The following is a 57,671-nucleotide window of genomic DNA, read 5'->3' as shown; positions in this document are numbered from 1 at the left end:
AGGTTCAATGTTATCGAAAAGAATAGTAATATATCTATCGCGGTCTGCCCGGCTTTGTTCATGCCATAATCCTATAGCATGCCCTATTTCGTGAATAGTGTTCCCTGTGGAACAGCCACCTGCAAGAGTAATCTCTTGTTTTCCACCTTTCATTCCAACATAGGAAGAACATCCGTCCCCTCCCACAAAATAAATATAGTTGGTCTGGGTGGTTCGTTGTACAAACTGAATGTTGGTGTTTTCCACCCAATGTTCAATAGCATCATAAACCCTGTCCTTGTTGCTCAGAGACGGATCAATAGCATAAAACACAGTATTATTAGGCCATCTGGCTGAGGTTCGGCCTACGCTCTTATCAGTGGAAGGGGTTTCCCACTTTTCATACACAAGTTTCTGAGGTGTTTCGCTTACAAGGTTTTCAGGAAGCAGGATATCACCCTGATAAATATAAGTATCATTGTAGAGTTCAACAGGCACTTTCATCCCTGCGTAATAAACATCGGCAACAGTTCCTGTTTCTAAATTGGCCTGCTCGGGATCATCCTGAAATATTACAGATTCTTCAGTTGAATTAGTAAGATTATTTCCTTCCTCAACGGAATCTGTCGTACAGGCTCCAAAGAAGGTTAGGAGGGGTAGGATGTATAGGATATTTCGATATTTCATTCTGATTAATGATTTGCTGTTTGATTAAGGACACACATTAGCCTCCACCTGCAGGTATAGAGGGAAAGTATAAGTCTTCGAAAATTTAATATCAACATCGGGAGCATCTTCACTGGCAGGTTCAGGTATATTCTCGACTACTTTGCATTCAGATTTTACCCCTGCTTCATCCTGAGAAATCCGAACCAGAACATCATCCAGATCAGAATCGTTGATCCTGACTTGAGGAATTCCGTTATTCATGCTCAGGGTAACGGTGCCAAGAGGGTTTCCTGTTTCTCCGTTGGCATATAAAAATAAAGGGTTGGCATTTTCTCCAGACTTGAAGATCTTTGTCCACTCCCCATCCTTGGCTTCAAGAAAGGCTATGGTACAGTTGGGATCAGCTAATTCCATTACACAGCTGGACGCCGTTGCAGACTTTCCGTCTGAAGGATCATCGTTGGAGTCCGTACTGCAGGAAAACAAAAGGATCGATGCCGAAAAAAGTAGGATTTTAATATTTTTCATGAAGGTGTTTCATAGTTGTACCCGTACAGGTTATGGAATAATTATGCCAAAGTGCTTTTTAACGGGAATTTAACAGGTGCTAATATAAAGAAAAAATGAGGAAGGTAGGGTCTTTTGAAGTTTCTCTAAATAAAATACTTAACATTTGCTGTTGCCGGAATACGGGAAGGTTATAATGACAGAATCCCTAACTCAAAAAAACTCCTTTTAGGACCGTGAATTTTATGAAGTCGGCTTATAATATTGTTTTTGAATAGCGGATATTTGCAGCTTAAAATTTGTTCTGAAAAAACCACACTTGAATGGTTTTTTAAGTACTTGAAAATAATAAAAAAGATTTTATAATGTCTTCACTCCTCGACTTCCTGAGCATAGACTATGTAGCCTTATTCATTATAATCGGTATAGGTATAAGTATGGGTAAGATTTCCTATAAAGGCCTGTCGCTCGATTCTTCAGCTGTAATTTTTGTGGCTATGTTCTATGGCTACATTATGTTTTCTCAGGGTGTAGAGTTCTCATTACCGGGGATAATACAGCAAACCGGTCTATTGCTTTTCATCTTTACTATCGGAATGCAGGCGGGCCCCACTTTTTTTGACGTATATAAATCTCAGGGAACGAAACTTATAAGTTTGGCTTTTTTGACGGTTGTGGTAGGTGCTATTACAACTTTTGTTTTGGCTACTATTTTTGAGGTTGATTACAGGGTTGCTGTAGGATTATTTTCGGGAGCTCTAACGAGTACTCCGGGTCTTGCAGCAGCTATTGAAGCCACCGGTTCATATTTAGCATCTATTGGCTATGGAATTGCATATCCCTTTGGTGTTATAGGGGTAATACTTTTCGTGAAATTGGCTCCTAAGCTCTTTGCTGCCAATTTTGCTAAAGAAGAAAAAATGTATGAAGAACAAACCCAAATCAAAGTTCCTGAAGTAACCCATAAAAATTTTATCATAACCAATGATAACGCCGACGGAAAAACCATAGGGGAATTACACATAAGAATGATGACCAAGGCGAATATTTCCAGAGTGATGAGGTCAAATGAAACTTCCATCCCTCCGGCAGCAGATCTTGTTTTGCGTAAGGGTGACCTGGTAAGAGCCGTGGGTACCAAAGAAGCTCTTGAAAAAGTAGAGCTTCTATTAGGGCATCCAACAGATATTGATATTCCAGAGAGCGGAATGTTCGAAATTAAATGGTATGTAATCTCCAAGAGAAACGTGGTGAACAGAACTTTAGGGGAGTTAAGTCTTAGAGAGAACTATAAAGCTACTGTGACCAGAATTCGGAGAGCAGGTATAGATTTGCCTGCAAGACCATCGGTAAAACTAAGATTCGGGGACCGTCTCTTAATTTCATCAACCAAAGGAAATGTAAATGGGCTTAGCTTACTATTTGGTAATAGTATGAAAGAGGTACAAACTACCAGCTTTTTACCGGTAGCCCTGGGTATTGTTATCGGGTTGATCCTGGGTGGGATTGAAATACCTCTTTTTGGAGGCACCAGGTTTTCATTGGGAATTACCGGTGGGGTGTTATTAGCGGCTCTGGTCTTAAGTAGAATAGGAAAGACCGGACCTATTCTTTGGAATCTCCCGGGTACCGGAAATCAGATTCTCCGGCAATTCGGCCTTTTACTATTTTTAATTCCTGTAGGCCTCGCAGCCGGCAGTCATTTAGGTCCCACAATTCAGGAGTACGGCCTCAGCCTTTTTGCAATAGGGGCAGCTATTACGCTTATACCAATGATCATTGTGGTATTAATAGCAAGAGTATTTCTTAAGATCAATTTTCTATCGGTCCTTGGAGCCCTGACAGGAGGAATGACAAGTACTCCCGGGTTGAGTGCGGTTGATTCTATGACAAGTAGCGAAGGGCCACAGGTAGCCTATGCCACGGTTTATCCTTTCGCACTGGTAGCCATTATTATTTTCACACAAATTCTTAGTTACATTTTGTAATAAAACCGGTCGTGTTTCTTTACAATGGTTTTAGAAGGAAACAGAGTAAGGGGGCAGGATAGTCAGCATGCTTTTAATCGGATTTTTCAGCATTTCAACGAGTAGGGTGGAGGTGATAATTTAAAGCTTTGTTAATGTTCAAAATCATAGAATTGTATTTTTTACATTTATTCTATAATTAAGATTAATATGAAGATTAAGGTCAGTAAAACGATCGTATTTGCTGTTGCTATTTTTGGTGTTATTGTAGTTCTTTATTTCAATTATCTTGTTTCTCTCATATAGAAGAAACTCGAGAACCGCCCTACAAAATTCCCCGGTCAATCCTCCAGGATCTCGTAATGAATAGGTTTAAAACTGCCGTTATTGCTATCTTCTGCAGAACAGGCGGTAAGTGCCACTATTAGGTCAATTTGTGCTTCAAAAAGTACATAATCCCCGGCTTTGGATAAAGGCGGATCTACACTTAATTTTCCTTGAGAGTCAAACTGAACGTTCATAAAAATGTTGAAGGCAGTAGGTACATCATCTGGCTCAATTCCAAAAGGTCTCAGGCTGGAATAAAGGTTTTCAAAGCAACTGGGATGATAGTCAGGATTATTGTACATGATCTTAAAAGTTTCCGGGCTACACGGTGCCAGAAGAAAATCATTTCTTCCGTTCGTATCTTCCAGGATCTTCATCATTTTACGGCTTCGGTTGCTCCACAAATAATTTCCGGAGCTAATAAGAATACTCTCCTCAAAGTCGAGAGTTTTGCCGGAAGATATCTTTTCCCGGACATCTTCCGCATTAAAAAGAACCATATCACTTACCTGCTCCCCCTGCGGGTCGATCACCTTTAGTTTTTGCCCTTTTTTTAGTTTGAATGCCTGACCGGTCTGTTTTTCAATAACGTGTATCATGTTCCTTCTTAATGTGTTTGCTGAGTTCTGATGCAAGTGAATTTTCCTTTTTTTCCAGATTCTTAGTAATGGCTTCTACATCTTCGGAATGGAATCCCTGGTGCAGTTTGGCGATTCCCTGGACCTTGAAAGGTTCCATCCAGAAGCCTTTAATTAAAGGAAGATGATCCTCGATCATTTTCTTCGGAATATCCCTGTATAAAAGGGGATTTTCTTCCTCTTTTTCAAAATGTTCCACCAACTTTTCTAAAGAGTCCACCAGTTCCTCGGGAGATTGGATCTTTAATTTCACATTGACGTGAACAGCGGAATAATCCCAGGTGCTAATGTCCTTTTCCCTATACCAGGATGATGAAATATAGGAATGCGGTCCCTGAAAGATCAGGAGAGCTTCCAGTTCATCTTCAATCAGGTCATACTGCTCATTGGCTTTAGCTATGTGACCGTATAAAAGGAATTTTTCGGGAGTACCTTTTACCAGGACCGGAATATGTGTGGCAAGCAATTCCTTTCCGTTGATCACGAAGGTGGCAAAGGGATGGGCCTGAATGAAATCAAAAATATAGGAAGGACTTTTCTTTTGATACTTTTTGGGTTGGAACATCTATTATTTCTTATGGTTATGGAAAGGACATTTCCATTCATCTCCCACTTCCCGGCCACTGTATTGCCTTGCTTCAGAATTTTCTCCGAAGTCCTCTAACATTGGGTTTATACTTCCCTGGAGTTCAATGTCCCTTTCCCTTATTTTATCCCTCACGGTATGGTATGTATTCATTTCGCGAAGTTTTTCGAATTGCCAGTGAAGATTGAAAGCGATTGCCGGATAAGGCGACTGTCGGGCTTTACGGGAGCTGTTTGGATGCATCCCCACTATATAAAATGCCCGGCCACCAAGGCTGAAGCTGAAATTCTTGCTTTCAGGATCAGGATCTACTTCCTGGTCCCAGTCCGCGTCATCCAGATCATGTATATGTTGTAGCTGTTTCCACAAAGTCTGTTCAAATTCTTCTTCTGAATATTCCTGTCTTCCCTTAAAGGCCACAAGAAATGTCAGGAATTCATTAGAATCAAAATCGTAGTTGCTAATATACTTTTTAAGATCTTTTAAAATGGCTTTAGCAGTTTCCCTGGAGCCAAAATTTTCATATTCGTGATAATCTACCTTATCCATGCTAAAGACCGTCTGCGCCATAAGGCAGGGATGGTCCTTATCAATTATAAATTCATGGAACTCTTTTTCCGAAGTTTGAGGGTTTTTTTCTATTCCTATTGTACGGGACATATGCTGTTTTTTCTAAAAGTAATTGACGGGAAGCCCTATTGCAATTGCTTTAAGAGGAGTTTAATCAAATTTTAATCAAGATTAACAAGTGGTGTTCTCATTCTTTTTCTCTGTACCTGAAAAAGAGATAAAGCATAAAAATGTTGAGAAGAAAAGCGAGTCCGTTGGTGGCAATAATAGGAATGTCACTTTTGATAAAGCCATAGACCGTCCAAAGCGCCAGACCCGTTATTAATACATAATACATTCCCGGAGATACATCGTCCACCTCTTTGGTCTTCCATGCTTTCCAGATCTGTGGTATTACGGCAGCTGTAGTACATGCACCTGCAACCAATCCTAATATTTGTGTCCATCCCATTCCGTCAGTTTCCGGAGTTAAGCACCCACAATTTCACCACCATTCACGTGGATCACCTGTCCGGTAATGTAACTGCTGTCTTCGCTGGCCAGGAAAACGTAAGCGGGTCCAACCTCACTGGGTTGTCCTGCCCGTCCCATGGGAACTTTTTTGCCAAATTCAGCTACGTGTTCCTCATCAAAACTAGCGGGAATAAGCGGAGTCCAGATAGGTCCCGGTGCCACTCCATTCACTCTGATCTTACGATCCACCACCATTTTGGAAAGAGATCTGGTAAATGCGGTAATTGCTCCTTTAGTGCTCGAATAATCCAGTAAGTGTTTGCTGCCGCGGTACGAAGTTACCGATGTGGTATTTATGATCGAATCTCCTTCTTTTAGGTGCTTCAAGGCCTCTTTCACCATATAGAAGTAGGGATAAATATTGGTTTCAAAGGTCTTCTGAAATTGTTCTGCAGTGATCTCTTCAGGTTCTTCTTTCGGAAATTGCAAGGCGGCATTATTGACCAGGATATTAAGATTTCCGAATTTTTGGACAGTCTGCTGAACTGCTTTTTTGCAGAAATCTTTTTCTTTTAGATCTCCTTCCAGAAGTAAGCATTCAGAACCGGCTTCTTCCACCATTTTTTTAGTGTTTTGCGCATCCTCATCTTCTGCCAGATATATTATAGCAACTTTGGCTCCCTCTGTAGCGAAGTGAACTGCAACGCTTTGACCAATTCCGCTGTCACCACCTGTTATGAGCGCTACTTTTCCCTGTAGTTTTCCACTGCCTTTATAATTTTTCCTGATGATCTCCGGTTCCGGATGCATCTTTTCCTGCCTACCTGGTTGTCGCTCCTGCTCCTGTTCTGGAAATCCTTCTGGTTTTGACATTTTTGGATGTTTTTTAAGATTACTCATTTAAAGTTAAACAAGAAATCAGGCCTTACCGGCTGTTTAAGAAAGTTTTATGGCTTTGCTGCGGAAGCTCAGTTCACAACAAGATTCAAAAAGGGCATTTTTAGATACCTTTGGAGCAGATTTAAAAAAGCCATTTTTGGAAGCAGTTCAGCAATATGATATAATAGTAGTGGGAGGTGGAGCCGCCGGATTTTTTGCCGCCATAAATGCTGCGGAAATGGATCCTTCAGCGAGGATAGCCATTCTGGAGAGAGGAAAAGAGGTGCTCACCAAGGTACGTATCTCCGGAGGAGGACGCTGCAATGTGACCCATGCCGAATTCCTTCCGAAGGAACTTGCCCGCAATTATCCGCGGGGGCAGAAGGAGTTGCGTGGTCCTTTCCATTCCTTTATGACCGGGGATACTATTGAGTGGTTCGAAAAACGCGGAGTGCCTTTGAAGATCGAGGAAGACGGCCGCATGTTTCCGGAAGCCAACACTTCCGAAGCTATTATTGATCTCTTCCTGCAGGAGACCCGCAGGCTAAAGATTGATGTACTTACGAAGCGGGCGGTGAAAGACCTTCAATTCAATGATCAACTTTGGCAGCTTACGAGTTCTCAGGAAAATTTCTCTGCTAAAAAATTATTGATGGCCACAGGGAGCAATCCTAAAATCTGGGAATTGCTGGAAGGACTTGGCCATACTATAGTGCCGGGAGTACCATCGCTATTTACTTTTAATATAACAGACAGGCGGATCAAAGATCTGCCCGGAATTGCTACGGAAGCCAGAGTGAAGCTGAAAAAGGGGAAACTGGCTACTGAAGGTCCTCTTCTCATAACCCACTGGGGTATGAGTGGTCCGGCTATTCTTAAGCTTTCGGCCTGGGGTGCAAGGGAACTCAGCGAAATCAAGAATTTTGAAATTGAGGTCAATTGGCTGCCCGAATATTCTTTGGAAGAAATGGAAGAGGAACTAAAACGCCTGAAACAGGAGAATGCCAGACAGTTTCCCCATAAAACTGCACAGTTCGCACTTCCGAAGCGATTATGGCAAAGCCTTGTGGGAGCCGCTGGAATTTTGGAGACCGAAAAATGGGCAGACCTCAATAAAGGACAATTACAGAAACTGGCTGCAGAACTTACCGCAGGGGTTTACCAGGTGCATGGAAAAAGTACTTTTAAAGAAGAATTCGTGACTGCAGGAGGAGTGGAATTAAAGGAAGTGGATTTTAAAACCTTCGAGAGCAGGATCCATAAAAACCTTTTTCTGGCAGGGGAGGTGCTGAATATTGATGCGATCACCGGCGGATTTAACTTTCAGAATGCATGGACCGGCGGATTTCTTGCTGCCAAAGCCCTGACCTCAGAACAATAAATTTATCTTTGCTCAAATTCTCATAGCATGACCGAACAAGATTTTCTTCCGCAGGAATATTCCGGCCGGGCGACCGAAGGAGAAGTGACCTGGCAAAGTCCCAGTAATATTGCGCTCGTGAAATACTGGGGTAAACTGGACAACCAGATCCCGGCAAATCCGTCTATTAGTTTTACCCTCAACAATTGCCGAACCACCACCACCCTGCGTTATTCCAAAAAAGAAAAAGCTGCAACGGATTTTGATTTTGAGCTTTACTTTGAGAAGGAAAAAAAGGAATCTTTCAAGCCTAAGATTCAAAAGTTCTTTGAGCGGACATTTGAATATTTACCTTTTTTGAAGGATTATAAATTTACAATTGAGACTTCCAATTCATTTCCTCATAGTAGCGGTATCGCTTCTTCTGCCAGCGGAATGAGTGCTTTGGCTCTCTGCCTTATGAGCCTGGAAAAGGAACTCGATCCTACCATGGATAACGAATTTTTCACCAAAAAAGCCTCTTTTTTGGCAAGGTTAGGTTCCGGAAGTGCTTGCAGAAGTATTGAAGGAGAACTGGTAGTGTGGGGCGAAAATGAAGAAATAAAAGGCAGCAGTAATTTGTTCGGGTTGAAGTATCCATATGCTGTATTAGAGGTTTTTCAGAATTACCAGGATACGATCCTGCTGGTGGACAAGGGAGAAAAGCAGGTGAGCAGTACTGTTGGACATAGCTTAATGGAAGAGCATCCCTATGCCGAAAGGCGGTTTGCTCAGGCTCATGAAAACCTTGGAAAGCTGAAACAAATTTTGAAGAAAGGAGATCTGGAAGAATTTATAAAAGTGGTGGAAAGCGAAGCTCTTACGCTGCACGCTATGATGATGACAAGTCAGCCGTATTTTCTTTTAATGAAACCGAACACGCTGGCTATTATAGAAAAGATCTTCAGGTTTCGGAAAGAAACCGGCTCGCACCTGTGCTTTACCCTGGATGCCGGGGCAAATGTCCATGTGCTTTATCCTGAAAAAGAAAAAGAAGAAGTTCTGCAATTCATAAAAACCGAACTTGCCCAACACTGTGATAAAGGACAGTTCATAGAGGATCACACCGGAATGGGGGCTAAAAAACTGGCTTAAAATTTGAATTGAAAATCAGGCAGTTGTACGGTGTTTAAAAGGGTAGTATATTTGCCTTTTTGAAGGAGTTAGTTTAACAAATTTTTATCATAAACTGATCATAATCATGCGCCTGAGGCGATTGCCGACGCTGAAATTTGTTTAGTTTTACTAACTTTGGACTGCATAGCTGAGGTTACCGGGCACCAGTGAACTACTGAAAACAGGGGGTGGAGCCCACTCTAAAAAAGTCAATATGAAAGGACCTTTATTTTATTCAAAGATTCTTCTCTTCGGAGAATATGGGATCATCAAAGATTCCAAAGGTTTATCTATTCCTTATAATTTCTATAACGGAGCTTTAAAGGTAGATGAAAATCCTTCCGAAGGAGCTAAAGAATCTAACCGTCGTCTCAGACTTTTCGCTGATTACCTTCAAGGTCTTCAGGAGGAAAAACCTGAGTTGGTGAAATTTGACATGAAGGACCTTTACGAGGATATTGATAGAGGGATGTATTTTGATTCCAGTATTCCTCAGGGCTATGGGGTAGGAAGCAGTGGAGCTTTGGTAGCTGCCATCTATGATGAGTATGCAGTCGAAAAGATTACGGTACTGGAAAACCTCACCCGTGAAAAGCTTTTAAAACTCAAGGAGATCTTCGGAGAAATGGAATCTTTCTTCCATGGAAAATCTTCCGGCCTTGATCCTTTGAATTCCTATTTGAGCATTCCAATCCTAATCAATTCTAAAGATAATATTGAGCCGGCAGGCATTCCGTCCCAACTACAAAATGGAAAAGGAGCCGTTTTCCTCTTAGACAGCGGTTCTGTAGGAGAAACAGCGCCCATGGTGAATATTTTCATGGAAAATATGAAGCAGGAGCCTTTCAGGATCATGCTGAAAGAACAGTTTGTGAAACATACTGATGCCTGTGTAGATGACTTTTTGAAAGGTGATGTAAAATCCCTTTTTGGAAACATCAAAAAGCTGTCGCATGTGGTGCTTGATAACTTTAAGCCGATGATCCCGGCACAGTTCCACAAGCTTTGGAAAAAAGGAATTGAGACCAACGATTACTACCTGAAGCTTTGTGGTTCAGGAGGAGGAGGTTACATCCTTGGATTTACTGAAGATATTGATAAAGCAAGACAAGCGCTGAAGGATTATCGTTTAGAAGTGGTCTACAACTTCTAGAGAAACGATGGTCTCCATATCCAAAAAACGACTTTTACTCAAGGTTCTAAGTTTAATTTCGGTTGTACGGGGTTACAATATCCTTGTGCTCGTAATTGCGCAGTACCTTACCTCGATGTTCATTCTGGCGCCCGAGCATCCGCTTGGAAAAGTGCTTTTTGATCCCAATCTTTTCTTCCTGGTACTTTCAACTGCTTCGGTAGTGGCAGCAGGATATATCATCAACAATTTTTACGACAGCGAAAAAGACCTGATAAACAGACCTCAAAAAACCATGTTGGACAGGTTCGTGAGCCAGCGCACTAAACTGTCTGTATATTTTATACTTAATCTGGCGAGTATCTTTTTCGCCAGCTACGTCTCTTTTCGGGCGGTAGTTTTCTTTTCCATTTACATTTTCGTGATCTGGTTCTATTCTCACCGACTTAAAAAGATCCTTTTCCTCAACAACCTGGTCGCTTCGGTGCTTACTATCACTCCGTTCTTTGCGGTGTTTGTTTATTACAAGAATTTCGAGACCGTCATATTTGTTCACGCCACTTTTCTGTATCTCATTATCGTGATGCGTGAACTGGTGAAAGACCTCGAGAACATGAAAGGTGACATGGTGCAGGGCTACAGGACTATTCCTATTGTCTACGGCGAGCGCCTGTCGAAAGCTTTATTGAGCGGACTTGCTTTACTCTCGGCTGTGCCCGTATATTTCCTCGTCACTCTTTTTGAAATCGGGAAAATGGATGTTTTCTTCTACAGTGTTTTTGGGCTGTTGGCTATTTTCCTGCTTACCCTTTATTTCAGCAAGGCGAAGTGGCAGTACCTTTTACTCCACAATCTCCTTAAGTTTATCATAGTAGCGGGCGTCTTTAGTATCCTCCTGATCGATCTGGATACTTTGCTGAGCAGGGTGTTCTAATTGCTGTTTCTGTGGAAATTCTGCGGGTTCTCCTTTATTGCTTCGGAATTATAAAAACCACTATTGTAGTTCAAACTCTTATCTTTGTACAAAATTTAGAGAATTATGAGTAAAAATGGCAGGTCATCCGGAAGTAGAGGTGACAGAAGCTCGGGCAGGACAGGAAGCGGAAGGCAAGGCGGAGAAGGTCGCAAGAAATCCCATGCCCGCGGAAATGCACCGGTGGAGAGAAATGAAAGAGATCCGAAGAATATGTCCCGCGGAAATGCACCCGTAAAACGGAAGCAGGGCAGTGCTGATGAAGGAATACGCCTGAATAAATATATAGCAAACTCCGGAATCTGTTCCAGGAGAGATGCCGATATCTACATAGCCGCCGGAAACGTGACGGTGAATGGAGAAGTGATCACCGAAATGGGACACAGAGTAAAATTGACCGATGAAGTGAAATTTGACGGTCGGCGTATAAATCCGGAAAAACCGGAGTATGTGCTGCTAAATAAACCTAAAGGATTTTATGTTACCGGCAGCCTTGAAAAGAAGAACCGCACAGTGATGGATCTTGTTGCCAACGCATCAAAAGCCAAGCTGGACCCGGTTGGAAAACTGGACACTCAGGCCACCGGACTTTTATTGTTTACGAATGATGGAGCCATGGCTAAAAAGCTGGCTTTCCCAAAGAACGGGATCAGGCAGATCTATCATGTAGAACTGGATAAGGATCTTGCATATGATGACCTTCAGAAGATAAAGGAAGGTGTGAAACTTGAAGACGGGGTGGTCAATGTTACAGAGATCAGTTATGTAGAGAATAAACCAAAAAGAGAAGTTGGACTGGAACTTAGAAGTACAAAACAACATATAGTACAGCGTATCTTTAAGAGTCTGAACTACGAAGTGGTGAAATTGGATCGTGTTGTCTATGGTGGATTGACCAAAAAAGATCTTCCGCGTGGGCACTGGAGAGTTCTCTCCAAACAGGAATTGATTAACCTTGGAAATCTATAGATTTTAGTCAGGCATTTTTCTGCAACTATTGTTGTGGAAACAGTACAAAAAGATAAGTCCGGAAAATTGCATTTTTCATAGAAAAAAAAGCTGCAAATTTCCGGCTTTTTAATATACATTTGCTTTAGCTAAGCTAAATCAATGAACGTTTTATTACCGGCCGGGCTGGCCTGGTTTTTACTTTTCCTTTCTGTTGGCACGGGTTCTTCTGCACGCCTTAACAAACATTTATCACCTTATTTTTTTAGCATTGCACTATAATTTCTACTTTTTAACTTTTAATAATTCTATTACTTAAAAATTGAACACTAAGTACAGCGATTTAATCGACCAGACCTATTATTTTCCCACCGAGGAATTTAAAGTCGAGGGCAATGAATTGCAGTTCCACGGGATAGATCTGATGGATTTGGTCAGAGAATATGGGGCTCCTTTAAAATTCACTTACCTGCCCAAAATTTCAGAAAATATAAATAAGGCAAAGCAATGGTTTGCAGAGGCACTTAAAAAGAGTGACTACAAGGGCAGTTATAATTACTGCTATTGTACGAAGAGTTCACATTTTGAGCACGTCCTGAACGAAGCACTCAAAAATGACATTCATATTGAAACTTCTTCGGCTGTAGATATTGATATTGTTGAGAACCTGAAGAAAAAAGGAAAGATCACAGATGATACGTATGTGATCTGTAATGGATTCAAAAGGGATACGTACATCAGCAATATTGCTGATCTTATCAATGAAGGCCACAAGAACTGCATTCCCATTATTGATAATTACGAAGAGATTGACCTGCTTGAAGAAGCTATAGATGACAAATTCCAGATAGGGATCAGGATCGCTTCAGAAGAGGAACCTAAATTCGAGTTCTATACCTCCCGTTTGGGGATTGGATACAAGAACATCGTTCCTTTCTATAACAAGCAGATCCGGGATAATGACCAGGTGGAGCTGAAGATGCTGCACTTCTTTATTAACACAGGTATCCGTGACACTGCCTATTACTGGAACGAACTGCTTAAATGTCTTAAGGTTTATATCAACCTGAAACGCATTTGTCCTACGTTGGACAGTTTGAACATTGGTGGCGGATTCCCGGTTAAGAATTCCCTTGCCTTTGACTACGACTATAAGTACATGGTCGAGGAGATCGTAAACCAGATCAAAATAGCCTGTGATGAAGCTGAAGTGGAGGTTCCTAATATCTTTACCGAATTTGGATCATTCACTGTGGGCGAAAGCGGGGGAGCTATTTACGAGATCCTGTATCAAAAACAACAGAACGATCGGGAAAAATGGAATATGATCAATTCCTCTTTCATTACAACCCTTCCGGACACCTGGGCGATCAGCAAGAAATTTGTGATGCTTCCGGTGAACCGCTGGGGAGATGAATATGAACGGGTGCTATTGGGTGGTCTCACTTGCGACAGTGATGACTATTACAACTCAGAGCAGCACACCAACGCAATCTACCTTCCGAAGTATAAAAAAGAAAAACCACTGTACATAGGGTTTTTCAATACCGGTGCCTACCAGGACACTATAGGAGGTTTTGGCGGACTTCAACACTGCCTCATTCCGCAGCCAAAACAGCTGTTGATCAACAGGGATGAAAACGGGGAGTTAGAGGTGAAACTATACAGTGAACAACAAGAGCCGGAGGATTTCTTAAAGATCCTTGGCTATAATAATTAGGTCAATATTTTTTTTATTTTTAATTCAATAAATCAAGCAATTAGAACATCGTAATCGCTAACCCATGAGTAAAAAGAATTATGCCGGCATTCCGGACAAGTATGCACGTTTAGATGACGCGAAAGTAGTATTGATCCCGGTGCCTTATGACGGGACGAGTACCTGGCAAAAAGGAGCTGACAAAGGTCCTGATGCCTTTTTGGAGGCTTCAGAAAATATGGAGCTCTTTGATATAGAAACCCGCACTGAGGTCTATAAAAAAGGAGTCTACCTTGCGCCGCCGGTTACCGAGGATTCTTCCCCTGAAAAAATGGTGGAAGCGGTTCACAAAACGGTGAAAAATTATATCAAACAGGAGAAGTTCGTGACCATTTTTGGAGGGGAGCACTCCATTTCCATTGGTACGATTAGAGCTTTCAACGAAAGTTTTGAAGACCTTACCGTGGTGCAGCTGGATGCGCATGCTGATCTTCGTCCTGAATATGAAGGCAGCACCTGTAACCATGCCTGTGCTGTTCATGAGGCGAGTAAAAAAGCCAACCTTATCCAGGTAGGAATTCGTTCTATGGATGTTTCAGAGCTTGATCATATGGATGAAAACCAAACCTATTTTGCCGATGATCTTTATGAGGATTGGATGGATGATGCGATTGGACAAATGACGCCAAATGTATTCATTACCATTGATCTTGATGTGTTCGATCCTTCCATTTTACCTTCCACCGGTACGCCGGAGCCGGGAGGGATGTTCTGGTATGAAACCCTGGAGTTCATTAAACTCATGTTCAAGAAGAAGAACGTGGTAGGTTTTGATATTGTTGAACTCAACCCGAACGAAAAAGAAAAATCATCAGACTTTTTAGCGGCAAAGCTTTATTACAAGATGCTTAGCTACAAATTCAAATATTTAAATTACAACGAAGAAGACGAAGAAGATGAGTAAAGGAGCAATTACAGAATTCGTAGAAAAATATTACAAACACTTTAATGCGGCAGCCCTGGTTGACGCTTCCAAAGCCTACCGGGAACAACTCGATAAAGGATCCAAAATGTTGGTTTCTCTTGCCGGTGCTATGAGTACTGCAGAGCTGGGAAAGATCTTTTCTGAAATGATCCGTCAGGATAAGGTGCACATCATTTCCTGTACCGGCGCTAACCTGGAGGAAGATGTGATGAACCTGGTCGCTCACTCACATTACAAAAGAATTCCGCATTACCGCGATCTTACAGCTCAGGATGAATGGGATCTGCTGGAAAAAGGACTTAACAGGGTAACCGATACCTGTATTCCTGAAGAAGAAGCTTTCCGAAGGATCCAGAAGCATATCGTAAAGATCTGGAAAGATGCCGAAGCTAATGGAGAACGTTACTTCCCGCACGAATTTATGTACAAGCTTTTGCTTTCCGGAGCGCTTGAGGAATATTACGAGATCGATCTTAAAGATTCGTGGATGTATGCTGCTGCGGAAAAGAACCTGCCAATGGTAGTTCCGGGCTGGGAAGACAGTACAATGGGTAATATTTTTGCTTCCTATGTACTAAAAGGTGAACTGAAAGCGAGTACTATGAAGTCCGGAATTGAATACATGACCTTTCTGGCTGACTGGTATACAGATAATTCCAACAATGGAATTGGATTCTTCCAGATAGGGGGAGGGATTGCAGGAGATTTCCCAATTTGTGTGGTACCAATGTTGTACCAGGATATGGAACGAACTGACACTCCTTTCTGGAGTTATTTCTGCCAGATATCAGATTCGACCACCAGTTATGGGTCTTATTCGGGAGCTGTGCCTAATGAGAAGATCACCTGGGGAAAACTCGATATCGATACTCCAAAACATATCATTGAAAGTGATGCCACCATTGTGGCGCCGTTGATGTTTGCCTATATACTGGGAATGTAGACAGGAAAGATTATTTATTTAAAAAGGTCTCAAAAATGGCATTTTTGAGACCTTTTTATTTGACGTTCTTTATATGGTTTCTCTGGTTTACAATATTTGCTAAATTGCCATCGGCCTGGACCACAAAATTGCATCTTCAGCTGTAAAGCCTTTGTACAAGGGGAAATGACATGCAGGTGACATCTAAATATCGTCTAAATTGCAACCCCTTTGCCGTAGTTTTGGTCCAAACAAATAACGTAATGGAAAGTAAAAACCAACTTGCAGAAAATCTTATCTATCAAAGGAAACTAAAAGGGTTTACACAAAAAGATCTTTCAGAAAAGACCAATGTTACCGTACGCACCATACAGCGAATAGAAAAAGGGGAGACCGAACCTCACTTGCAAACTGTAAAATTGTTGGCTACTGCTCTTGAAGTGGAAGTAGACGACCTGATGGTTCTCGATAATCCTAGGGAAGAAGATATTCAGAAGAAATGGTTGCTGTTAATGCATGCTACTCCTTTCATTGGATTCGTGGTACCGCTGGCTAATATTTTTATTCCGCTGTTTTTATGGATCCACAAAAGGGAAGATAGCAAGGTTTACGATGAGCACGGACGAAAAGTGGTCAATTTTCATCTTACTATGGTCGTGGTATTTGTTACCATTATTCTATTGATGATGCTTATTGGAAGGGTTATAATTGGCGCGGGACCTTTAATTACTGTGATAGTGTTAATAATTCCATACGCTGTAATTGTAATGCTGATCAACATTTTTACTGCTCTCAACAGCCAAAAATGTTATTATCCCTTATCGATTCCTTTTCTTAAGAAAAAGGGCAAGAACCGGTTCTCCAAAAAAACCGCTTCTGTATTGCTGCTGCTTTTTTGTTTTTCGGGATCTGGATTTGCACAGGAAATTGAGAGGCTGGACGGGTCTATTATTTCCGCGGATTCCCTTACCCAAAAAGTTGAGAACCTCATGAAGGAAGCTAAGATTCCGGGGGCAGCAATCTCCATTTTTAATGGAAAACAACCGGTTTATTCGGAATCCCTTGGTCTCGCCAATAATAACGACGGCCAGGTGCTAGAGAAAACCACCAACATGTATGGAGCATCTTTAAGTAAGGCTGTTTTTAGTGTAGTAGTTATGAAATTGGTGGAGGAAGAGGTAATAGATCTTGACACTCCTTTAGAGTCATATCTTCCAAAAAGAATATTCGAGTATAAACCTCAAGCTGACTGGCATGATGATTATTCTGATTTAAAAAATGATTCTCTCTATCAAAAGATTACTGCAAGGATGTGCCTTGCTCATACCAGCGGTTTTCCAAACTGGAGATTTTTTGAACCTGATAAAAAACTCAGAGTGAAGCAGGAGCCGGGAAGCCGGTATATGTATTCAGGTGAAGGAATGGTTTATTTACAGGTAGTGTTGGAGAAGATCACGGGAAAAGGTTTTGAGGAGCTAGCTCAGGAGATCGTTTTCAAACCTCTGAAGATGCAAAACTCAAGCTTCGAGTGGCAGGAGGAATTTGAAAAGGATTATGCACGGGGCCACAATAAAATTGGACAGGCTTACCAAAAGGATAAGGATAACGAACCCCGGGCTCCCAGTACTTTAGAAACCACCTTTGAAGATTACAACAAATTTCTAATTGCAGTTTTAAATCAGAAGATCCTTACAAGAGAATCTTGGGAAGAAATTTTTAATCCGCAAATAAGGATTAGGTCGCTGAGGCAGTTTGGGCCACTTTCACTAGAAGATGGTAAGCTAAATGATGAGATCGAACTTTCTTATGGCCTGGGTTGGGGTTTATTTAAAACACCCTATGGCTGGGCGGCCTCTAAAGGTGGAAATGGTAGTGGTTTTCAACATTACTCGGTCATATTCCCCAAAGTCGGAAAAGGAATTTTGATTATGACCAACAGTGAGAACGGTGAAAGCATCTTTAAGGAATTACTGGAGATGGCGATCAGGGATACTTATACGCCGTGGGAATGGAAAAATTATATTCCCTATGATTCAGAGAACATTAACTGAGATTTTATTACGCGCTCTAACTAATTCCCAGCCTATTACCGGGATAACGATCAAATATTCCAATGCAACTAACCAGAGGTTTTCCTGAAACTCAATATGTGAGTAGGCAAAGTAGCTTAAAATTACAGTAAAGCTCCAGAGCAACATAAACCTGTAGCGGGTAAAGATAGAAAGCAGAAGGGGAGTTGCGAGGTACCAGGGGTGAACCGTTGTTGCCATCAGGAAATAAACGGTGATCGCCAGCAGCATGGAGACAAGCAGTTCCTTTAATGCAATATTTCTTCGGAAGAAGGCCAGGGCAAGAACCGCAGTAAAAGTCAGGAAGGCCAGTAAAGGTCCGGCAAGGGCAATGATATTGTATCCCTCCATTTGGTATCCTATCCATCTAACCAGGTAATAAAAACTAGCGTTGAACTCAAACTTCTTAAACCAGAGTGCGGTAGTTGCTAAATAATTTTCGGCAAAAGCTTCGGAAAAGAAAGGAAGGAAAAATAGCAGGTTTACTCCGCCGACAATCAAATAATAAAAAAGGGCTTTTTTTAGTCCTAATCTTCTGAAGAATAACGGAAGGAAAAGTAGTGGAATCAGCTTAAGAGATACTGAACAGGCTAAAAGAATTGCACTCAAAAACCACTTTTTTTGATGGAGGAGGTAAAGGGAACCAAGCAGGAAAAATAGCATCACTCCTTCAAAATGAAGGTTTCCGGTAAGTTCAATAATAACGAATGGGTTGAGTAAATACCAGAAAATGCGGTTTTCGGGAAGATCTAATTTCCGGAGTAGTTTTCGTCCCAGGTAAAAAATTCCGATATCGGCGCCAATTATTAGCGTCCGCATTGCGATCACTGTTCCCAGGATACTCTTTCCGCCAAAAAATGCTGAAAGTGCAAAAAGCAGTTGGTTGAGGGGCGGATAATTCGTGTGATTACCTGCGCTCAGACTACCCATACCTTCGATGAGTTGTTGTACCTGTGGAAACGGTAAAATAGCACTTGTCAACCATTCCTGTGGCGTGGAGAGATACGGATTAATTCCTTCCAATAGTAACCTGCCGTCCCAGATGAACCGGAAGTAATCCTGAGAAAGATTGGGAAGCGAAAAAAGAAAGATCAACCGAAATATTATGGCTACGCCGAATAGGCTACGGATATTGAACTTCTCCATTTGAAAAAGTTTCCAGCTTGCAAAGAACAGGGCAGCGTAGAGACTGCAGAGTTTGACAAAATCACTTCTCTCAAGATCATAAGCGAAAGCCCAGTAAAAGACACAGCCGGAAAAAAACAGGAGTAGAGGGATCTTGTAGAGGTTTAGAAACTGTTTCATTTTACTCCAGACCTAACAGGTTTTGAAAAACTGTTAGGTTTCCAAAACCGAATGTTTAAAGAAGTAAAGACCACATAAGCAAATCCGAAGAAAAGCATGAGGTGGAACAGGAGCAGACTGTAATTTTCCCGCTTGAACGCATAAAACACGGCCAGGCCAAATACAGTCATTAACAGCATTTCGAATAATAGTTGTATTGAAAATTCCTGCTTTTCGGAGGATCTATAGGATTGGCCTTTTGTAAGATTGAATTTAGGGGTGCGAACAAAGGCGCTTCTTTTTCCGAAATGCCCTTCCAAAACAGCAATCGAATTGTGGAGGGATAGCCCCATGGCGATCGCGAAAAAGGTAAAAAAGGTGATCAGGAATTTTAAAAATGAAACCATAGAGCGGCCATGAGTCTTGGCAAAAGTTGTCCAGTAGGAAAAAAAGAAAATGAGGGTGCTAATACTAAAAAAGCTAAGAATTCCAACTAATATCTCTCTGTGATTGCCGGGTTCAATAGCCAGAAGTGGTAGACTTAATAATGCCAGCAACAGCACCAGGAAGAACATGCTGCTATTTAAGAGATGAAAGAAGCCATGTAATTTAGTCCTGAAGGAGATGCCCGGAGAAAACAGCATTTTTGAATAATTCTTTTGAAAGTTTTCTGCGGCCCCTTTGTTCCAGCGGAACTGTTGGGAGCGGGCGGCTTTTAGAGTGATGGGAAGTTCGGCAGGAGTTTCCACCTTTTCAAGGTATTTGAATTTCCATCCCTTCAGCTGTGCCCTGTAACTCAGGTCAAGGTCTTCGGTAAGCGTATCGCCATGCCAGTTCCCGGCATCCAGAATGCAGCTTTTTCTCCATATTCCGGCGGTTCCATTAAAGTTGATAAAGTGGTTCCCGGCATTACGGCCATTCTGCTCCAAAATAAAATGGAAGTCCAGCAAGAAAGCCTGCAACTTTGTGAGGAGGGAAAAATTGCGATTCAGGTGTCCCCAGCGGGTTTGCACGACGCCAATCTTCTCATCTTTGAAGTATGGTAAAGTTTTATATAGCCAGTCTTTCTTCGGAAGAAAATCGGAGTCAAAAATGGCAATAAATTCCCCTGTTGCAGTTTTCAATCCCTCTTTTAAAGCCCCGGCTTTAAAGCCTTTTCTGTTGGTGCGTTGCAGATGCTGAATATCAATTCCCCTGCTTTGAATTTCAGCAATTAATTTTTTTGTGAGCTCTGTGGAGTCATCTGTAGAGTCGTCCAACACCTGGATTTCCAGTTTTTCTTTGGGGTAGTCAATTTCGGCAATGTTCTTTAGCAGGCGTTCCACTACCGGTTTTTCGTTATAAACAGGCAATTGAATGGTAACATGCGGCATATCGGAAGCTTCTGAAAAATGCCATTTTTGGGAGGTGTCCGGTTTGTTTCTTTGTTTCAGATAATTGATCAGCAGATTTAGCTGTGCCAGACTATAGAGAAAGATCACCAATAGCAGGGAAAAGAATAGTATGAGCAACAGAGTTTGCATTACTTGAAGCTGTATTTAAAGATCCATCCCAAAATTTTTACCCCGGCCATGAAAGCACCTTTTACGGTACCCGACACTTTAGAAACGCCTATCCGGTTTCTGTAATGCACCGGAATTTCTTCATACGTATAATTCCTCTTAAGTGCCTTCAACTGCATCTCTACTGTCCAGCCATAGGTTTTGTCTTCCATCTCCAGGGCCAGTAATTTATCATATTTGATCGCTCTAAAGGGGCCAAGATCAGTGAACCTGGCGTTAAAGAACAATTTCATAAGGCTGGTCGCCAGCCAATTTCCGAAGATCTGTGGGCCGGTCATGGCTCCTTTTTCCCGCCAACGTTTTACGCGTGCGCCAATTACCAGGTCAACATCACGCTCTAAAATGGGATCTACGATCTTCACAAGTTCTTCGGGAAAATCACTGTAGTCTCCATCTAAAAATACGATTATTTCAGGTTTTTCTTTCAGGGATGCTATATAATCCATCCCTTTCAGGCAGGCATAGCCATAACCTTTTCGGCTTTCAGTAAGTACTGTGGCCCCTGCCGAACTTGCATTCTCTTCGGTAGCATCAGTTGAATTGTTGCTCACCACGATCACCTCGCTCACCATTTCAGGAATATCCTTAATGACGGCACCTATAGAATCGGCTTCATTATGGGCGGGAATAATAGCTTTTATTAGCGGCATATTGCAAAGAAAATCAATCTGCAATGATTTCGGGTCTAAAATTCAGGATTCAAAATTTCTAAAGCCACGGATGCACTAATGATTTATAAATTATAATGCTGGTTACCTGTCTTCGGAAGGCGGTTCTTTAAATTGGAATTTAGTCCTCCTTCTCTAAAGCTTCGGTGGATAAATGCTTGGGTATTGGTGTTTATGATTTTTTGGCAGCTTTCTTCTGCTGCTGAATTAGATCAAGAAGATCGACATCGTTCCCCAGGAGCACGTCATCTCCATTGATCCTTCCGTCAAGCGGACCATTTTCCAGTTTTAGAACCCCGCGTGGACAAACAGCAGAACAAATTCCGCAGCCAACGCAACTCGACCGGACAATATTTTCCCCTTTTTGGGCATAGGCCCGCACATCTATTCCCATTTCACAATACGTGGAGCAATTTCCGCAGGAGATACATTGGCCGCCGTTGGTCGTTATTCGGAATCGTGAAAAGAGCCTTTGCTGCATCCCCAGGATCGCAGCCATGGGGCAGCCAAACCTGCACCACACACGGTTTCCAAAAATGGGATAAAATCCAACACCTATTACTCCTGAAAAAGCGGCACCGATCAAAAAGCCGTACCATTCCCGTAGTAAATATCCGTAGGAGATGCCACTGGTATAATACAATGCAATGATGCTGAGGATTACAATAAAAAATCCAATTGCGCCATATTTGGCATCCTTTGCGAGTTGATCCCTTTTAAAGATCATGATGAGGGAGAACAGGATTGTGAGAAAAATACCCGTTCCCAATAAAAAAGAATTTTTGCTGAGCCAGAATTCCCCCGGGTTCTCATTTAGAAAGCTGTAGACCACCGCAATTGTCATAACTACTACAAACACGAGAACAAAATGTATCAACCAGCGCTCCAGCATCCATGAGCTTCTACTTTTATCTGAAAGGTGGCGGTAAGGATCACCCGCTGTTTCTGCGAGTCCGCCACAGCCGCAAACCCATGAGCAATACCATCTTTTTCCGTAGAAGTAGGTGAGGATAGGGGTAATGACAAAAATAGAGGCGAGGCCAAAACCAAGCATGATCAGTCCCACATTCCCCGCAGAAAAGAATTCATTGAGTTTATAACCCGCAAAGAGATCATAATTAAGTGGCCATATCACGTTTGGGTTATAATAGGGCTGGTTGAGTCGCATGAGGATCTCAGGGATCAAAAAAGCAAATCCGAGTTGGAAGAACATCACCGAAAAGGTGCGTAGAACCTCGTATCTATTGTGACGGTATTTTAAAATGAACTTATAGCCAAAGGCGAGGATGGCGAGGGTGTACAAAACGCCGTAAACAAACCACTGGCTGGCGGGATGCCCGCTGATCATGCGGCTAAGAGGATCGAAAAAAGCAATAATCCCGGTGTTGGCCTCCCCTGAAGCTGTCAGGCCCAGGTATTCAGGAAACCAATAAAGCACCACGTAAAAAAGGGTGAGCAGGATACCCGCGCCCCAGGCGAGACTACCACGGGAGGAAATATTCTTAAACCATACCCCATCGTTCTTAATTCCGGCAGGCTTCCCTAAATATTGATCATTTGCAAAAAGAATAACCCCTGCGGCTATCAGTGCCAGGGAGATCCATAGAAAGATCAGGGGGAGCTGAGTATTTAATATAGAAAGGAGGAGAATAAATAAACCTGTCCAGCCAATACCTGTCGCAACTTTTTGGGTTGTGCTGAGGTTCTTTGGAGGTTCACCCGCCAGGGCCATTCTTTTTTGAGCTGTGGACATAGTTTATTTGAAAATCAGGTATGAACTAAATTCTTTTTAAAGCTGTTGAATATTTCTTGCTGATGCTGGTCGTAGAACTCGGGATCGAAATTAGCCTCTCTCAGGTTTTGCAGCACATGTTCTATGGATCTTTCTTCGGAAAGCCAGCGGTCAAAAACCTCGTGCCTCATCCTGATTCCGAAGGTATTGATCCCCAGAAAACGGCTGGTTTCCCGATCAAAAGCTATTGTAACTGCCTTTTTTTTATCCCGGTGTTCCCAATGAAAATGCTGCTCATTCCCTTCAGGATCTGCTGCGACCTTGCCGTAGGTCTGGTACTCGATCTCGAAGAATTTTGCGCTGTTGAACCAGTGGCCGGGATTGTATTTCGTAGGATTTCCACAGATGGTCTGTGCCACCGTTTCCCCCATCATGCGGGCGGTGTACCAGACTGCTTCAATAGGTCTTCTCCCTGCCGGGGGTTCTTGCAGTTGAGCACAATCGCCAATGGCATAGATATCCGGATAGTTGGTTTGAAGAAATTCATCGGCAAGAATGCCAGATTCTGTAGCTATTTCAGAATTCCTTAAAAAACCGATTTGTGGTTTTACTCCCACGGTGAGGCCAACAAGGTCGCAGGGAATTTCCTCGCCATTCTTTAGCTGTACCGCCTTCACCCGCTCCTGTCCAATGAACTTTTCCATTTCGCAATTGAAACTCAATTCAATCCCGTGGCTTTCAATGTGCCGGGAAATAAATTCGGAATCTTCTTTCGGTAACACATTTCGCCAGAAGGAATTTTCCCGAATGAGCATTCTCACTGGAATGTTTCGGGTGTGGAGCATTTCTGCCAGTTCCACCCCAATTAGTCCGCCGCCAACGATGACGGCTTTTTGACAATTATTCCGGGTATTCTCCTCCAACAGCTCCAGGTCCTGTTTAGAAACCAGTCCCTGTATCCCGCGAAGATCCTGACCTTCCCAACCGAGCTTCCGTGGAACTGAGCCCGTTGCTAGGATCAGTTTATCGAAAGCCATAGTTTCATCACCACTCAAAAAGAGCATTTTTGAGTCAGCATCGATCCGCTCTACATAGGCTTGTTTTAATTCGATTCGGTTCTTTTCCCAAAACCAGTCCTCATAAGGTTCCAGATGTTCCCATTTCATATGGCCCATGTAGACATACATGAGCGCGGTGCGGGAAAAGAAGTATTTACTTTCCGCAGAGATCACAGTGATCCTTTTGTTGGAAATTCGCCTGATGTGGCGTGCAGCCGTAATGCCGGCAATGCCGTTCCCAACTATGACCACATGTTCTGCATTAGGCATCGGCAGGTGTTTTTAATTTGATTCTTTTGATAAGCTCCCTGAAAAGTACGATCATGTCAGGTTCTGCTTCCGAAGCGGTTTTTATAATATCATCAATATCTACGGGTTTCAGGTCATCGGGGTTACCTTCATCTGTAAGGACCGAAACTGCAGCAATAGGAATATTTAGGTGATTGGCCACGATCACTTCGGGCACCGTACTCATGCCCACCGCATCGGCCCCAATGATCTTTAAGTAGCGGTATTCTGCCCGGGTTTCCAGTTGTGGGCCAACAACTGAAGCGTAGACACCTTTTCTAAGTGTAATATTATTTTCCTTAGCGATCTCTTCCAAAAGACGAATACTCTCCTGGTCATAAGGTGCGCTCATATCGGTAAAGCGGGTGCCAAGGTGTTCCACGCCTCTAAAGGCTAAAGGTGAGCCGCCCTGCAGGTTGATATGATCATCAATGACCATGATCTCCCCTTTATTAAATTCCGGATTTATTGCTCCGGCTGCATTAGAGATAAGAAGCTTTTTGATGCCAAGTCTTTTCATAACCCGCACCGGATAAGTCACATCCCAAAACGAATAGCCTTCATAGATATGAAAACGGCCTTGCATTACCACTACCTTTTTCCCGTCCAGTTTTCCGAAGATCAGCTTACCCCGGTGGAATTCGACAGTCGCAGTGGGAAAGCTGGGGATATGGTTATAACTAACTTCAGAAATTACTTCAAGTTTATCTACCAGTTTACCCAAACCTGTACCCAAAATAATTCCTATTTCCGGCTTGTCGAAGCCTCTTTCTTGTAGGTACTCAGTTGTTTCTTCTAATGCTTTTATCATATTTAGCAGTGCTTTTATAAATCTTTTGGTTTAAAATCAAGGGCAAGGGAATTGAGACAATGCCGTTCGCCAGTTGGCACTCCTTCATAAGGGAAGATGTGGCCTAAATGAGATCCACATTGCGCGCAGACCACTTCAGTTCGTTCCATATCAAAACGGGTATCGAGCTTTCTTTTCACCAGTTTTGGGTCTATAGGGGCATAAAAACTTGGCCAGCCAGTTCCGGAATGGAATTTTGTATTCGAACTGTATAACGGGAGTCCGCAGGCCCCGCAATAGTAAATACCTTCTTCCTCATTGTCATAATACGCATTCTGAAATGCCCGTTCTGTTCCTGCTTCCCGTAGAATATGATAGGCTTCGGGAGACAGGATCTCCCTCCATTCTTCTTCCGTCTTATTGACCGTGCCCACATCAATGGTGTCGGCGTTGATAGGATCTTGAGCCTGTGTTTGCACCTCCACCCCTTCAACCTGGGTCATTATATTCTCCTGTTCTTTTTCTTTTTCCTGTCCGCCACATGCAATAAGCACAACGGCTGCAATAGGAACTAAAAACAATTTCAGCTTTTTCATGATCTTTCTTTTAAATTATCCACCAGCTCCAACAGCACTTGATGCTGCCTCATATCTTCAAATGTATCAATATCATTCCGCACCTCCAACAGCGCCACATTTTCCTCTTTTAGATCGTTCAATGTCTGTTCAAAAACTGCCGGAGTGCTCCAGTCCTTATTACGGAAGACCTTCGAATTCATTTTGGTCATCCCCAATAAATAATACCCGCCATCCTGTGCCGGCCCAAGCACATAATTCTTTTCCTGAAGAGCCAAAAATGCCTTTTTTAGATCCTTTTCCTGCAGGTCAAAAAGATCACTGCCAATGATCACCACTTTCGAATAACCTTCGGAAAAAGCTCTTTTGAAGGCGTTCTCCATTCGTTCTCCCAAATCTTTTCCCAGCTGTATCATTTTTTGATATTCTTTTTCTTCCCACAGATCATTAGTCGGAATTTCTTCGGAATAATACACCGTTTTATCGCAATCAAGATCTTTTGTGATTTCCTGAGTGTGCTTTAACAGGTAACGATAGACTTCGAGAGCAGCTGTATTTCCCACCTTTTTGGCCAGTCTTTTTTTCACCCGGCCAATCTCGAGATTACGGGTAAAAATGAGCAGCAGTTCTTTTTTTTGAGGCATCAAAAATTATTTTTTAAGTGACACTTCCCTGGCAGCTGCTGCCGGCCCCGGCCGTGCATCCATAGCAATGTTGCGAGATGCGGATCTCCCGATCCTGAAGTTTTTCTTTCTGAAAATCTTTTATGTGATCTACTTCTGAAGCTACTCTCATACCAAGCATTTGGTTAAAATCGCAATCGTATAACCTGCCATCCCACCCTACGGAAAGGGTATTGGTGCACATCACATTTTTGACTGCCGAAGGATTGAAGGCTTCCACCAGGGCATACATATAATCTTCATAATTTTCGGAAGCAATGAGGTATTCAAGAAACCTGCTGATTGGAAGATTGGTGATACAGAACAGGGAATTGAAGTCGATATCGAAATCCTGTTTTAAGGCTTTTTTGAAATCCTTTTCCAAGGCTTCCTGACTCGCCGGAAGGAAAGCCCCTGCCGGATTGTAAACCAGGTCCAGTCGAAGGCCTCTGCCTTCTCTTCCGTAACCTTCATTATTCAGCATTTTGAGAGCTTCGATCGAGCGGTCAAAAACTCCGTTCCCTCGCTGCCGGTCTGTCTTCTCTTTCTTGTAAAAGGGAAGCGAGGAGACGACATGCACATTATGCTTTTTGAAAAATTGGGGAAGGTCGTGGTACTTTTTATTCGCAGTAATGATGGTCAAATTGGATCTAACGATAATATCGTCTACACCAAGTTTAGCGGCTTCTTCCACAAACCACCTGAAATTCGGGTTCATTTCGGGAGCTCCCCCGGTGAGATCTAAAGTCGCTACTCCTGCTTTCTTGATAACTTCGAGGCAGTGGATCATGGTCTCCCTGCTCATTATCTCTTTGCGGTCTGGCCCCGCGTCCACATGGCAGTGGGAGCAGGTCTGGTTACACATATAGCCAAGATTCAGTTGCAGGATCTCTAATTCTTTCGGACGCAACTGGGGTACTCCTGCAGCGGCGATCTTTTCATGGAAAAGAGGAAGTTCTCCGTTTCCAAAGATCCCATTGCTGAGCCATTTCAGCTGATTCTTTGGATCGGCAAGTTCATTTTTCCTTGCAGAAAGGGATTTTACAGGCATAATTTTCTTCTCTTACATTCCTTCCGCATTAATGGGAAGTTTGATTGATCCTCAGTCTGATTTTAAAAACTCAGCTTCTTGTGCTTGTTCATCATTTGTACGCCGTGCACCAAAGTAGCTCCTCCTTTTATGGCAGCACCTACATGTACAGCTTCCATCATCTCTTCTTTTTCAATTCCGCGCTCGAGGCCATCTTTCGTGTAGGCGTCTATACAGTACGGGCATTGAACAACATGAGAGACCGCAAGGGCGATCAGAGATTTTTCACGGGCAGACAGCGCGCCTTCTTCAAAGACCTGTGAATAATAGTCAAAGAATTTTTTGCCAAGTTCTTCGCTCCACTCGGTGATATTGCCAAATTTCCTCAGGTCGGCAGGGTCGTAATAAGTTTTGGACATAGATTTTTTTTGAACCTCTAATATAAGGCTTTCAGGCGGATTCAGAGTTTACAGAAAATGATAAAGAGTTGGGGAGGGAACAGAGTTCAAGTGAATTTCCACATTGAGTTTTAAAGATCGAGCCATTCTTTAAATGATGAAGCTTTGCTGCTGCTAATGATCTGGTCGTCCTGCAGGCCGGGCTCTACAGAGAGGTGCAGCCTTCCCTTAAAATATGGATTCACCTCCTTAACTGCATTGATATTGACAATGATCTGGCGATTTGCCCTGAAAAAGGTTTTAACCTCGAGCTGTTCCTCTAACTGGTCAAGGGTGTAATTGATGACATATCGCTTTCCTGCGAAAGTCACCAGGAGCACCACGCCTTCTTCGGCAACGAAATATGCCACTTCTTCACTTGGAATGGTGTTGATCACCTGCCCCGATTTCACCATAAAACGGGTCTTTTTTCCGCCTTTTGGAGATACATTACTTATTAGGTCCTGAATGTTCTTTAGCTCTTGCGACAGGTTATTCTGCCTGAGATCTTCGTATTTCTCAATTGCCTGTTGCAGCTCCTCCTTTTTGATGGGCTTTAGCAGGTAATCTACACTGTTTACCTTAAAAGCCTCAATGGCATATTCATTATAAGCCGTGGTAAATATCACCGGACTTTTTACTTCCACCTGTTTAAAGATCTCAAAGCTGCTGCCGTCAGAAAGGTGGATGTCGCAAAAAATAAGCTCCGGAGCTTCATTTTCTAAAAACCATTCCACCGCTTCTTCGATAGATTCAAGTTTGGCCAATATGTTGGCCTGCGGTCTTAGCTCCAGAATTGTTTTTTCCAACGCATCAGCTGCGAAGGCTTCATCTTCAATAATGAGGGTTTTCATGAATTTCAACTTTTAGAAGGGGCAGTTCGGCAATAAAATGATCTTCGGTCTTTTTGAATTCCGGTTTTCGATCAGAAAGGAAGGAGTAACGGCTTGTGATATTAGTGAGACCGGTGTTCGTAGATGACACTTCCTCCATTCTCGGCTGTAGGTTATTCTTCACTTCCAAAATATTTCCGTGGGAAGCAATCGCTATAGTTAACGGCTTTTTTCGGGTTGAACCGTTGTGTTTGATTGCGTTTTCAAGAAGTACCTGGAGGGAACCGGGCGGTAGGTGCAACTCCATGGCCTCCGGGGCTATTTCAAGTTCAAATTGTACCGACTCCCCAAACCGGGTTTTTAGCAGATATATATAGGCCTCGGCCACCTCAAGCTCTTTTCGAAGGGGTATAAGTTGTTGGGAAGTGTTGTCTAGAAAGGAGCGGTACAACTCAGACAGCTTACGGGTAAATTTAGTGGCACGGTCCGCGTCCTGGGGGATCAAGGAAACCAGCACATTCAAACTATTAAAAAGGAAGTGCGGATTTACCTGGTTCTTCAGGTTCTCCAGTTGTGCCTGAAAATTCTCTTTTTGCAACTGTGCAGATCGTAATATTTCTGCCTGTAATCTTTTTTTACTCCTTTCCCTCTCCACAAAATAATATAGGAACAAGGAAATGATGGTCGTGATAACAAAGGAGGTCCTCACCCTGGAAGGGATAAAAGCTTCGGGAGGGAAGATCATTTTTAATGGCAGGTAATTTAAAAGCAGATCCAGGATCAAGGTTGCCAATATCACAACAGCTATTTCAATGATAGGTCTAAGTAAGGAGTGCATTCTTTTCATACGATCCCCGTGAATTAAAATCGAGATCCATCGATGCGTCCATATCAGGAAAAGAAGAAAAATGAATACGAGACCCAGCTCGATAAGGGAATATGCCCCGGGGAGTTTCAATTCTCCCTGATGCATATAAACAATAATAAAGAAAAAAGTAGTCGACGCAAAGGCCGCAATTCCGACATCCTTTAAGAAACGCTTACCGGTCAACCGGAACTTTTCTGTGGTGCGGATACTATTATGGTCAATATATTCTTTGATCAGCTTGATATTTTCTCTCAGGTAAAAATAGAGAATTTTATTTGTTTGCCTGCTTCTCATAACATCTCCGTCATTTGTGATTATCTACTTCCGAAGATCTATAAAAAGAGAAAAATTCATTTCTACTTCATTTGATTAATATCCCGTTTCATCCCTTTTATATCCCGTTTCAGTCTTTTGAAGGTTTTCTGGAGTGCAGATCCACAGCATATTTGTTTTGAAATCAATCGAAAACATTAACCAAAAAACAAAAAGAGATGAAGTTGTATCAAAAATTTTTAATTGGATTAGCATCCTTTATAAGCCCTTTTTTATGGGCTCAGGAAGGCAGCCTTAACGGGAGTCTTCAGGATCAGAAAGAAGAGACCATTCCTTTTGCTACAGTAGCGGTAATGAAATTACCTGACTCTACGGTAGTAACAGGAACTACTACCGAATTGGATGGAAGCTTTATAATGGAAACCCCCGAAAAAGGAGAATTTTTATTGAGATTCAGTGCGATCGGTTTTGAATCTACTTTTACTGAGCCTTTTAAAGTCGGCGGAAAAAATTTCGGAAAAAACTTTGGTGTGATCACCATGAATGAAGCTGTTACCATGCTTAATGAAGTGATGGTGCAGGCCTGGAAGCCCCGAATTGAACTGGAAGCCGGAAAGATGGTGGTGAAAGTGGAAGGCACAGCCATGGCTGCAGGAAGTTCGGCCTTTGAGATCATTTCCAAATCACCGGGTATTTCGGTGGATCAAAATGGAAATCTGTTGCTGAACGGGAAAAGTGGATCCAAAATCATGATCAATGGCAGGCTTACTTATTTGAGTGCCGATCAATTGAAAATCATGTTGGAAACCATGCCGGCAGAAAATATCCAGAACATTGAGTTGATCCATAATCCTTCTGCCAAATATGATGCGGAAGGTTCTGCGGGGATCATCAATATTGTGCTTCGGGAAGAAGTAGCACAGGGACTAAATGGAAGTGTATATGGCGGAATGGAATTTAACAGGGAAAACTGGTATAATCTGGGAACGAATTTAAATTATAGTGTTGGCAAGTGGAATACTTATTTCAGCGCTGACCTTTCGAAAAGAGGGTTTACGAGGACCAATGAAATTACGCGTACCTATACTTATGATTTCGACTATGATTATTTAAATCAGACCGGAGACCAGTTAGAGAAAAAATGGGTTCCTTCTTTTCAAACGGGTGCAGATTATAAATTAAATGAAAATCACAGGATCGGTTTTTCAGCGAATTATTCTTACTATAATGAAGATGGAAAATGGGATACTGAAACTGCACTGGGAGTTTTTGGAACTGGTGACCTTCAGACCATTTCAGCGAAAAACAGTTCCGATGAGGATTACAGTAATGCACGTTTGAACTTTCATTATGAAGGTAAGCTGGATACTGTTGGCACCAGAATAACTGCGAACCTGGATTATGTACAGCTTTCAAAGAACCTTGACTCCCGTTTTATGAACAACTACTATTTTGTTTCGGAAGATAGGTCAGATCAGGAAAATCTTTTCAACAGAAGTATTTCAGATTATGAGATCTTCGCCGCTCAGGCTGATCTTGAGCTTCCGATAAATAAAAAGTCAGGACTTAGTTTTGGGATCAAGGGGAGCAAAGTGATTTCTGACAGTGATTTGAAGTTCTATTTAGGTCAGGATACATCCGGGCCTTTGGATAATACCCGTAGCAACAGTTTTACTTATGAAGAAGAGATATATGCTGCATACGCTAGTTATTCCAATAAATTAAGTGATCGCTGGGATCTTCAGTTGGGTTTAAGAGCTGAAAAGACATTAGGAAAAGGAATCTCACCTACAATGGGGCAGGTAAAAGAAGTCGATTATCTCGATCTATTTCCAAATGTGCAGTTAAGCCAAAAGGTGAGCGAGAATTACAAGATCCAATATGCTTACAGTAAAAGGATCAACAGACCTAGTTACAGCCGACTAAACCCCTTCCTGTTTTACCTTGACCCTTATACCTACATAGTTGGTAACCCTGACCTGGAACCTGAGATCACCTCATCTTTTGGTCTTACTCAAAGCCTCTTCGGAAAATATATGCTTATGTTGAATTACAGTAAAACCGATGGGGCGACGGCTGAATATCCCAGAACAGATATGGAAACAGGGCAGGCCATTTTGACTACTGCCAATACAGATCATATGGAATCTTTTTCTGCAACTCTGTTGGTGCCTGTGAAGTTAGCTTCTTTCTGGAATGTTGAAAACACTGTAATCTTTAATCAAACCAATTTTGATATTCCTTATGAAGAAGGTACCATTGAAAATGATAATTTATTCTACTCTTTTCAATCCAATCATAGGATTAACCTTCCATGGGATATGAAGCTGGAACTGAACGGAAACTATATGGGTCCTGTTGCCTACGGGGTGGCGACCATTGGAGACAGATGGAACATTGATGCAGGACTTAAAAAGACCTTTTTGGATGACCGTCTTGATCTTACATTAAAAGCTACTGATATTTTCCGGAGTGCACAGATCGACGTGAAATCTGAATATCCCGGTAGTACATTTAAGCTCAATCAATATTTTTACGATCGTGGCTTTAGCATTAATCTTAGATATCGTTTCAAAAATTCTAAAAATGAAAGGCAATCCCGTCAAAACAGTCTGGAAGAATTAAGCAGGGCGGGTGGACAATAGATTGGTTTCTTTCAGCGCAACTTCATCTGAGATCCCGAACCTAAGGTTCGGGATCTTTTTATTTCCACTGAATGGGAGTTTTTAATTCATTATGAAAATCTCCCGATTCACTTCGCAAATTTCCCGGTTCACCGGAAAATGGTTTCTATCCTCTGGAATTCAAGACATTTTTGAAGTATAAACAGAAACCAATTAAAACATATAAGGATGAAGTTGTATAACAATTTTTTAGTCACTTTTCTAGTCCTGTTCATGGCTCAAATGAGTTTTGCACAGTATGGATCTTTAAGCGGAAACCTTCAGGACCAGAAGAAGGAAACTATTCCGTTTGCCACGGTTGCAGTGGTAAAATTACCCGATTCTACAGTGGTCACGGGTTCTACGACAGAAATGGATGGATCATTTAATCTTAAGGCTCCCCAAAAAGGGGATTATCTGTTAAGGTTTAGTGCCATCGGATTCAAGTCCACTTTTACAGACCCTTTTGAGGTGAAGAGTGAAACTTACCAGCACGATTTTGGCTGGATCACCATGAAAGAAGAAGTGACCATGTTGAACGAGGTGATGGTGAAGGCGTGGAGACCACGGGTGGAAGTGGAAGGAGGGAATATGGTAGTAGCTGTGGAAGGTACAGCCCTGGCGGCGGGAAGTTCGGCCTTTGAGGTCATTTCCCGGGCTCCTGGTGTTACTGTAGGTCAGGATGGAAATTTTCAATTGAACGGAAAACAAGGTGTCTCTGTCATGATCGACGGAAGATTGAGCTATTTATCTACTGAAGAATTAAAGACTATGCTCGAAGGAATGTCTGCAGAGAATATCCGCAATATTGAGATCATCAATAATCCCTCAGCTAAATATGACGCCGAAGGTACTGCCGGTATTTTGAATATCAATCTAAAAAAGAATACCCGGGGTGGATTTAACGGAAGTACATATGCAGGTTATAACTATAATGGAGAGCATTGGTATAACGCCGGAGCAAATCTCAATTATAAAAAGGGTAACTGGAATTCTTATATGAGCTTTGATATGAGAAAGGACGGGATGATAAGAGACCAGGTAATGAAGAGGGAAATTACCGCGGAAGGTGAAAACTCCTATTTCAATCAGTTGGGGGAAGATCTGAGAAGAACCTATGTGCCTTCGTTGAGAATTGGAACCGACTACTCTATAAATGACGATCATAAAGTGGGAGTTATGGCAAATCTTACCTATCAGGTAAAAGATAATGAATGGCATACCTGGGGAACCCTGCAAAACCTCAACACCAATGAGAATACCGGAATCGACGCGTGGAATTATTTGGAGGAAGATTTTAGTAATGCCAGGTTCAACCTGCACTACACAGGGAAACTAGACAGCCTGGGAACCCGGCTTTCAGCAGACCTGGATTATGTGAGATTAGATGAAAATGGCGATTCTCGATTCGTAAACCACTTCGAGTACAGTTCCGGAAAATCACCTCTTACCGAAGTCTTGTTCAGTAATAATGATAGTTATTTTGATATCTATTCCGCAAAGGTGGACCTAAGTCTTCCGCTGAATCAGACTTCAGCATTAGAAATGGGCGTGAAGGCTAGTAAAGTGATATCTGATAGTCAACTGGAATTCTTCACCTTTAAAAATTCGGTCAAAGAGCTTGATCCATCCAGAAGTAATTCTTTTAGGTATCAAGAAAATATTTATGCTGCCTATCTGAGTTATAGCAATCAACTAAGTGATAATTGGAACCTGCAGGCAGGTCTGCGGGCGGAGCAAACAGTGGCAGATGGAAAAGCTCAGGAGAAGATCGATGCAGTAAGCCGAAATTATTTAGAGTTCTTCCCAAACCTTCAGATTGAACAAACCGTTAGTGATAATTACAAGATCAATTACTCGTTTAGCCGAAGGATCCTGAGACCTGATTATAATAAACTCAATCCTTTTATCTTTTACATTGATCCTTATACTTACGTAGATGGAAATCCGCAGTTGCGGCCACAGTTCACTAATTCCTTTCAGGTTGCTCAAACCTTCTGGAAAAAGTATAATCTGCTTTTAGGCTATGATCATTCCGAAGATTTTATTGGAGAGATCCCATTACAAGATCCTGAGACTAAACAGGCCGTTTTCTCTATCAGGAACATGAAGGATTTTAGAAATTACAGTGCCACTATTATGGCGCCCTTTGAGATCTTCCCGTCATGGCATATGAACAACAGCATCATTATGGCGCAACAGGAATACGAGATACTTATTGATGACAATGTGATTGAGAATGAGGATTTCTTTTTTACGGTACAGTCTACACAGCGCATAAACCTTCCAATGGATCTTGATCTGGAAATTTTTGCCGCCTACCAGGGACCACTCGCTTACGGACTTTACCAATTTGAAGAGGAGTGGTGGATTGATGCGGGGCTTAAAAGGTCATTTTTGAAGGATAAACTTGATGTGACCTTAAAAGCCACTGATATTTTTAAAACGACCGGGAGCAATGTAGATTCTGAGATCAATGGCAACAGAACTATCATAAACCAATATTTGGGTAACAGAGGGATTAGCCTAAACCTACGTTACAGTTTAAGTAAGGAAAAAACTACCTCTCCTGTGCCGCAGTCTGAGCTGGAAGAGCTGGACAGGGCCGGAGGATAATGATTTGCTGACCAAATATGTTTATGAGGGATCCCGGCGTTGGCCGGGATCTTTTTTATAGGTTCGAGGGATTTTTCATATTTTTAGTAGACTAACTCGCTAAAAAGTGAAAAAATGAGCAGCTTTAGAAAGATTTTTTGGTATTTCGTCATCATATTGAGTACGCTGGTCATCCTGGCAAGTTTGCTTTCCCTGGTATACGATCTACCTTATTGGTACTCCAAAGTGCTGGATTTTCCCAGACTTCAGTACTTAATACTCGCATTGCTGTGTTTTTTGCTTTTTACTGGATTGAACAAGAAGTGGAAAGTGCCTTCAATGTTGCTCGTTCTGGGGCTGGTTGCATCCATTTACATCCAATCGGTCAGGATCTATCCCTACTGGTTTGGCGATAAGGCTGTACCCGATGCGGTCTCTTCGGAAGATTCTCAAAATACAGTCGGTATCATGCTTGCCAATGTGTTGATCAAAAATGATAAATACAGGGAGTTTCTTGATCTTGTAGAAAAGCAGGATCCCGATATGCTGTTGGCGATGGAAGTTGACCAGAAGTGGGTAGAGGAGATAGCTGGTCTTAAGAAAAAGTATCCTCATGTAATTTCCCGCCCAAATGATGAAGCCTACGGAATGATCCTATTTTCAAAATTTCCGCTAAAGAATGAGGAAGTGAAATACCTGAAACATGAATTTGTGCCTTCTTTTCATGCCGATGTGGTCTTGCCTTCCGGAAAGATTTTCAGATTTCACGGCGTTCACCCGGTTGCGCCCGTACCCAGTGACAAATATCCGGACAACAAAGGAGAGAAGGAGGTAGCGCTGCTGAAAGTTGGGAATATGGTTGCTGAAGAAGAGTATCCATCTATAGTCGCGGGTGATTTTAACGATGTTTCGTGGTCACATACCTCAAGAATGTTTGAGAGCGAAGGAGAACTAAAGAATGTAAGAATAGGCCGCGGATTGTTCAATACTTTCGATGCTACTTCTAAAGTGATGCGCTGGCCACTGGACCACTATTTTGTAACCGGGGAATTCGGAGTAGTTGAATTAAAAAGGCTACCGGCATTTGGGTCTGACCATTTTCCAATCTATGCTGAATTCGCTCTACAATAAAAAAGGCTTCCGCAGGGAAAGCCTTTCAAAAATGTCATTTTTGGAACTAATTTGAGCTGGTAAAAAGAGTGGAAGCCAGCTATCTATAAAGGAATTATTCCGAAGAAAGATGAAGCTTTAGTAACTATAAGTTATAGAAACAGAAATTTGCTTTTCTTCTTCTTTTTTCTGGTTTTTTCAGCTTTTCTCATGGCTTCATAAAGTTCCCCGGCAACCAGAGCATATACCGCGTGATGTAATACATCTACAGCTATTTGTGTGGGGGGCCACTTGTAAATAGGTTTGCTTCCTGTTGTCATTGGTATCATGACCTGGGCAGTTCCCCAAATTCCACCGAAGAGGGCAAGATCGGCCGCTTTACCGTTTACCTTAGCAAGATCCAGAGCTCCTCTAAAAACACCCCATCCGGTGCCATATCCATAGTGCATCCATTGCCCAAATAACTCCTTATTTTGTTGAAGATTCTGTTTGGCCTCCCCGGGCTCTTCATTTTTTGCCTTTTTCCGCTCAACTTCGGCTTTACCTTTAGGCTCAACACCCAAAACCTTTCCGCCGACAATAACTGGAGAGCTGCTTGCTTTCCTTTTTGTGATCTGCATTTCAATCATTTGAGAAAGAGTGATGGCAACAGTACCGGCGAATCCGGCAATAAGTCCTTTTCCAATGGCTCCTCCAACTCTCGCCATAGATTTAAAGATCCTGGTATTGCTATTATTTAGTTCCATTTAAAAAGCTGATTAACAGGTTAATGAGTTTTAAGTTAGCAAATAGGAGCCTTTTCTATGGGTTTAATAGAGGGTTTAACAAAAGATTATTTTTATACGGGTTTTACAATGGATTAGCTATAAATAAGAGGTGCGGGATCTTCAGAATAATTCTTTAAATTAAGGACAATGAAAGGGAAAATAAGAATAGGCACCAGCGGATACCAGTATAAACACTGGAAAGGAGATTTTTATCCGAAGGATATGCCGGTAAAAGACTGGTTTGATCACTATACTAAATTCTTCAACACAGTAGAGATCAACAATACCTTTTATAAAATGGCAGAAGCTGAAATCTTTGCCGACTGGCGAAAGGCGGCGCCAAAGGATTTTTGTTATTCTATAAAGTACAGCCGCTTTGGAACTCATCGTAAAAAGCTGAAAGATCCTGAAGGTCATGTTGCATATTTCATGGACCGGGTGGTGCACTTAAAAGAAAAACTGGGTCCAATCCTGGTGCAGTTGCCTCCTAATTGGAAGCCCAATCTCCAGCGGTTGGAGGGTTTTTTGGATGTACTTCCAAAAGATCTTCGATTGGCAGTGGAGATAAGAGATGAGCGATGGTTTTCTGAAGAACTTTTTGCACTTCTCAAAAAATATAAAGCTGCTTTGGTCTTACATGATATGATCAAAGATCATCCAAAAATTATCACTGCAGACTGGACCTATTTTCGATTCCATGGCCAAAACTATTCCGGAAGTTATTCAGATAAGAATTTAAATTCAGTGGCAGAAGAGATCCGGGAGTATGTCTCTAAAAATAAAGATGTTTATGCCTATTTCAACAACGATCTTGATGGCCATGCTATTAGAAATGCCTTAAGCTTAAAGGAGAAACTTGGCATTAAATAATTCCGCAGAAAAACTTGAAAAATAAGCCTTTCCGCGCCTGTGTCGGGAAATGGTTTTTTCTGAAATAAGGTGGGAGAAAAATGAGTATCTTGAGGGAACCTAAGTTTGTTGCCATGCCTAATAGTTTAAATATAAGGAGAATATGAGTGGAGATAAAGACCAGGAGAAAAAGAATTCTACAGAGGCCAAAGAAAGACAATCTCCCTCTGCGCAAATTGTTCATGATACTATTTTTGCAGAAGCTGAGACCGAACTAAACCGACCGACTTCAGCTTTGTTCTGGTCTGCACTGGCGGCAGGTTTGTCCATGGGGATCTCTATGATCGCTGAAGCTTTGCTTACCGTTCATCTTCCCGATACTGAATGGCGACCGCTCATAACCAATTTTGGATATAGCCTCGGTTTCCTAATCGTGATCCTGGGGAGGCAGCAATTATTTACAGAAAATATTCTCACCCCAATTCTTCCCCTTTTGCACAGGAAAGACTTCAAAACCTTTAAGAATGTAGGACGGCTGTGGGGAACTGTGTTCATTGGTAACCTGTTGGGTACATTTTGTATAGCCCTGGTGGCCATTCACACAGATGTTTTTGAAACAGATATAAAGCTGGCTTTTTTAGATTTGGGAAGGGAAGCTCTGAAGCCTTCGTTTCTCAACATTTTTTTAGGAGGTATTTTTGCGGGCTGGCTTATTGCCTTGCTGGTTTGGCTTCTTCCATTTGCTGAAACCGCCAGGGTCTGGGTGATCATTATTATTACCTACATAATTGGGGTTGGTAGTTTTAGTCACGTGATTGCAGGATCTACAGAAGTTTTTTCCCTGCTCGTGAATGGTGACATTTCTACCCTCACCACAATAATGGATTTTCTTTTGCCTACGCTCCTGGGAAATGTGCTTGGAGGTGTGCTTCTAGTTGCCGTGTTAAATCATGCTCAAACAGTGGCTGGCGAAGAGGATGAAGCCATAGACATGTAGAATGAATAACAGGCTTTTTAAGTATTTTATCAGTAGGTTCGGGTCATGTTATCAGGAACCACAACTATATAATCGGCTATTGTAGATTTTTGCTCCGTAGTCATTTCATCCCACTCAGACTGGGTTACGGTCGTGATCGATTTTATCAAAAAGCCCGGCCGGATCTTATTTACCCACCAGATAATACCCTGATCATAGTTGGAGTGATAAGAACCCTGAATGTGGAATAACAGATCCCCCGGATTATGGTTTTTGATCGAAAAATGCGCCATAGTAGCATCTTTAGAGGCCTGGGCAGTTTGAATGTTCAGCATGTTGTCAGGAACATGACCTCCCATGTTATCTGCCATTTCTGCGTAAGCTTTAACGGTGGGGTCGAAGAATTTCTTCAGGTCTGGACCAATAAGCTCCATTGCTTGCGGACTAAGTTTTTCAAGTGCATCCATTCCCATGGCGTTGATCATGGCAGCATATCTTCTGGGAATATTGGTTGCAATGAACCTGAGATCATTCTCTTTGGCAAAATCAAGCAGGGGTTTATAGTCGGTTTTGTAGTTCTTCCAGAGTTGGGTTACTTCAGGCAGAAATTTCTCTTCCGAATACAATCCCTGTAAATATTCATCGATTACCAACTGGTTACCACTTTCAAACATTTCGGCTCCAAAAAGCAGTTTTTCACCCTTTAGTTCATGAAGACTTTTACCTACTTCTAATTGCAGCCAATGGGAAATAGGATCATTGTGGTACTCACCAAAAAATACCATATCGCTTTGAGCAAGGTCCCGGACCATATCAGTATAACCGGTAATTTCTCCGGAATCATTGAATAGTTGATATGCAGGTTTGTTCTGGGCTTTGGAAATATTAACCAGGAAGATCATTAGGAGGAGGCTCGTGAAAAAATGTTTCATTGTTAAGAAGTTTAATTGGTAGTTAGATTTCATTTTAACGCCGCTGAAATTCTGCAAGTTCTGATTTTCCAGTTAGTTGTCTAAAAGAAATAAGATGTGCAAAAAGTACCAGAGGTACAACAAAGGCGGGCAAAAGGTTAAAGGGAAAATACATAACTGCAATATTTGGTTGGTCAAATGCGAGTTGCTGAAATGGAGATGGTAAGGCGAGTACGGCTGTGACCACGACATTGAACAGCAGGAGGAGACATAACATGTTCCACCAGATCAAAAGTTGTCTTTTTGTGGATTTCCGGAATGCGAGGTATCCGACAATTGGAGCGGTGATACCTGAAATGATGTCAAAATTTGTCCCTTCAAAGGTGATGTACACAGACATAACCTGGTTGTAATAAAGGAGTAGCAAAACAATCTCCACCGGAATTCGGATACTATGGAAATGAGTGAGGGTTTTAAGGTTTACCCGGTCAATAAAAGCCCTGCCTTTTTCTGTCACAAACGTGAGCGTAATAAAAATCAGGGTTGGGAGCACACCAAATAGCATTAATCGGGGAGGCACTAGTTCAGTGTTCTGATAAATTCCGCTGAGTCCCAAAACTGACTGTAAAGTAATCCAGCCAATAGCCAGAATTAAAAAAGTTTTGGATCTGATCGCCAGGTAGAACAATATCAAGCTTCCTAAAACCGTAAGCCCAAACAAAATTGGTAAAAACAATGGCAGGGTTTCCATAATTCGGTTAAATGAAAATTCCGTAATTAAATGTAAGAAATTTCCCCTACAAAAGGCCATTTTTAAATCTGCTTAAAAAATTGATAAAGAAGATACTAGGCTTTATACGTGGCAAACAATTCGGGTACCTCCTGTCCCAGATTCAGTTGTTGGAGTAGGTCCAGCTGAATTTGAGGAAATGAAAATTAATTAAACCCAGTTCTTTGGGGATATATAGAAAATGCATTTTAGAAAGATATTGAAACAAAAAAGCCACTTCAAAAATGAAGGGGCTTCTGCTTTGGTGGTGGTGCCTCCAGCCCCGAAGCTTCGGGGGAACCAGGGACTACCTTTTTTCTAAAACATCCTTTAAGATTGCAGGATTTTCAATTACTTTTTTTATAAATGTTTTGCTTTTCATCTTCTTAATGAAGCTTTCAAGAAATAAAGCATCTTCTTTTTTCTCTAACTGGAGCTGTAAAACAATTTCCCAGTCTTCAGCAGCTTTCGTAAATCCTTTTTTATACCTGTGAGAAATGTGATTTTTAAGCCTGTTTTCCATGTTAGCTGTTTCGCCAGTATAATATCTGTCTGCAGATTTGCTGTAAAGGATATATAGAAAATGCATTTCAGACAGGTATAAAAATAAAAAAGCCCCTTCAAAAATGAAGGGGCTTCTGCTTTGGTGGTGGTGCCTCCAGCCCCGAAGCTTCGGGGGAACCAGGGACTACCTTTTTTCTAAAACATCCTTGAAGATTGCAGGATTTTCAATTACTTTTTTTATAAATGTTTTGCTTTTCATCTTCTTAATGAAGCTTTCAAGAAATAAAGCATCTTCTTTTTTCTCTAACTGGAGCTGTAAAACAATTTCCCAGTCTTCAGCAGCTTTCGTAAATCCTTTTTTGTACCTGTGAAAAATGTGGTTTTTAAGCCTGTTTTCCGGGTTAGCTGTTTCGCCAGTATAATATCTGTCTGCAGATTTGCTGTAAAGGATATATAGAAAATGCATTTCAGACAGGTATAAAAATAAAAAAGCCCCTTCAAAAATGAAGGGGCTTTTGCTTTGGTGGTGGTGCCTCCAGGAATCGAACCAGGGACACAAGGATTTTCAGTCCTTTGCTCTACCAACTGAGCTAAGGCACCAGTTTAAAGCGGACTTACCTTGTTGTGGTAAGCGGGTGCAAATATAGATTCAAAATTAATATCTCCCAAAGGAAATTTAAAAAAAATGCTTTTGTAACTTCGCTTTTCCAACCACCTTACATGAATCTGATTATTGACATTGGGAATTCTCTTGCAAAAGTGGCTGTTTATCAGAATAATGTCCTGACTGAAAAATGGACTGTGAGTACAGAAGCACTTTCAGAAAAAATTTCAGAGGTCTTTTCAAACTATCAAAACATTCGGAATGTCATTGTTTCCAATGTCTCCAAAACATCATTTTCGTGGCCTGAGAATGCAATTCGCGATGTAAAGCTACTGGAGCTTTCACCTGCTACCAAACTTCCGTTCAATAACATGTATGGTACTCCGGCCACTCTAGGGAATGACAGGAAAGCCCTGGCTGCTGCTGCGGCTAAGCAATATTCGTCACAAAATGTACTGGTCATTGATGCTGGAAGCTGTGTGACCTACGACCTTAAAACCAGTAAAAATGACTATTTGGGAGGAGCAATTTCTCCCGGTTTAAAAATGCGTTTCAGGGCCCTGAATACCTTTACCGCAAATTTACCGTTAGTAGAGCAACAGCAGGAATTCCATTTAGTTGGAACAAATACCGTAAACTCCATAGTAACAGGAGTTCAAATGGGATTTGTGAAGGAGATCGATGGGATGATTGATGAATATAAAGCCCAACATGATAATTTATTGACAATAATTACCGGTGGAGATGCACAATTTTTGTCTATAAACTTAAAAAATAGCATATTTGCCAACTCCAATTTCTTGTTGGAGGGGTTGAACTATATACTCGAATTTAATATCAGTCAATGACAAAGCGATTAATACTAATCGTATTCATTTTATTTACAGTGATTACGACCGCTCAGGAGCGAACTTCCTCACCTTATTCTTTCTACGGGATCGGGTTGAATACTTTCAGAGGTACGGTAGAAAATAAATCCATGGGAGGTCTTAGTGTTTTTTCAGACAGTATACATCTTAATCTTACCAATCCTGCGGGCTACGGAAAGCTTGCCCTTACCACTTATAGCCTTGGCGCAAGCCATTCTTCAGTTAAAATGGAGTCGGATACCGAATCTGGAACTGCAAGAAATACTACTCTGGATTACCTTGCAATAGGTATTCCGGCGGGTAAACTTGGTTTCGGTTTTGGATTGATCCCTTATTCTTCGGTCGGTTATGATATCATGAATGTTGATGAGGAGATGGGGGAAGCTCAAAGGTTTTCAGGTAAAGGAGGGCTGAACAAGGTGTTCTTGTCGGCCGGTTATGAAATAACTCCTCACCTTAGTCTGGGTGTGGATGTCAATTACAACTTCGGAAATATTCAGAATAAAGCCATTGTACTGCAGGAAGGAGTAGAGTACGGGAGCCGCGAGATCAACCGTTCAGATCTTGGTGGATTCACTTATAAAATTGGTCTTGATTATGAAAGAATGCTGAATGAAGACCTGCAATTCAGGTTTGGGGCATCTTTCTCTCCGGAAACCAATCTGTCTTCAGAGAATAGAAGAGAACTGGCCAGTATTGTATATCTGCAAACCGGACAGGAGTTGACGGTCAATAAAAGGGATATTTCTGTGGCTGATTCAGATCTAAGCCTTCCGGCCAACCTAACGATAGGTACCGGAATAGGAAATCCGAGAAAATGGTTTCTTGGGGTGGAATACTCCAGTATAGGAGAAGGAGATTACAGTAACCGCACATTCGCCCTTGAGGGTGCTTCTTATGGAACTGCCGCTCAATACAGGGTTGGTGGATTTTTTGTGCCTGACTATAGCTCACTTACAAGCTACTTTAACAGGGTTGTTTACCGTGGGGGTTTTCGCATGGAAGAAACCGGGCTTAGCCTCAATGGAGAGGATATAAACGAATTTGGCATATCTTTTGGAGTAGGACTACCAGCAGGAAGAATGCTATCAAACGTCAACCTCGGATTCGAGTATGGACAGCGCGGTACAACTAATTCAGGTTTGATTCAGGAAAGCTTTTTCAATGCTATGATAAGTCTCTCTTTAAATGACAGATGGTTTATCAAAAGAAAATTTGAATAAATACTAATTTTAGGAATAAAACTTAAACTATGAAAACCAAGCTTATATTATTTCTTTCCGGGGTACTATTGAGTACGGGTGCACTTCAGGCGCAAGCCAATCAAGAATGTGCAACAACTGCTTCTCTGGCTTACAGCGATGCAAAAGCTAAAAACTATGATGCGGCTTACCCACGTATTCAGACTTTAAGGAAAGAATGTCCTACATATAGCATTGTGACCTATCAGTACGGAGAGCGTGTTTTAAAGGACAAACTTGACAACGCGACCGGTGCTGAAAAAGAGGCAATCGCAAAAGATCTTATCGAACTTTATAAAGAGCGTCTTCAACATTTCCCTGCAAAGACTGAGGCAGGTGAAGTTTATGTAGATATCGCCCAGGTGATGTACGATAATAAATTAGGAACTACAGAAGAGCAGTTTGCTGCCTTTGATAGAGCCTTTAAGGAAGATAAGGCAAGTTTCAATGCGAAGTCTCTGTATACTTACTTCTACCTTCTTGTAGAACTTCAGGATGCAGGTAAGAAAACCCTTCAGGATGTTTTTGATAAATATGACATCGTGATCGCTGAAGTTGAAAATGACGAGAATGAGATGGCTGAAGGTTTAAAGAAACTTCTTGATAAGCAGGAAGCCGGAGAGAGCCTTACTGCTAAGGAAGAGAAAAAACTGAACGCTTATGAAGTGAACCTGAAAGCTTATAGTTCTGTAAAAGGAAGTATTGATGCTAAACTTGGACAGCGTGCAGACTGTGATAATTTGATCCCGCTTTACAGCAAGGATTTTGAAGCTAACAAAACTAATACTGATTGGTTAAAAAGAGCTGCCGGAAGAATGTCTGCTAAAGACTGTACCAATGATCCATTGTTCTTTAAGATGGTGGAGGCACTTCATAAAGCAGAACCTTCTGCAAAGTCAGCCCTTTATTTAGGACAGTTGGCTGAAGCTGAAGGAAACAATTCTAAAGCACTTGAGTACTATAACCAGTCTGCTGAGCTTGAAACAAAACCAAGTGATAAGGCAACTGTTTATAACAAGATCGCTCATAGCTATAAAGAAAAAGGACAGTTCTCGCAAGCTCGTAACTATTATAGAAAAGCTTTGAACGCGAAACCTTCTTTTGGTAGAGCATACTTACAAATTGCACACATGTATGCGCAGAGTGCTAACAACTGTGGTAACACTGCTTTCGAGAAAAGAGCTGTTTACTGGTTAGCTGCAGACTACGCTGCAAGAGCAGGTAGAGTAGATCCTTCTATCAGTAGTAATGCAAATGAAACTGCTGCAGCCTATAGAGGTCGTGCTCCACAACGCTCAGATATCTTCCAGGAAGATATGCAGGGTAAGACCATCAACATTGGATGTTGGATAGGTGAAAGCGTACGCGTACCTAACTTGTAATATGAAATTCACATACCGGAATATTTATACAGGCATTGTCACAATCCTTTTTGTGGCAATGCTTTTTTCATGTGAGGGGAACCTTAAAGGGGTGCGGGAAATGCAAATGCCTGAAGATGCCCCACAGGCTATCGGCACAGGAATAAATCTTAAGTATACCGATTCCGGAAAGGTGGTCGCTGTCCTTAGAAGCGATAAAATGAGGGACTTCACCAATAAAGAGTTTGCCTACCGGGAATTTCCCGAAGGCCTGGAGGTAGAATTTTTCAATGAAGAGAACCAGAAGAATACCGTAACTGCAGATTATGGGATCGTTTATAACGAAACCGGTCTTGTAGACTTGCAGGGCAATGTTGTCATAGTCACTAGTGACAGCACCATTTTAAATGCAGATCAACTCTATTGGGACCAGGCCAACAACTGGATATTTACAGACCAACGTAACACCATCAGGTTTAAGAACGGCGCCCTCAATGAGGGAGAAGGCTTTGATAGTAATCAGGAATTCAGTAATTTCCGTTCCAGGTCCAACGTAGGTGTTCAAATAATAGAAGAAGAACAACAACAATGATGAAACTTTCCCGCTTTTTTGAAATCGCCTATCTGGCAGCAGCAGTTTTTTTCCTTTATGAAGCAATTCGAATCTGGAATACTGATCGCAACCAGGCGTACCTATTCCTGTTTTTTGTGGTGATAGGGGTTTTTATGTTCTTTTTCAGAAGGCATTTCAGACACAAGTACGATAACCGGAAGAAATAACAGGCATGGCCTTTCAGATATTTATTATTTTATGCTCTCTGCTCCTTTCTGCTTTCTTTTCGGGCATGGAGATAGCCTATGTATCTGCCAACAAGATCCATGTAGAAATCGAAAAGAAGCAAAATGATTTCCTTGCCAAGGTACTTCGGCGATTAACGAAAAAACCTTCCAAGTTCATTGCGACCATGTTAGTGGGCAACAATATTGCCCTGGTGGTGTACGGATTTTTTATGGGAGATCTGCTAATGGCCTGGATCAGTTCTATGGAGGTCCAAAATGAGATCCTTCGATATATCTTTTTTGATCTAAGCCTGCTGACTCAAACGGTAATTTCCACACTGATAATCCTGTTGACTGCGGAATTTTTACCCAAAGTATTTTTTCAGATCTATGCCAATACCCTGCTGAAGTTTTTTGCTTTACCGGCATACCTGTTCTATGTGCTTTTTAGCTTTATTTCCTCTTTCGTGATCTGGATATCAGATTTTGTGCTGAAGCGCTTTTTCAAGACTCAGGGCGATGAAGTTCAGTTAGCCTTTACCAAGGTGGAACTGGGAAATTACATTACAGAGCAGATGGAAAAGGTTGAGGAAGATCAGGAGATCGATACTGAAATTCAGATCTTTCAGAATGCCCTGGAATTTTCCGAAGTAAAATCAAGGGAAGTGATGATCCCCAGAACGGAGATTGTAGCTGTGGAGATCACTACAGATCCAGGGCAACTGGTGGAGACATTTACCGCTACAGGACTTTCGAAGATCCTGGTATACAAAGAGAATATTGACGACATTATTGGCTATATCCACTCTTTTGAACTTTTTAAAAAGCCGACAAGTTTAAAGTCAATTCTTCTTCCTGTAGTTTTTGTCCCCGAAACCATGTTGGTGAAAGATGTGCTTAATATCCTGATCAAAAAAAGGAAAAGTATTGCAGTTGTAATTGACGAATACGGCGGAACCAGTGGAATGATGACCGTTGAAGATATTGTGGAAGAATTGTTTGGGGAGATCGAGGATGAACATGATCCTGTGGTGTTGATTGAAGAAAAGCTGGGTGAGAACCACTACCTTTTTTCAGCACGTTTGGAGGTGGATTATCTGAACGAAACATATAAGCTGGACTTACCGGTGGGGGAGAATTACGAGACCCTTGGAGGTTATATTGTTAATCACACTGAAGAGATTCCTCCCCGGGATGGTATTGTAAAGATCGATGATATTACTTTTCATATCAAGGAAGTTTCTAACACCAAAATTGAGCTGGTAGAGCTAAGAATAAAACCTCAGGACTAATTTTAAGATTTTCCTCACATTTTGCGGATTTATAGTTTTTTAATAATCCTAAAAACGTTATTTTCGCCCCCTGTATTTTAGAATAAATAACATAAAAAATGGCAGTATTAAATAAAATAAGGCAACGTTCGGTTTTCCTGATCGTTATTATTGCTTTGGCGCTTTTTTCCTTCGTCCTTGCTGATGTGATCAGAAATGGAGGAATGGTTTCCCAGAAATCAAGAAACACAATTGCGACCATCAATGGAGAAGACTTAGACAGGGAGCAGTTTGCCCGTCAGGTAGAGGCTTATCAGAGAAATCTTGGTCCCAATGCTTCGACTGCCCAGGCTGTTAGTATGGTTTGGGATATGAATGTGCGCCGTGTTTTACTGGAGGAGCAGTTCGAAGAACTTGGAATTCGTGTAGAAGAAGCCCAGATCAAGGCGATGATGGCTGAGCAGATGGCAAACAATCCAAACTTCACCAATGAAGCCGGAATGTTTGATGAGAACAAGCTGAGAGAATATGTAGCAACTTTAAAGACTACTTCTCCTGAAGCTTACCAACAATGGCTTGATTTTGAGAATTCCATTGCTAAATCTGCCAGGGAAAATATATACCTGAGTCTTGTGAAAGCCGGTGTAGGCGCTACTCTTTTAGAAGGAGAGCAGGCTTACAGGTTTGCCAACGACAATGTAGACATGGAATTTGTAAACATTCCTTTTACTTCAGTACCTGATTCTGAAGTTGAAGTTTCCAAATCTGAGATCAAAGATTATATCGACGAGCATCCTGAGCAATTTAAGACAGAAGCTTCCCGTGATATTCAATATGTAAAGTATTCGGAAGCCGCTTCTATAGAAGATGAAGGTCAAGTAGAAGCCGAGCTGGGTGGTCTGCTTCAGAAGAAAGTTGAATACAATGCTGTTACTAAAACAAATGATACGCTACCAGGATTTGGGACTACTCCAAACTGGGAGATGTTCGTGAATGAGAATTCAGATATAAAATACAGAGACCGCTTCCTGTTCAAGGACAACCTGCCACAGGAGCATGCCGATGCTCTTTATAACCTTGAAGAAGGAGAGACCTATGGTCCATACAAAGACAACTCATATTGGAAAGTATCCAGAGTAGTGGCTGTAGAGCAGATCCCTGATTCTGCAAAAGCAAGACACATCCTGGTTGCTTACCAGGGTTCACCTGTTGGAGGAGATCTTTCCAGAACTAAAACTCAGGCCAAAGAACTTGCTGACAGCATTGTAAATGTTGTTAAGAAAGACAAGTCAAAATTTGCTGAACTGGCCTCTGAATATTCTGCCGATGCTTCCAATAAGGAAGATGCCGGAGATCTGGGATGGTTTGTTCCGGGAACTATGGTGCCTGCCTTTAATGATTTCGTATTCACTAACAGTAAAGGATCAATCGGGGTTGTAGAAACTCAGTTCGGATATCATGTTATTGAAGTAGAAGATCAGACAGCTAAAGAAAAAGCTATTAAACTGGCAACTGTTGCCCGTGAAATTCAGCCTTCAGAAAAGACCATGAATCAGCTTTTTGCTGAAGTGACCAAATTTGAACTGGCAGCCAGAGATGCTGATTTTGCTGAACTGGCAAAAGAGAACAATCTTGAGGTGAAGCCGGTAAAAGAAATTCAACAACTGCAGGAAGATATTCCTGGTGTTGGACCTCAAAGAAGGATCGTTCAGTGGGCATTTGAAGAAGATGTAGAAGAAGGTGATATCAAAAGATTTGATGTGGCTGACGGATATATTGTTGCTCAGGTAACCGGAGTTCACAAAAAAGGAGTGAAGTCTGTAGAGGCTGCCTCATCAACTGTAATCCCTATTCTGCAAAAGGAGAAGAAAGCTGCGATCATAAAAGAAAGAATGAAAGGAGAAACTCTTGAGGCTATTGCAAGCGGACAAAATGTGGAAGTAAACACTGCAAATGCTGTGAACCGCAACAGTCCTGTGCTTCCGGGTGTTGGAAGTGAACCTTACGTGGTTGGTACTGCTTTCGCTCTTGAAGAAGGTGCTATCAGCAAACCAATTGAAGGTCAAAAAGGTGTTTTTGTAGTGAAGCTTCTTAAGAAGACCAGCGCTCCTGAAATGGAATCTTACAGACCGTACGCTAATCGTGAGACTTCTGCCAGAAGAACAACTATTACTACTGAAGTATTCTCTGCCCTTGAAAAGGCTGCAGAGATCGAAGATAACAGGGCGAAATTCTACTAGTAGGATCACCTCTAATTACAAAAAGACCCTTCAGATGAAGGGTCTTTTTTTTACTCTTTTTGGATAGTTAGAGGATCATCTCCTTGTAAGGAATGATGGTATTATAGCTCTTACTCCTGAAGTAATCCAGTTTTGATTCGTCACCTGTAACCAGGCAAAAATCGCCACCCCAGCCTCCAAGGCTCTTTATGGCACCCGGATAATCCGGAAAGAGTTCGGTTTTTACCTTTTTTAAGCCTGTAAGCTGAGAGATAATGTTCTCATGGATCTCAAGCAGCAACTCAAATTCTGAAAGGCTGGTACAGGATATTGCCTGATGTGTTAGTGAGGAGATCTTTTCAACCGCCGTGTTGATATCTTCGGTATCTCTGCTTCTATAGTAATTGATCGAATCCCGGCTATTCTGCTTTTTGTTCAGGTGGACAAAGAAAAGGGAATCATTAAATTCCGGGTCATAAGAAGTAGTGAGAATACTTCTGTTGTCACCATGGATCTGGTACGTGATGGGTTTCCCTTCCATTGCGACCGCCACATCATAACCACTGCCTCCAAAAGTGGATTCCAGCAGGTCAAAAGGGTCCACCTGCAGCCATTTTGAGATATTCGCAACCAGGGTGGAAGAGGTGCCAAGTCCCCAATCTAATGGGAAATCTGTACTGGTGATTACTTTAAAACCTTTTTGCTCTGAAAGAATAGGGGATTCCAATCTCACCGCTGTCTTTAACAGGCTCGTCAATCTCTCTTCAGTGGTGAGATCTTTCCTGTGAGGGATCTTATTTTCTTCGGAAAAGATATCTTTCAGAGAAAATTCAATTTCAAACCAGGTTTCTCCATTATGGTCCAGGCTCCTCCATTCGATAACCGGCCGGTCAATCTCTTCGACCTCCAGACTTTGTCCTTTTTTGGTGGGCAAGGCCAGGGCAGTAGCCCCATCTAGTACCACATATTCTCCTGTGATCAATAATTTCCCGTGGCTAAAATATTTTTGCATTAGCTTCTGAGAAGTTTTAGTTGTTCCTCGACCGCACTGTGGGAGACGTTGTGCTTCTTGAAGTATTTGGTGAGCGCCTCTTTTTCTTCAGGAGTAGCTTTCAGCTGATTCAGGATATTCATGAGGTGCATTTTCATATGTCCCTGCTGAATTCCCGTGGTGATCAGGGAACGTACGGCTGCAAAGTTTTGCGCCAGTCCGGCAACAGCAACAATTTTCATAAGATCTTCGGCGGAAGGTCTTTGCAGAATTTCCAGTGCCACTCTTGAAAGTGGGTGCAATCCCGTTAAGCCTCCAACTGTTCCCAGGGCCAGCGGAATTTCCATCCAGAACCTGAAAATTCCGTTCTCGACTTCAGCGTGAGAAAGGCTGCTGTATCTACCATTTCGGGAAGCGTAGGCATGAATTCCGGCTTCTACCGCCCTAAAATCATTACCGGTTGCGAGGACAACGGCATCAATTCCGTTCATGATCCCCTTGTTATGGGTAACAGCCCGGTATGGTTCAATTTCAGCTATGCGAATGGCTTGTAAAAATTTATCGGCTAATTCCTGTCCGCTCAAATGATGATCGGCAAGTTGTTCAACAGGACACGACACTTCTGCTCTCACCAGGCACTCCGGCACGTAATTTGACAGGATGCTCATAATGACTTCAATCTCTTTCTCTGTATTTGAAAAAGCGGAATTCTCTTTTGCGGCTTCCTGAAAGGTTTCTGCGAAACGCTCAAGGCAGGAATTGATAAAATTGGCTCCCATAGAATCCTTCGTTTCGAAGGTGCAGTGCAGCTGGTAGTAGCCTTCGAGCTCTTCCGTCTTATCACGCACTTCCAGATTTAAAACTCCGCCGCCGCGTTTTTCCATGTTCTTTACAAGCGGCTGCACCGCCTTAAGCAACACCGGTTTTACCTCTTCAAAAAAGGCAAATAGCTTCTCCTTTTTTCCGTGGAAAAGAAAATGAACCTGCCCTATTTTTTTGGTGCCAAGTACTTCTGCTTTGAATCCACCATGTTTACCCCAGAATTTGGCCGCCTTGCTGGCCGCGGCAATTACCGAGCTCTCTTCAATAGCCATAGGTATGGCGTAGCGGTAATCATTGATCAAAAAATTAGGGGCGAGGCCAAAAGGCAGGTAATAGTTGGATAAAGTGTTCTCAGTGAACTCTTCGTGCAATTTTTGCAGTTGCTGGTCCTGGTTCCAGTATTGTTCCAGGATCTGATAGGCATTTTCAGAATCTTTTAAATAGGTGCTGTGAAGCCATTCGATCTTTTCGTGCTTGCTGAGCTTTGAAAAACCGGAAATTGGGTCGATCATCATATTCAATTTGGAAGATCAAAGATACAATTACTCGAAAATATGTGGCAGAATTATGCCTCTTCTATTCTGCTGGTTTTCAAGACCTCTGTTTTTTTACTTTTTTCAGAAGTAAGAACAGCCATTTTTCTTTAACATCTTATTAGGATTTAACACTGAAAAACCTGTTTTTTAGACGAATTTTTAGTAAACTTGGCAAGCATTTTTTTAACAGTATAGGATGAAATTGACCTTTAGGCTTTTTGCCTTCTTGCTAACGGCCACTTCGTTAGTCTCTGCACAAAAAAAAGAAATCACTCTTGACGAAATCTGGAATGGGACCTTTAGACAGGAATACCTGCAATCCCTGCAGTCGTTGAACAATGGAAAGGAGTATGTGATCCTTAATTTTGACAGAGCCACCCGTACTTCCACAATAGATGTGTACTCTTATGAATCCGGAGAAAAGACCCGCACCATCTTAAGCAGTGCTAACCTTCCGGAAATTGCATATTTCACCGATTTTCAATTTAATGACACCGAAACCAAGCTCATTCTTGGAACGGAACTGGAGTCTATTTATCGTCATTCTACCCGCGGAATCTTTTACGTGTATGACCTGCAGAGTAAAGAACTTCAGAAAATAAGTGAACACAAGATACAGGAGCCAACGCTTTCACCTGACGGTAAAAAAGTGGCTTTCGTGCTGGATAATAATATTCTGATCAAAGAACTGGCTTCAGGAGAATTTACAAAAGTAACTGAGGACGGAGAGAAAAATAAGATCATCAATGGGATCACAGATTGGGTGTATGAAGAAGAGTTCTCCTTTGTGAAAGCTTTTCACTGGAACCCAACGGGTGAAAAAATTGCCTATCTGAAATTTGATGAATCTGAAGTTCCTGAATTTTCAATGGATATCTATGGACAGGACCTGTATCCTTCAAAAACCACCTTTAAATATCCGAAGGCGGGTGAAAAGAATTCCGAAGTATCACTGCACCTGTATGATGTTGCAAAAGGAGAAAATTCTGCAGTAGAACTTGGTGATTATTCAGATTTCTATATTCCACGGATAAAGTGGACGAATAATCCTGAAGTATTGAGCGCACAGGTATTGAACCGCCACCAGAATGTTTTGGACCTTCTTTTCGTGAGTGCCAAAGAAAATTCGGTTAAAGTGGTGCTGAACGAAACTGATGATGCTTATGTGGATGTCACCGATAATTTGACATTTTTGGATAACAACAGTTTTATCTGGACCAGCGAAAAAGATGGATGGAACCACATTTACCTTTACAACAAAGAAGGGAAACTTCTGAAGCAGGTGACTGATGGGAATTGGGACGTGACCAACTACTACGGACTTGACCCAAAAACGAAAACGGTTTTTTACCAGAGTACCGAGAACGGAAGCATCAACAGGGATGTATTCTCCATTGGAACCAACGGGAAACACAAGAAGCAGCTTACTGAAAAGACAGGCCAGAACAGTGCCGATTTCAGTGCTGATTTTACCTACTTCATCAACAGTTTTACAAGTGCTACCACGCCTTATGAATTCACGCTTCACCTGGCGAAGAACGGAAAGCTGCTAAGAAAGATCAAAGACAACACAGCCCTGTTGAATAAGATTGCTGATTATACATTTACTTCCAAAGAATTTTCCACCATATCGGTCAATGGAAATGATCTGAACATGTGGATGATGAAGCCTCCTAAATTTGATGCTTCTCTGGAATACCCATTATTCATGGTGCAATATTCAGGACCGGGTTCTCAAACTGTTTCTAATTCATTTTACAGCTCCAACGATTACTGGTTCCAGTTACTGGCAAACAAAGGTTATGTCGTAGTTGCTGTTGACCCGCGCGGTACAGGTTACAAGGGATCTAATTTTAAGAAGATCACCCAGAATGAACTCGGTAAGTATGAAGTTGCCGATCTTATTCAGGCAGCCAGACAACTGGGCGAGCTGGATTATATAGATCAGGACAATATGGGAATTTGGGGTTGGAGCTATGGCGGATTTATGGCGTCTAATGCGATCCTGAAGGGCAATGATGTCTTTAAAATGGCGATTGCAGTGGCACCCGTTACCAGTTGGAGGTTCTATGATTCTATTTATACAGAGCGATATATGGACACTCCGCAGGAAAATCCTTCAGGATACGATGAGAATTCTCCGCTAAATCATGTAGAAAAGCTTAAAGGAGATCTCCTTATCGTTCATGGTACGGGAGACGACAATGTGCATGTACAGAATTCAATGCGAATGATAGAGGCATTGATCCAGGCTAATAAACAATTTGATTGGGCAATATATCCAGATAAAAACCACGGGATCTATGGCGGCAATACCCGTCTGCACCTGTTCACGCTCATGACCAATTTTATTGAAGATCACTTAGAAATTAACCCTAACACTAAATTATCCCTATAATGGCAAATTCAGCGACACCTACAGCTCAAAAAGAGCTTTTTGGACATCCGGTAGGATTATACGTTTTATTTTTTACAGAAATGTGGGAGCGCTTTTCCTACTACGGAATGCGTGCAATCCTTGTTCTTTACCTTGTTAGTGCCACCACCGGCGGGAACGCAGGACTAGGATGGTCCGGAGCCGAAGCTATCGCTCTCTACGGATGGTATACTATGCTTGTGTACGTTGCATCAATTCCCGGAGGAATTATTGCCGATAAATTACTGGGGCAGAAGAAAACGGTTCTTGTGGGAGGTATCGTCCTGGTGGCCGGTCATGGGATCCTGGCGGTAGAGGCCATGTGGGCCTTTTACACTGGTCTTGGTCTTATCATCGCTGGAGTTGGAATGCTTAAGCCAAATATCTCGACAATGGTAGGAGGTCTATACAAAGAAGGAGACATTCGAAGAGATAAGGGTTTCACCATTTTCTACATAGGGATCAACCTGGGAGCTTTCCTTTCAAGTTTGATCGTAGGATATGTGGGTGAGGAGATAGGTTGGCACTGGGGCTTTGGACTCGCAGGAATCGCAATGGCCTTAGGTTTGATCGTTTACCTCTGGGGGCAGAAATATCTGGTGAGTGTTGGAAATATTCTTTCCAAAGAAGAGCAGGATGAGGGAGCCTCTTTTGGAGATCTTTTCAAAGATCTTTTTAAATCTCCGGTACAGCTGGTTATTACCTCAATACTTATGATAGGGTCGATCTATTATTTGGTAGCCGAGTCCTTACCATACGGTCTTCTGTTCATTTTCCTTACCCTCGTGACTGCCATGATGCTCATGGTGTATAAAGATCTTACTTCGCAGGTAATGAAAGACCGTTATGTAGTAATGCTGCTTTCTTTCATCCTGGTGATCGTATTTTGGGGTGCTTTTGAACAAGCCGGTGGATTAATGAACATTTATGCTCTTGAAAAGACTGAAAGAACTTTCAGCTTCTCATTGCCGCTGATCGGGAATGAAGTACCTGCAACCTGGTTCCAGTCATTGAACGCCATGTTTATTATCCTCTTTGGAGTGGCGGTAGCAAACTTCTGGGCAAGGCGGAAATTACACAACAAAGAAGCCTCTTCCCTCTTTAAAATGGCAACTGGGGTGATCATTATGGGACTTGGATTCATTTTTATGGCTTTTGCTGCAAAAGAGTATCAACCCGGATTTGAAAAATCAGCAATGTACTGGCTGGTACTGGCTTACCTGCTTCATACCATTGGAGAACTTTGTTCTTCTCCGGTAGCACTTTCCTTTATTACTAAACTGGCACCGGTGAAATATGCTTCTCTTATGATGGGGGTATATTTTGCAGCGACAGGTTTGGGGAACAAAGTGGCCGGTATTGTTGGGGAAGCATCTCAAAGTGAGCCGATCAATATTGAACTTTCAGCTGCTCCATCAGAAGTTGCACCATTCCTTGAATCAAATACTGAAGCTCTTGAAAAAGGAGAAGACTTTAAGATCAAAGCTCTTATTTATCCTGAAGACGGAGAGTTCGAGGCTGTAGGTATCGCTAACAATGAATCTGTACTGGATCTTGTACAATTCGAACTTTCAGAAAAGAAAAATGAGATACTTAGCATTTTAAATGAAGAGGAAGTGAGTCAGGAAAATCCTTATCATGTTACTTTCCAGTTCAAGATGGATGAGGATTCTGATACTTATTCAGGGGTATTTATAATTGATGAAGTACAAACAGACAGGGAATTCATAACCTTCCTGTCCATTACCATATTCACAGCCTTGTTTGGTATAATAGTTCTTCTGTTATTGAAACCACTTAAGCGCCTTACTCACGGGGTTGAAGACCAGGAAAAGCAGCTTCCACAACAGGAAAAATTTGAATTGGGTGATAACGAATTAACACATCATAAAGATGGCAGACACAGTAACGACAACAAATAATCCGGACTTTTTTAAGTCCAAAGTCCTTGGGCATCCTGCAGGCCTTTTCGTATTGTTTTTTACGGAAATGTGGGAGCGATTCAGTTACTACGGAATGCGGGCCTTACTGGTACTTTTCCTCATTAGTTCCCTTGGATTTGGTGGCTGGGACTGGCCCAGAGAAAATGCATTGGCATTATATGGTACTTATACCGCTCTGGTATATCTCACCCCGATTTTAGGTGGGTATATTGCCGACAAATATATAGGTTACCGCTGGGCGGTAGTCATTGGAGCTTTTATTATGACCCTCGGTCACGCTTCTATGGCATTGGAATCTATACACGCTTTCCTGTACATTGGGATCGGCTGTTTAATTGTTGGGAATGGATTTTTTAAACCAAATATTACATCCATTATATCACATATGTACCGTGACGTGCCGGAAAAGAAAGATGGCGCATATACTATTTTTTACATGGGTGTTAATGCGGGAGCCTTTCTCGGAATCATGTTGTGTGGATATTTAGGTGAAAAAGTGGGATGGCATTATGGTTTTGGTCTTGCCGGGGTATTTATGTTCCTGGGAATGCTTCAATTCTATTTTGCACAAGGTATTTTTGGTGAAGTAGGAAAGAAACCTGTGGTTAATGAGGAAGGTGAAAAAGAATCTGAAAAATTGGAATTTGAAGGCGATAAATTAAATCCATTTACCGTTTTTGATATCACACTGATCGTGCTTTCCGCTCTAATTGGAATCATCTGGATTATTAATGATCCGGTGGCTAAGATCAGTGGAGTTAATATTCTGAACATCGACGGTAACGATTATTCCAACAGTTTTATCATTGTAGGTTTAGTGCTCTTCTTTGTCCTGCTCGTATCCAGAATTTTCAGATATTCCAAAGTGGTTCGCGATCGAATGTTCGCAATTATCATGTTTGCCGTCTTTACCGTTATTTTCTGGATGTCTTTTGAACAGGCAGGTGGTTCTATGACCATTTTCGCAAATGACTATACAAACAGGATCATGACGGGCGATTATGCAACCATATTTTTGATTGTGAATATTATAATTACCATAGTTCCGGTGGCAATTATTACATGGGTATTGGTTCAGCTGTTTCGGAAAACTTTTGAGAAGTATGCCCTTTCAAACATTATTTTAGGATTTAGTTTCGTAATTATTTGGGCCATTATTTTCTGGATGATTAACCGCGATTTGAATTCTTCATCCTATATCATAGAATATCAAACTGTGGAAACGCCTGTAATGGATGAAGAGACCCAACAACAGGTAAAAAATGAAGAAACTGGTGAACCTGTTTTTGCATATGCTGCGGTTACTGAGTCTACAGATGTAAAACCTATTGATCGTTTGGTCGATCAAAGCACCAAAGTTATTGAACCTGTAGATTTGGAAGAAGGTGATGAGGTATTTTTATATGATGTAGATAAGCAGGGAAGTTTTGTTTATCTCGACGAGGAAAGTGCCGCAGAAATCAGGAAAGCCGACAAAGAAAAAGGTATTTCCTCAACAATAGTAAGAGGAAAGGTGAAAAAAATAAATGAAAATGAGCTGGAGATTCCTGCTACCTGGTTTTTAATACTCAACTCTCTGTTTATTATTGTTTTTGC

50 protein-coding genes, 1 tRNA gene and 1 pseudogene (2 of these 52 cut by a window edge) are annotated in these 57,671 nt (G+C 41.8%); 25 read left to right on the top strand and 27 right to left on the bottom strand.

Translation table 11 applies throughout. From position 1 onward, the window contains the following. Positions 1-666, bottom strand: the 5' portion of a protein-coding gene (locus ACNORC_RS00475) for a M12 family metallopeptidase (protein WP_418333611.1). It extends 369 nt beyond the left edge of the window; 666 of the gene's 1,035 nt are visible here — the first part of the coding sequence; the start codon lies at positions 664-666; its stop codon lies off the left edge, out of view. A 24-nt stretch (positions 667-690) separates the two neighbouring features. Further along, positions 691-1,176 (bottom strand): hypothetical protein, encoded by a 486-nt coding sequence (locus ACNORC_RS00470; protein WP_418333610.1) that lies wholly within the window; start codon positions 1,174-1,176, stop codon positions 691-693. Positions 1,177-1,520: 344 nt separating this feature from the next. Here ACNORC_RS00470 and ACNORC_RS00465 point away from each other — a divergent pair, with 344 nt between their 5' ends. Further along, complete coding sequence (locus ACNORC_RS00465) at positions 1,521-3,143, top strand: aspartate:alanine exchanger family transporter (protein WP_418333609.1); 1,623 nt, start codon at positions 1,521-1,523, stop codon at positions 3,141-3,143. Between the two features lie 320 nt (positions 3,144-3,463). Here ACNORC_RS00465 and ACNORC_RS00460 read toward each other — a convergent pair whose 3' ends face one another. The 5 genes from ACNORC_RS00460 to ACNORC_RS00440 form a co-directional block, all read right to left on the bottom strand. Next, positions 3,464-4,048 (bottom strand): DUF1989 domain-containing protein, encoded by a 585-nt coding sequence (locus ACNORC_RS00460; RefSeq protein WP_418333608.1) that lies wholly within the window; start codon positions 4,046-4,048, stop codon positions 3,464-3,466. Beyond that, entirely contained in the window at positions 4,032-4,652 is a 621-nt protein-coding gene (locus tag ACNORC_RS00455; RefSeq protein ID WP_418333607.1) for an FMN-binding negative transcriptional regulator, read from the bottom strand. Before ACNORC_RS00455 ends, ACNORC_RS00460 begins: the two co-directional genes overlap by 17 nt. Before the next feature lie 3 nt (positions 4,653-4,655). After that, on the bottom strand, positions 4,656-5,333 hold the full coding sequence (gntA, locus tag ACNORC_RS00450; RefSeq protein ID WP_418333606.1) for a guanitoxin biosynthesis heme-dependent pre-guanitoxin N-hydroxylase GntA: 678 nt from the start codon (positions 5,331-5,333) through the stop codon (positions 4,656-4,658). 97 nt (positions 5,334-5,430) lie between these two features. Further along, positions 5,431-5,694, bottom strand: a complete 264-nt coding sequence (locus tag ACNORC_RS00445; protein WP_418333605.1) for a SemiSWEET family sugar transporter — start codon at positions 5,692-5,694, stop codon at positions 5,431-5,433. Between the two features lie 17 nt (positions 5,695-5,711). Continuing rightward, on the bottom strand, positions 5,712-6,569 hold the full coding sequence (locus ACNORC_RS00440) for an SDR family oxidoreductase (RefSeq protein ID WP_418333604.1): 858 nt from the start codon (positions 6,567-6,569) through the stop codon (positions 5,712-5,714). A gap of 76 nt (positions 6,570-6,645) precedes the next feature. On the opposite strand from ACNORC_RS00440, the gene ACNORC_RS00435 reads away from it, so the two are divergent. From ACNORC_RS00435 to ACNORC_RS00395, 9 genes are all read left to right on the top strand, one after another. Then, positions 6,646-7,956 carry a BaiN/RdsA family NAD(P)/FAD-dependent oxidoreductase gene (locus tag ACNORC_RS00435; protein ID WP_418333603.1) on the top strand — a complete coding sequence of 437 codons (1,311 nt, stop codon included), beginning with the start codon at positions 6,646-6,648 and terminating at the stop codon, positions 7,954-7,956. A 27-nt stretch (positions 7,957-7,983) separates the two neighbouring features. Beyond that, on the top strand, positions 7,984-9,069 hold the full coding sequence (locus ACNORC_RS00430; RefSeq protein ID WP_418333602.1) for a diphosphomevalonate decarboxylase: 1,086 nt from the start codon (positions 7,984-7,986) through the stop codon (positions 9,067-9,069). A 235-nt stretch (positions 9,070-9,304) separates the two neighbouring features. Beyond that, positions 9,305-10,243: a mevalonate kinase family protein gene (locus ACNORC_RS00425; RefSeq protein ID WP_418333601.1), complete on the top strand. Its 939-nt coding sequence runs from the start codon at positions 9,305-9,307 to the stop codon at positions 10,241-10,243. 7 nt (positions 10,244-10,250) lie between these two features. Continuing rightward, a complete protein-coding gene (locus ACNORC_RS00420; protein WP_418333600.1) occupies positions 10,251-11,156 on the top strand; it encodes a geranylgeranylglycerol-phosphate geranylgeranyltransferase in 906 nt (301 codons plus the stop codon). Positions 11,157-11,261: 105 nt separating this feature from the next. Next, a complete protein-coding gene (locus ACNORC_RS00415; RefSeq protein ID WP_418333599.1) occupies positions 11,262-12,164 on the top strand; it encodes a pseudouridine synthase in 903 nt (300 codons plus the stop codon). Positions 12,165-12,465: 301 nt separating this feature from the next. Further along, positions 12,466-13,863 (top strand): arginine decarboxylase, encoded by a 1,398-nt coding sequence (locus tag ACNORC_RS00410; RefSeq protein ID WP_418333598.1) that lies wholly within the window; start codon positions 12,466-12,468, stop codon positions 13,861-13,863. Positions 13,864-13,927: 64 nt separating this feature from the next. Further along, a complete protein-coding gene (gene speB / locus ACNORC_RS00405) occupies positions 13,928-14,806 on the top strand; it encodes an agmatinase (RefSeq protein WP_418333597.1) in 879 nt (292 codons plus the stop codon). Next, complete coding sequence (locus ACNORC_RS00400; protein ID WP_418333596.1) at positions 14,799-15,770, top strand: deoxyhypusine synthase family protein; 972 nt, start codon at positions 14,799-14,801, stop codon at positions 15,768-15,770. Before speB ends, ACNORC_RS00400 begins: the two co-directional genes overlap by 8 nt. A gap of 242 nt (positions 15,771-16,012) precedes the next feature. Further along, positions 16,013-17,800, top strand: a complete 1,788-nt coding sequence (locus tag ACNORC_RS00395) for a serine hydrolase (RefSeq protein ID WP_418333595.1) — start codon at positions 16,013-16,015, stop codon at positions 17,798-17,800. Here the strand turns inward: ACNORC_RS00395 and ACNORC_RS00390 are convergent. The 12 genes from ACNORC_RS00390 to ACNORC_RS00335 all read right to left on the bottom strand — a co-directional run bounded on the left by ACNORC_RS00390 (position 17,783) and on the right by ACNORC_RS00335 (position 29,899). After that, on the bottom strand, positions 17,783-19,123 hold the full coding sequence (locus ACNORC_RS00390) for an MptA/MptB family glycosyltransferase (RefSeq protein ID WP_418333594.1): 1,341 nt from the start codon (positions 19,121-19,123) through the stop codon (positions 17,783-17,785). The two genes, ACNORC_RS00395 and ACNORC_RS00390, sit on opposite strands and share 18 nt — an antisense overlap. Further along, on the bottom strand, positions 19,120-20,625 hold the full coding sequence (locus ACNORC_RS00385; RefSeq protein WP_418333593.1) for a cellulose synthase family protein: 1,506 nt from the start codon (positions 20,623-20,625) through the stop codon (positions 19,120-19,122). Before ACNORC_RS00385 ends, ACNORC_RS00390 begins: the two co-directional genes overlap by 4 nt. After that, complete coding sequence (locus ACNORC_RS00380; RefSeq protein WP_418333592.1) at positions 20,625-21,314, bottom strand: glycosyltransferase family 2 protein; 690 nt, start codon at positions 21,312-21,314, stop codon at positions 20,625-20,627. Before ACNORC_RS00380 ends, ACNORC_RS00385 begins: the two co-directional genes overlap by 1 nt. 190 nt (positions 21,315-21,504) lie before the next feature. Continuing rightward, positions 21,505-23,085, bottom strand: a complete 1,581-nt coding sequence (locus ACNORC_RS00375) for a 4Fe-4S binding protein (protein WP_418333591.1) — start codon at positions 23,083-23,085, stop codon at positions 21,505-21,507. A 14-nt stretch (positions 23,086-23,099) separates the two neighbouring features. Then, entirely contained in the window at positions 23,100-24,392 is a 1,293-nt protein-coding gene (locus tag ACNORC_RS00370; protein WP_418333590.1) for an NAD(P)/FAD-dependent oxidoreductase, read from the bottom strand. After that, positions 24,385-25,221 (bottom strand): purine-nucleoside phosphorylase, encoded by an 837-nt coding sequence (locus ACNORC_RS00365; protein ID WP_418333589.1) that lies wholly within the window; start codon positions 25,219-25,221, stop codon positions 24,385-24,387. Before ACNORC_RS00365 ends, ACNORC_RS00370 begins: the two co-directional genes overlap by 8 nt. 14 nt (positions 25,222-25,235) lie before the next feature. Then, positions 25,236-25,796, bottom strand: a complete 561-nt coding sequence (gene msrB / locus ACNORC_RS00360; RefSeq protein ID WP_418333588.1) for a peptide-methionine (R)-S-oxide reductase MsrB — start codon at positions 25,794-25,796, stop codon at positions 25,236-25,238. After that, positions 25,793-26,419 (bottom strand): TIGR04282 family arsenosugar biosynthesis glycosyltransferase, encoded by a 627-nt coding sequence (locus ACNORC_RS00355; protein ID WP_418333587.1) that lies wholly within the window; start codon positions 26,417-26,419, stop codon positions 25,793-25,795. The genes msrB and ACNORC_RS00355 overlap by 4 nt, the downstream gene beginning before the upstream one ends. Positions 26,420-26,432: 13 nt before the next feature. Next, positions 26,433-27,488, bottom strand: a complete 1,056-nt coding sequence (gene arsS, locus ACNORC_RS00350) for an arsenosugar biosynthesis radical SAM (seleno)protein ArsS (RefSeq protein ID WP_418333586.1) — start codon at positions 27,486-27,488, stop codon at positions 26,433-26,435. 62 nt (positions 27,489-27,550) lie between these two features. Beyond that, on the bottom strand, positions 27,551-27,886 hold the full coding sequence (locus tag ACNORC_RS00345) for an arsenosugar biosynthesis-associated peroxidase-like protein (protein ID WP_418333585.1): 336 nt from the start codon (positions 27,884-27,886) through the stop codon (positions 27,551-27,553). A 110-nt stretch (positions 27,887-27,996) separates the two neighbouring features. Continuing rightward, on the bottom strand, positions 27,997-28,758 hold the full coding sequence (locus ACNORC_RS00340) for a LytR/AlgR family response regulator transcription factor (protein WP_418333584.1): 762 nt from the start codon (positions 28,756-28,758) through the stop codon (positions 27,997-27,999). Further along, positions 28,739-29,899 (bottom strand): sensor histidine kinase, encoded by a 1,161-nt coding sequence (locus ACNORC_RS00335; protein ID WP_418333583.1) that lies wholly within the window; start codon positions 29,897-29,899, stop codon positions 28,739-28,741. The genes ACNORC_RS00340 and ACNORC_RS00335 overlap by 20 nt, the downstream gene beginning before the upstream one ends. A gap of 197 nt (positions 29,900-30,096) precedes the next feature. Between ACNORC_RS00335 and ACNORC_RS00330 the strand changes: the two genes are divergently transcribed. From ACNORC_RS00330 to ACNORC_RS00320, 3 genes are all read left to right on the top strand, one after another. Next, entirely contained in the window at positions 30,097-32,523 is a 2,427-nt protein-coding gene (locus ACNORC_RS00330) for a TonB-dependent receptor (protein WP_418333582.1), read from the top strand. Between the two features lie 207 nt (positions 32,524-32,730). Beyond that, positions 32,731-35,157 (top strand): TonB-dependent receptor domain-containing protein, encoded by a 2,427-nt coding sequence (locus tag ACNORC_RS00325; RefSeq protein ID WP_418333581.1) that lies wholly within the window; start codon positions 32,731-32,733, stop codon positions 35,155-35,157. A gap of 114 nt (positions 35,158-35,271) precedes the next feature. Beyond that, positions 35,272-36,267 (top strand): endonuclease/exonuclease/phosphatase family protein, encoded by a 996-nt coding sequence (locus ACNORC_RS00320; protein WP_418333580.1) that lies wholly within the window; start codon positions 35,272-35,274, stop codon positions 36,265-36,267. Between the two features lie 131 nt (positions 36,268-36,398). On the opposite strand, the gene ACNORC_RS00315 is transcribed toward ACNORC_RS00320, so the two are convergent. Further along, entirely contained in the window at positions 36,399-36,992 is a 594-nt protein-coding gene (locus tag ACNORC_RS00315) for a hypothetical protein (protein WP_418333579.1), read from the bottom strand. Positions 36,993-37,160: 168 nt separating this feature from the next. Between ACNORC_RS00315 and ACNORC_RS00310 the strand changes: the two genes are divergently transcribed. Together ACNORC_RS00310 and ACNORC_RS00305 are read left to right on the top strand one after the other, a co-directional pair. Further along, positions 37,161-37,883: a DUF72 domain-containing protein gene (locus ACNORC_RS00310; protein WP_418333578.1), complete on the top strand. Its 723-nt coding sequence runs from the start codon at positions 37,161-37,163 to the stop codon at positions 37,881-37,883. 142 nt (positions 37,884-38,025) lie between these two features. Beyond that, positions 38,026-38,859, top strand: coding sequence for a formate/nitrite transporter family protein (locus ACNORC_RS00305; RefSeq protein WP_418333577.1), 834 nt, complete (start codon positions 38,026-38,028; stop codon positions 38,857-38,859). Positions 38,860-38,888: 29 nt separating this feature from the next. On the opposite strand, the gene ACNORC_RS00300 is transcribed toward ACNORC_RS00305, so the two are convergent. The 5 genes from ACNORC_RS00300 to ACNORC_RS00280 form a co-directional block, all read right to left on the bottom strand. Then, complete coding sequence (locus ACNORC_RS00300; RefSeq protein ID WP_418333576.1) at positions 38,889-39,770, bottom strand: ChaN family lipoprotein; 882 nt, start codon at positions 39,768-39,770, stop codon at positions 38,889-38,891. A gap of 34 nt (positions 39,771-39,804) precedes the next feature. Beyond that, positions 39,805-40,500, bottom strand: coding sequence for a DUF8737 domain-containing protein (locus ACNORC_RS00295; protein ID WP_418333575.1), 696 nt, complete (start codon positions 40,498-40,500; stop codon positions 39,805-39,807). 325 nt (positions 40,501-40,825) lie between these two features. Beyond that, entirely contained in the window at positions 40,826-41,107 is a 282-nt protein-coding gene (locus ACNORC_RS00290) for a GIY-YIG nuclease family protein (RefSeq protein ID WP_418333574.1), read from the bottom strand. Positions 41,108-41,206: 99 nt separating this feature from the next. Further along, a complete protein-coding gene (locus ACNORC_RS00285; RefSeq protein WP_418333573.1) occupies positions 41,207-41,488 on the bottom strand; it encodes a GIY-YIG nuclease family protein in 282 nt (93 codons plus the stop codon). A gap of 58 nt (positions 41,489-41,546) precedes the next feature. Next, positions 41,547-41,622, bottom strand: a tRNA-Phe gene (locus tag ACNORC_RS00280). A 120-nt stretch (positions 41,623-41,742) separates the two neighbouring features. Here ACNORC_RS00280 and ACNORC_RS00275 point away from each other — a divergent pair. From ACNORC_RS00275 to ACNORC_RS00245, 7 genes are all read left to right on the top strand, one after another. Then, on the top strand, positions 41,743-42,474 hold the full coding sequence (locus ACNORC_RS00275) for a type III pantothenate kinase (RefSeq protein WP_418333572.1): 732 nt from the start codon (positions 41,743-41,745) through the stop codon (positions 42,472-42,474). After that, on the top strand, positions 42,471-43,718 hold the full coding sequence (gene bamG / locus ACNORC_RS00270) for a BamG family beta-barrel-assembly machinery protein (RefSeq protein ID WP_418333571.1): 1,248 nt from the start codon (positions 42,471-42,473) through the stop codon (positions 43,716-43,718). The genes ACNORC_RS00275 and bamG overlap by 4 nt, the downstream gene beginning before the upstream one ends. Before the next feature lie 29 nt (positions 43,719-43,747). After that, positions 43,748-45,118, top strand: a complete 1,371-nt coding sequence (locus ACNORC_RS00265) for a tetratricopeptide repeat protein (protein WP_418333570.1) — start codon at positions 43,748-43,750, stop codon at positions 45,116-45,118. A 1-nt stretch (position 45,119) separates the two neighbouring features. After that, the gene (gene lptC / locus ACNORC_RS00260; protein WP_418333569.1) at positions 45,120-45,689 is read left to right on the top strand and encodes an LPS export ABC transporter periplasmic protein LptC; all 570 of its coding nucleotides are present in this window, start codon (positions 45,120-45,122) and stop codon (positions 45,687-45,689) included. Continuing rightward, complete coding sequence (locus tag ACNORC_RS00255) at positions 45,686-45,877, top strand: hypothetical protein (protein ID WP_418333568.1); 192 nt, start codon at positions 45,686-45,688, stop codon at positions 45,875-45,877. Before lptC ends, ACNORC_RS00255 begins: the two co-directional genes overlap by 4 nt. Positions 45,878-45,882: 5 nt before the next feature. Continuing rightward, positions 45,883-47,169, top strand: a complete 1,287-nt coding sequence (locus tag ACNORC_RS00250; protein WP_418333567.1) for a hemolysin family protein — start codon at positions 45,883-45,885, stop codon at positions 47,167-47,169. 98 nt (positions 47,170-47,267) lie between these two features. Then, positions 47,268-49,388 carry a peptidylprolyl isomerase gene (locus ACNORC_RS00245; RefSeq protein WP_418333566.1) on the top strand — a complete coding sequence of 707 codons (2,121 nt, stop codon included), beginning with the start codon at positions 47,268-47,270 and terminating at the stop codon, positions 49,386-49,388. Between the two features lie 67 nt (positions 49,389-49,455). On the opposite strand, the gene ACNORC_RS00240 is transcribed toward ACNORC_RS00245, so the two are convergent. Together ACNORC_RS00240 and ACNORC_RS00235 are read right to left on the bottom strand one after the other, a co-directional pair. Beyond that, positions 49,456-50,379 carry a GYDIA family GHMP kinase gene (locus ACNORC_RS00240; RefSeq protein WP_418333565.1) on the bottom strand — a complete coding sequence of 308 codons (924 nt, stop codon included), beginning with the start codon at positions 50,377-50,379 and terminating at the stop codon, positions 49,456-49,458. Next, positions 50,379-51,692 (bottom strand): hydroxymethylglutaryl-CoA reductase, degradative, encoded by a 1,314-nt coding sequence (locus tag ACNORC_RS00235; protein ID WP_418333564.1) that lies wholly within the window; start codon positions 51,690-51,692, stop codon positions 50,379-50,381. The genes ACNORC_RS00240 and ACNORC_RS00235 overlap by 1 nt, the downstream gene beginning before the upstream one ends. Positions 51,693-51,912: 220 nt before the next feature. On the opposite strand from ACNORC_RS00235, the gene ACNORC_RS00230 reads away from it, so the two are divergent. The 3 genes and pseudogenes from ACNORC_RS00230 to ACNORC_RS00220 all read left to right on the top strand — a co-directional run. Beyond that, positions 51,913-54,114 carry a S9 family peptidase gene (locus ACNORC_RS00230; RefSeq protein ID WP_418333563.1) on the top strand — a complete coding sequence of 734 codons (2,202 nt, stop codon included), beginning with the start codon at positions 51,913-51,915 and terminating at the stop codon, positions 54,112-54,114. Continuing rightward, positions 54,114-55,508, top strand: a pseudogene (locus tag ACNORC_RS00225) (peptide MFS transporter); the annotation flags it as partial. The gene ACNORC_RS00230 and the pseudogene ACNORC_RS00225, both read left to right, overlap by 1 nt. Before the next feature lie 517 nt (positions 55,509-56,025). After that, on the top strand, positions 56,026-57,671 hold the 5' portion of the coding sequence (locus ACNORC_RS00220) for a peptide MFS transporter (protein ID WP_418333562.1). The gene runs 460 nt beyond the window's last position; the window shows 1,646 of its 2,106 coding nt (coding positions 1-1,646); the start codon lies at positions 56,026-56,028; its stop codon lies beyond the right edge, outside the window.

Origin of the sequence: Salinimicrobium soli (genome assembly GCF_048323655.1) — a bacterium.
GTDB lineage: Bacteria > Bacteroidota > Bacteroidia > Flavobacteriales > Flavobacteriaceae > Salinimicrobium > Salinimicrobium soli.
Note: the sequence above shows the minus strand (reverse complement) of the source record. Positions and strands in the feature narration are given on the sequence as shown.

Coding starts and splice junctions, on each gene's coding strand:
- ACNORC_RS00470 (WP_418333610.1), bottom strand. CDS start 1,176: ATGAAAAATATTAAAATCCTACTTTTTTCGGCATCGATCCTTTTGTTT.
- ACNORC_RS00465 (WP_418333609.1), top strand. CDS start 1,521: ATGTCTTCACTCCTCGACTTCCTGAGCATAGACTATGTAGCCTTATTC.
- ACNORC_RS00460 (WP_418333608.1), bottom strand. CDS start 4,048: ATGATACACGTTATTGAAAAACAGACCGGTCAGGCATTCAAACTAAAA.
- ACNORC_RS00455 (WP_418333607.1), bottom strand. CDS start 4,652: ATGTTCCAACCCAAAAAGTATCAAAAGAAAAGTCCTTCCTATATTTTT.
- gntA (WP_418333606.1), bottom strand. CDS start 5,333: ATGTCCCGTACAATAGGAATAGAAAAAAACCCTCAAACTTCGGAAAAA.
- ACNORC_RS00445 (WP_418333605.1), bottom strand. CDS start 5,694: ATGGGATGGACACAAATATTAGGATTGGTTGCAGGTGCATGTACTACA.
- ACNORC_RS00440 (WP_418333604.1), bottom strand. CDS start 6,569: ATGTCAAAACCAGAAGGATTTCCAGAACAGGAGCAGGAGCGACAACCA.
- ACNORC_RS00435 (WP_418333603.1), top strand. CDS start 6,646: ATGGCTTTGCTGCGGAAGCTCAGTTCACAACAAGATTCAAAAAGGGCA.
- ACNORC_RS00430 (WP_418333602.1), top strand. CDS start 7,984: ATGACCGAACAAGATTTTCTTCCGCAGGAATATTCCGGCCGGGCGACC.
- ACNORC_RS00425 (WP_418333601.1), top strand. CDS start 9,305: ATGAAAGGACCTTTATTTTATTCAAAGATTCTTCTCTTCGGAGAATAT.
- ACNORC_RS00420 (WP_418333600.1), top strand. CDS start 10,251: ATGGTCTCCATATCCAAAAAACGACTTTTACTCAAGGTTCTAAGTTTA.
- ACNORC_RS00415 (WP_418333599.1), top strand. CDS start 11,262: ATGAGTAAAAATGGCAGGTCATCCGGAAGTAGAGGTGACAGAAGCTCG.
- speB (WP_418333597.1), top strand. CDS start 13,928: ATGAGTAAAAAGAATTATGCCGGCATTCCGGACAAGTATGCACGTTTA.
- ACNORC_RS00400 (WP_418333596.1), top strand. CDS start 14,799: ATGAGTAAAGGAGCAATTACAGAATTCGTAGAAAAATATTACAAACAC.
- ACNORC_RS00395 (WP_418333595.1), top strand. CDS start 16,013: ATGGAAAGTAAAAACCAACTTGCAGAAAATCTTATCTATCAAAGGAAA.
- ACNORC_RS00390 (WP_418333594.1), bottom strand. CDS start 19,123: ATGAAACAGTTTCTAAACCTCTACAAGATCCCTCTACTCCTGTTTTTT.
- ACNORC_RS00385 (WP_418333593.1), bottom strand. CDS start 20,625: ATGCAAACTCTGTTGCTCATACTATTCTTTTCCCTGCTATTGGTGATC.
- ACNORC_RS00380 (WP_418333592.1), bottom strand. CDS start 21,314: ATGCCGCTAATAAAAGCTATTATTCCCGCCCATAATGAAGCCGATTCT.
- ACNORC_RS00375 (WP_418333591.1), bottom strand. CDS start 23,085: ATGTCCACAGCTCAAAAAAGAATGGCCCTGGCGGGTGAACCTCCAAAG.
- ACNORC_RS00370 (WP_418333590.1), bottom strand. CDS start 24,392: ATGCCTAATGCAGAACATGTGGTCATAGTTGGGAACGGCATTGCCGGC.
- ACNORC_RS00365 (WP_418333589.1), bottom strand. CDS start 25,221: ATGATAAAAGCATTAGAAGAAACAACTGAGTACCTACAAGAAAGAGGC.
- msrB (WP_418333588.1), bottom strand. CDS start 25,796: ATGAAAAAGCTGAAATTGTTTTTAGTTCCTATTGCAGCCGTTGTGCTT.
- ACNORC_RS00355 (WP_418333587.1), bottom strand. CDS start 26,419: ATGCCTCAAAAAAAAGAACTGCTGCTCATTTTTACCCGTAATCTCGAG.
- arsS (WP_418333586.1), bottom strand. CDS start 27,488: ATGCCTGTAAAATCCCTTTCTGCAAGGAAAAATGAACTTGCCGATCCA.
- ACNORC_RS00345 (WP_418333585.1), bottom strand. CDS start 27,886: ATGTCCAAAACTTATTACGACCCTGCCGACCTGAGGAAATTTGGCAAT.
- ACNORC_RS00340 (WP_418333584.1), bottom strand. CDS start 28,758: ATGAAAACCCTCATTATTGAAGATGAAGCCTTCGCAGCTGATGCGTTG.
- ACNORC_RS00335 (WP_418333583.1), bottom strand. CDS start 29,899: ATGAGAAGCAGGCAAACAAATAAAATTCTCTATTTTTACCTGAGAGAA.
- ACNORC_RS00330 (WP_418333582.1), top strand. CDS start 30,097: ATGAAGTTGTATCAAAAATTTTTAATTGGATTAGCATCCTTTATAAGC.
- ACNORC_RS00325 (WP_418333581.1), top strand. CDS start 32,731: ATGAAGTTGTATAACAATTTTTTAGTCACTTTTCTAGTCCTGTTCATG.
- ACNORC_RS00320 (WP_418333580.1), top strand. CDS start 35,272: ATGAGCAGCTTTAGAAAGATTTTTTGGTATTTCGTCATCATATTGAGT.
- ACNORC_RS00315 (WP_418333579.1), bottom strand. CDS start 36,992: ATGGAACTAAATAATAGCAATACCAGGATCTTTAAATCTATGGCGAGA.
- ACNORC_RS00310 (WP_418333578.1), top strand. CDS start 37,161: ATGAAAGGGAAAATAAGAATAGGCACCAGCGGATACCAGTATAAACAC.
- ACNORC_RS00305 (WP_418333577.1), top strand. CDS start 38,026: ATGAGTGGAGATAAAGACCAGGAGAAAAAGAATTCTACAGAGGCCAAA.
- ACNORC_RS00300 (WP_418333576.1), bottom strand. CDS start 39,770: ATGAAACATTTTTTCACGAGCCTCCTCCTAATGATCTTCCTGGTTAAT.
- ACNORC_RS00295 (WP_418333575.1), bottom strand. CDS start 40,500: ATGGAAACCCTGCCATTGTTTTTACCAATTTTGTTTGGGCTTACGGTT.
- ACNORC_RS00290 (WP_418333574.1), bottom strand. CDS start 41,107: ATGCATTTTCTATATATCCTTTACAGCAAATCTGCAGACAGATATTAT.
- ACNORC_RS00285 (WP_418333573.1), bottom strand. CDS start 41,488: ATGCATTTTCTATATATCCTTTACAGCAAATCTGCAGACAGATATTAT.
- ACNORC_RS00275 (WP_418333572.1), top strand. CDS start 41,743: ATGAATCTGATTATTGACATTGGGAATTCTCTTGCAAAAGTGGCTGTT.
- bamG (WP_418333571.1), top strand. CDS start 42,471: ATGACAAAGCGATTAATACTAATCGTATTCATTTTATTTACAGTGATT.
- ACNORC_RS00265 (WP_418333570.1), top strand. CDS start 43,748: ATGAAAACCAAGCTTATATTATTTCTTTCCGGGGTACTATTGAGTACG.
- lptC (WP_418333569.1), top strand. CDS start 45,120: ATGAAATTCACATACCGGAATATTTATACAGGCATTGTCACAATCCTT.
- ACNORC_RS00255 (WP_418333568.1), top strand. CDS start 45,686: ATGATGAAACTTTCCCGCTTTTTTGAAATCGCCTATCTGGCAGCAGCA.
- ACNORC_RS00250 (WP_418333567.1), top strand. CDS start 45,883: ATGGCCTTTCAGATATTTATTATTTTATGCTCTCTGCTCCTTTCTGCT.
- ACNORC_RS00245 (WP_418333566.1), top strand. CDS start 47,268: ATGGCAGTATTAAATAAAATAAGGCAACGTTCGGTTTTCCTGATCGTT.
- ACNORC_RS00240 (WP_418333565.1), bottom strand. CDS start 50,379: ATGCAAAAATATTTTAGCCACGGGAAATTATTGATCACAGGAGAATAT.
- ACNORC_RS00235 (WP_418333564.1), bottom strand. CDS start 51,692: ATGATCGACCCAATTTCCGGTTTTTCAAAGCTCAGCAAGCACGAAAAG.
- ACNORC_RS00230 (WP_418333563.1), top strand. CDS start 51,913: ATGAAATTGACCTTTAGGCTTTTTGCCTTCTTGCTAACGGCCACTTCG.